The 57671-nt window shown below is 72.2% G+C and carries 44 protein-coding genes and 1 riboswitch (2 of these 45 only partly in view); of the genes, 30 read left to right on the top strand and 14 right to left on the bottom strand.

Translation table 11 applies throughout. The annotated features are described in order from the left end of the window. The 11 genes from ABZX22_RS17375 to ABZX22_RS17325 form a co-directional block, all read left to right on the top strand. A protein-coding gene (locus ABZX22_RS17375) for a hypothetical protein (protein ID WP_354909765.1) crosses the window boundary here: on the top strand, window positions 1-4101 show its 3' portion. The gene continues 96 nt to the left of window position 1, outside the view; the window shows 4101 of its 4197 coding nt (coding positions 97-4197); its start codon lies beyond the left edge, outside the window; it ends in the stop codon at window positions 4099-4101. Window positions 4102-4110: 9 nt separating this feature from the next. After that, a complete protein-coding gene (locus tag ABZX22_RS17370) occupies window positions 4111-4524 on the top strand; it encodes a hypothetical protein (RefSeq protein ID WP_354909763.1) in 414 nt (137 codons plus the stop codon). A gap of 96 nt (window positions 4525-4620) precedes the next feature. Then, window positions 4621-6801 (top strand): NAD-dependent DNA ligase LigA, encoded by a 2181-nt coding sequence (ligA, locus tag ABZX22_RS17365; RefSeq protein WP_354909760.1) that lies wholly within the window; start codon window positions 4621-4623, stop codon window positions 6799-6801. 25 nt (window positions 6802-6826) lie between these two features. Beyond that, complete coding sequence (locus tag ABZX22_RS17360; RefSeq protein WP_354909757.1) at window positions 6827-7036, top strand: EF-hand domain-containing protein; 210 nt, start codon at window positions 6827-6829, stop codon at window positions 7034-7036. A 229-nt stretch (window positions 7037-7265) separates the two neighbouring features. Further along, a complete protein-coding gene (locus ABZX22_RS17355) occupies window positions 7266-9326 on the top strand; it encodes an EAL domain-containing protein (protein WP_354909754.1) in 2061 nt (686 codons plus the stop codon). A 146-nt stretch (window positions 9327-9472) separates the two neighbouring features. Then, entirely contained in the window at window positions 9473-9772 is a 300-nt protein-coding gene (gene gatC / locus ABZX22_RS17350; RefSeq protein ID WP_354909752.1) for an Asp-tRNA(Asn)/Glu-tRNA(Gln) amidotransferase subunit GatC, read from the top strand. Further along, the gene (gatA, locus tag ABZX22_RS17345) at window positions 9769-11259 is read left to right on the top strand and encodes an Asp-tRNA(Asn)/Glu-tRNA(Gln) amidotransferase subunit GatA (RefSeq protein WP_354909750.1); all 1491 of its coding nucleotides are present in this window, start codon (window positions 9769-9771) and stop codon (window positions 11257-11259) included. The genes gatC and gatA overlap by 4 nt, the downstream gene beginning before the upstream one ends. Before the next feature lie 5 nt (window positions 11260-11264). Further along, a complete protein-coding gene (gene gatB, locus ABZX22_RS17340) occupies window positions 11265-12749 on the top strand; it encodes an Asp-tRNA(Asn)/Glu-tRNA(Gln) amidotransferase subunit GatB (RefSeq protein ID WP_354910062.1) in 1485 nt (494 codons plus the stop codon). Window positions 12750-13075: 326 nt separating this feature from the next. Beyond that, entirely contained in the window at window positions 13076-14395 is a 1320-nt protein-coding gene (locus ABZX22_RS17335; RefSeq protein WP_354909747.1) for an MFS transporter, read from the top strand. Window positions 14396-14526: 131 nt separating this feature from the next. Then, window positions 14527-15087: an RNA polymerase sigma factor gene (locus ABZX22_RS17330; protein WP_354909745.1), complete on the top strand. Its 561-nt coding sequence runs from the start codon at window positions 14527-14529 to the stop codon at window positions 15085-15087. After that, window positions 15080-15874 carry a hypothetical protein gene (locus ABZX22_RS17325; protein WP_354909742.1) on the top strand — a complete coding sequence of 265 codons (795 nt, stop codon included), beginning with the start codon at window positions 15080-15082 and terminating at the stop codon, window positions 15872-15874. The genes ABZX22_RS17330 and ABZX22_RS17325 overlap by 8 nt, the downstream gene beginning before the upstream one ends. 228 nt (window positions 15875-16102) lie before the next feature. Here ABZX22_RS17325 and ABZX22_RS17320 read toward each other — a convergent pair whose 3' ends face one another. The 3 genes from ABZX22_RS17320 to ABZX22_RS17310 are packed head-to-tail and all read right to left on the bottom strand — an operon-like array spanning window position 16103 to window position 19209. Beyond that, the gene (locus ABZX22_RS17320; RefSeq protein WP_354909740.1) at window positions 16103-17632 is read right to left on the bottom strand and encodes a tripartite tricarboxylate transporter permease; all 1530 of its coding nucleotides are present in this window, start codon (window positions 17630-17632) and stop codon (window positions 16103-16105) included. Next, window positions 17633-18241: a tripartite tricarboxylate transporter TctB family protein gene (locus tag ABZX22_RS17315; protein ID WP_354909738.1), complete on the bottom strand. Its 609-nt coding sequence runs from the start codon at window positions 18239-18241 to the stop codon at window positions 17633-17635. Further along, window positions 18241-19209: a tripartite tricarboxylate transporter substrate binding protein gene (locus tag ABZX22_RS17310; protein WP_354909735.1), complete on the bottom strand. Its 969-nt coding sequence runs from the start codon at window positions 19207-19209 to the stop codon at window positions 18241-18243. The genes ABZX22_RS17315 and ABZX22_RS17310 overlap by 1 nt, the downstream gene beginning before the upstream one ends. A 146-nt stretch (window positions 19210-19355) precedes the next feature. Between ABZX22_RS17310 and ABZX22_RS17305 the strand changes: the two genes are divergently transcribed. The 3 genes from ABZX22_RS17305 to ABZX22_RS17295 all read left to right on the top strand — a co-directional run bounded on the left by ABZX22_RS17305 (window position 19356) and on the right by ABZX22_RS17295 (window position 23611). Continuing rightward, on the top strand, window positions 19356-20888 hold the full coding sequence (locus ABZX22_RS17305; protein WP_354909733.1) for a sensor histidine kinase: 1533 nt from the start codon (window positions 19356-19358) through the stop codon (window positions 20886-20888). After that, on the top strand, window positions 20885-21538 hold the full coding sequence (locus ABZX22_RS17300; RefSeq protein WP_354909730.1) for a response regulator: 654 nt from the start codon (window positions 20885-20887) through the stop codon (window positions 21536-21538). Before ABZX22_RS17305 ends, ABZX22_RS17300 begins: the two co-directional genes overlap by 4 nt. A gap of 75 nt (window positions 21539-21613) precedes the next feature. Continuing rightward, window positions 21614-23611, top strand: a complete 1998-nt coding sequence (locus ABZX22_RS17295) for a VanW family protein (RefSeq protein WP_354909728.1) — start codon at window positions 21614-21616, stop codon at window positions 23609-23611. Window positions 23612-23617: 6 nt separating this feature from the next. Here the strand turns inward: ABZX22_RS17295 and ABZX22_RS17290 are convergent, their stop codons facing one another. After that, a complete protein-coding gene (locus tag ABZX22_RS17290) occupies window positions 23618-24682 on the bottom strand; it encodes a PQQ-dependent sugar dehydrogenase (RefSeq protein ID WP_354909725.1) in 1065 nt (354 codons plus the stop codon). Between the two features lie 38 nt (window positions 24683-24720). On the opposite strand from ABZX22_RS17290, the gene ABZX22_RS17285 reads away from it, so the two are divergent. From ABZX22_RS17285 to ilvC, 5 genes are all read left to right on the top strand, one after another. Beyond that, on the top strand, window positions 24721-25629 hold the full coding sequence (locus ABZX22_RS17285) for a 2-hydroxyacid dehydrogenase (protein ID WP_354909723.1): 909 nt from the start codon (window positions 24721-24723) through the stop codon (window positions 25627-25629). Window positions 25630-25883: 254 nt separating this feature from the next. Further along, window positions 25884-28529, top strand: a complete 2646-nt coding sequence (locus tag ABZX22_RS17280) for an EAL domain-containing protein (protein ID WP_354909720.1) — start codon at window positions 25884-25886, stop codon at window positions 28527-28529. 208 nt (window positions 28530-28737) lie between these two features. Further along, window positions 28738-30474 (top strand): acetolactate synthase large subunit, encoded by a 1737-nt coding sequence (locus tag ABZX22_RS17275; protein WP_354909717.1) that lies wholly within the window; start codon window positions 28738-28740, stop codon window positions 30472-30474. Continuing rightward, window positions 30471-30995, top strand: coding sequence for an acetolactate synthase small subunit (gene ilvN, locus ABZX22_RS17270; protein ID WP_354909714.1), 525 nt, complete (start codon window positions 30471-30473; stop codon window positions 30993-30995). The genes ABZX22_RS17275 and ilvN overlap by 4 nt, the downstream gene beginning before the upstream one ends. A 22-nt stretch (window positions 30996-31017) precedes the next feature. Then, on the top strand, window positions 31018-32007 hold the full coding sequence (gene ilvC, locus ABZX22_RS17265; RefSeq protein ID WP_354910059.1) for a ketol-acid reductoisomerase: 990 nt from the start codon (window positions 31018-31020) through the stop codon (window positions 32005-32007). Window positions 32008-32056: 49 nt separating this feature from the next. On the opposite strand, the gene ABZX22_RS17260 is transcribed toward ilvC, so the two are convergent. Further along, a complete protein-coding gene (locus ABZX22_RS17260; protein ID WP_354909712.1) occupies window positions 32057-33637 on the bottom strand; it encodes an MFS transporter in 1581 nt (526 codons plus the stop codon). A 185-nt stretch (window positions 33638-33822) separates the two neighbouring features. On the opposite strand from ABZX22_RS17260, the gene ABZX22_RS17255 reads away from it, so the two are divergent. After that, window positions 33823-36978 (top strand): BTAD domain-containing putative transcriptional regulator, encoded by a 3156-nt coding sequence (locus ABZX22_RS17255; protein WP_354909710.1) that lies wholly within the window; start codon window positions 33823-33825, stop codon window positions 36976-36978. Between the two features lie 231 nt (window positions 36979-37209). Here ABZX22_RS17255 and ABZX22_RS17250 read toward each other — a convergent pair whose 3' ends face one another. After that, window positions 37210-38106, bottom strand: a complete 897-nt coding sequence (locus ABZX22_RS17250; protein ID WP_354909708.1) for a CAP domain-containing protein — start codon at window positions 38104-38106, stop codon at window positions 37210-37212. Window positions 38107-38495: 389 nt separating this feature from the next. After that, window positions 38496-39158: a DUF998 domain-containing protein gene (locus tag ABZX22_RS17245; RefSeq protein ID WP_354909705.1), complete on the bottom strand. Its 663-nt coding sequence runs from the start codon at window positions 39156-39158 to the stop codon at window positions 38496-38498. 133 nt (window positions 39159-39291) lie between these two features. On the opposite strand from ABZX22_RS17245, the gene ABZX22_RS17240 reads away from it, so the two are divergent. Both ABZX22_RS17240 and ABZX22_RS17235 read left to right on the top strand, forming a co-directional pair. Then, window positions 39292-39615, top strand: coding sequence for a YciI family protein (locus tag ABZX22_RS17240; RefSeq protein WP_354909702.1), 324 nt, complete (start codon window positions 39292-39294; stop codon window positions 39613-39615). A gap of 12 nt (window positions 39616-39627) precedes the next feature. After that, complete coding sequence (locus tag ABZX22_RS17235) at window positions 39628-41598, top strand: sigma-70 family RNA polymerase sigma factor (RefSeq protein WP_354909699.1); 1971 nt, start codon at window positions 39628-39630, stop codon at window positions 41596-41598. Window positions 41599-41839: 241 nt separating this feature from the next. On the opposite strand, the gene dacB is transcribed toward ABZX22_RS17235, so the two are convergent. Then, a complete protein-coding gene (dacB, locus tag ABZX22_RS17230; RefSeq protein ID WP_354909697.1) occupies window positions 41840-43387 on the bottom strand; it encodes a D-alanyl-D-alanine carboxypeptidase/D-alanyl-D-alanine-endopeptidase in 1548 nt (515 codons plus the stop codon). 186 nt (window positions 43388-43573) lie between these two features. Further along, window positions 43574-44125 carry a DUF1707 and FHA domain-containing protein gene (locus ABZX22_RS17225; RefSeq protein ID WP_354909694.1) on the bottom strand — a complete coding sequence of 184 codons (552 nt, stop codon included), beginning with the start codon at window positions 44123-44125 and terminating at the stop codon, window positions 43574-43576. Window positions 44126-44205: 80 nt separating this feature from the next. On the opposite strand from ABZX22_RS17225, the gene ABZX22_RS17220 reads away from it, so the two are divergent. From ABZX22_RS17220 to ABZX22_RS17210, 3 genes are read left to right on the top strand one after another with little or no spacing between them, the layout of a single operon-like run. Then, window positions 44206-44718, top strand: a complete 513-nt coding sequence (locus tag ABZX22_RS17220) for a PadR family transcriptional regulator (RefSeq protein ID WP_354909692.1) — start codon at window positions 44206-44208, stop codon at window positions 44716-44718. Beyond that, a complete protein-coding gene (locus ABZX22_RS17215; protein WP_354909690.1) occupies window positions 44715-45413 on the top strand; it encodes an ABC transporter ATP-binding protein in 699 nt (232 codons plus the stop codon). The genes ABZX22_RS17220 and ABZX22_RS17215 overlap by 4 nt, the downstream gene beginning before the upstream one ends. Next, the gene (locus ABZX22_RS17210; protein ID WP_354909687.1) at window positions 45410-47947 is read left to right on the top strand and encodes an FtsX-like permease family protein; all 2538 of its coding nucleotides are present in this window, start codon (window positions 45410-45412) and stop codon (window positions 47945-47947) included. Before ABZX22_RS17215 ends, ABZX22_RS17210 begins: the two co-directional genes overlap by 4 nt. Here ABZX22_RS17210 and ABZX22_RS17205 read toward each other — a convergent pair. The 3 genes from ABZX22_RS17205 to ABZX22_RS17195 all read right to left on the bottom strand — a co-directional run bounded on the left by ABZX22_RS17205 (window position 47940) and on the right by ABZX22_RS17195 (window position 50954). Further along, the gene (locus tag ABZX22_RS17205; protein ID WP_354909684.1) at window positions 47940-48698 is read right to left on the bottom strand and encodes a class I SAM-dependent methyltransferase; all 759 of its coding nucleotides are present in this window, start codon (window positions 48696-48698) and stop codon (window positions 47940-47942) included. The two genes, ABZX22_RS17210 and ABZX22_RS17205, sit on opposite strands and share 8 nt — an antisense overlap. Next, window positions 48646-50016 carry an MFS transporter gene (locus ABZX22_RS17200; RefSeq protein WP_354909681.1) on the bottom strand — a complete coding sequence of 457 codons (1371 nt, stop codon included), beginning with the start codon at window positions 50014-50016 and terminating at the stop codon, window positions 48646-48648. Before ABZX22_RS17200 ends, ABZX22_RS17205 begins: the two co-directional genes overlap by 53 nt. Before the next feature lie 80 nt (window positions 50017-50096). Then, a complete protein-coding gene (locus ABZX22_RS17195) occupies window positions 50097-50954 on the bottom strand; it encodes a hypothetical protein (protein WP_354909679.1) in 858 nt (285 codons plus the stop codon). A gap of 231 nt (window positions 50955-51185) precedes the next feature. Here ABZX22_RS17195 and serA point away from each other — a divergent pair, with 231 nt between their 5' ends. After that, complete coding sequence (serA, locus tag ABZX22_RS17190; RefSeq protein WP_354909677.1) at window positions 51186-52775, top strand: phosphoglycerate dehydrogenase; 1590 nt, start codon at window positions 51186-51188, stop codon at window positions 52773-52775. A 329-nt stretch (window positions 52776-53104) separates the two neighbouring features. Next, entirely contained in the window at window positions 53105-53227 is a 123-nt protein-coding gene (locus ABZX22_RS17185; RefSeq protein ID WP_354909674.1) for a hypothetical protein, read from the top strand. 203 nt (window positions 53228-53430) lie between these two features. Here the strand turns inward: ABZX22_RS17185 and ABZX22_RS17180 are convergent, their stop codons facing one another. Beyond that, window positions 53431-53919: a C40 family peptidase gene (locus ABZX22_RS17180; RefSeq protein ID WP_354909672.1), complete on the bottom strand. Its 489-nt coding sequence runs from the start codon at window positions 53917-53919 to the stop codon at window positions 53431-53433. 162 nt (window positions 53920-54081) lie between these two features. Then, window positions 54082-54225, bottom strand: a riboswitch (cyclic di-AMP (ydaO/yuaA leader). Window positions 54226-54325: 100 nt separating this feature from the next. On the opposite strand from ABZX22_RS17180, the gene ABZX22_RS17175 reads away from it, so the two are divergent. From ABZX22_RS17175 to ABZX22_RS17165, 3 genes are all read left to right on the top strand, one after another. Next, window positions 54326-55378, top strand: a complete 1053-nt coding sequence (locus ABZX22_RS17175) for a 3-isopropylmalate dehydrogenase (RefSeq protein WP_354909669.1) — start codon at window positions 54326-54328, stop codon at window positions 55376-55378. A 209-nt stretch (window positions 55379-55587) separates the two neighbouring features. After that, the gene (locus ABZX22_RS17170; RefSeq protein ID WP_354909667.1) at window positions 55588-56685 is read left to right on the top strand and encodes a branched-chain amino acid aminotransferase; all 1098 of its coding nucleotides are present in this window, start codon (window positions 55588-55590) and stop codon (window positions 56683-56685) included. Between the two features lie 174 nt (window positions 56686-56859). Beyond that, complete coding sequence (locus tag ABZX22_RS17165) at window positions 56860-57312, top strand: hypothetical protein (protein WP_354909665.1); 453 nt, start codon at window positions 56860-56862, stop codon at window positions 57310-57312. A 5-nt stretch (window positions 57313-57317) separates the two neighbouring features. Here ABZX22_RS17165 and ABZX22_RS17160 read toward each other — a convergent pair whose 3' ends face one another. Continuing rightward, on the bottom strand, window positions 57318-57671 hold the 3' end of the coding sequence (locus tag ABZX22_RS17160) for a dienelactone hydrolase family protein (protein WP_354909663.1). 435 nt of this gene lie beyond the right edge of the window; only the last 354 of its 789 coding nucleotides appear in the window; the start codon falls outside the window, past its right edge; the stop codon is at window positions 57318-57320.

The raw sequence follows: 57671 nt of genomic DNA, 5'->3' as shown, positions 1-57671 counted from the left end.
CGCACGCTCGCCGACCTGCGCGAGGCGCTGCTGACCAGGTGCGGGCTGGCGTCGGTGCGGGTGGTGCTCGATCCGGCCTCGCCCCGCGAGATGGGCGACGCGATCGCCGCCGCCGCGTCGGCCGAGGGGCCGCTGATCGTCTACTACGTCGGGCACGGCCTGGTCAGCAGGCGGGGGGCGCTCCACCTGGCGACGGCGGGGACCGTCTCGGGGGTCCTGGGCCTCGAGCACACGGCGCTGCCGTACGACCTGTTACGCCGCTACCTGCTCGACAACGTCGAAGGCCCGCTCGTCGTCGTCCTCGACTGCTGCTTCTCGGGCCGCGCGATCGACGGCATGTCGGACCCGTGGGACGTGGCGGAGATCTCCGGCGCCTTCGTGCTGACCTCGGCCGGGCGCAGCGAGCCGTCCTTCGCGCCCGAGGGCCTGCGCCACACCGCCTTCAGCGGCGCGCTGCTGCGGCTGCTGGCCACGCCGCCGCCGGTGCTGACCCTCGCCGGCCTGCACCGCCGGCTGAGCAGGGAGCTGCCCGCCGCGGGCTTTCCCGTGCCGCGCGTCCGCACCACCGGGCGGGTGGGCGAGCTGGTGCTGCTGCGCGCCGCCCACACCGCGGGCCTCCCGGGACGGCGGGAGCGGCCGCCGCCCTTCGACGGCCCGCCGTACAAGGGGCTGGAGGCGTTCGGGACGGCGGACGCGCCGCTGTTCTTCGGCCGCGAACGGCTGGTGGAGACCCTGGTCAGGCGCCTGGACGACCCGGCGCCGCTGATCGTCACCGGGGCGTCGGGCTCGGGCAAGTCGTCCCTGTTGCGGGCCGGGCTGGTGCCCGCGCTCCGGCAGCGCGCGGCGGGCACCTCGGTGGCGGTGATCACACCGTCGGAGCCGGTTCCCGCGGACGTGGACGTGCTGGTGGTCGACCAGTTCGAGGAGGCGTTCACCGCGGGGAGGATCCCGGACCTGCGCGGGCGGGTCGTGCTCGGCGTGCGGGCCGACTTCCTCGGCCGGTGCGCCGCCGTACCCGAGCTGAGGGCGGGTCTGGAACGCGGGCCCGTCGTCGTGGGCCCGATGAGCGCAGCGGGGCTGCGCGAAGCGGTCGAGCGGCCCGCGCTGGCGGCGGGGCTGACCGTGGAGCCAGGACTGGTCGAGCTGCTGCTGCGCGACCTGGGCGAGGAGCCGGGGCGGCTGCCGCTGCTCTCCCACGCCCTGCTGGTCACCTGGCAGCGGCGGCGCGGGGCCGCGCTGACCGTGGCGGGCTACCAGGCCACGGGCGGCATCCACGGCGCGCTGGCCGCCACCGCCGACGCCGTCCTGGACGCCCTGCCGTCGAGGGAGCAGGCCCGCGCGGTGTTCACCCGCCTGGTCCACGTGGGGGAGGGCACCGACGACACCCGGCGGCGGGTGGAGCTGGACCGGTTGCTGGCCGAGGTGCCCGACGCGCTGGCGGCCTGCGAGGTGATCGACGCCTTCGCCTCCGGCGGCGCCCGGCTGATCACCATCGACGGGCCGGCGGTCACCATCACCCACGAGGCCCTGCTGGCGGCCTGGCCCACGTTGCGCGGCTGGCTCGACTCCGACCGGACGGGCCTGCTCGTCGAGCAGCACCTCGTGGCCGCCGCGGCGGCGTGGGAGGGCGACGACTCGGGGCTGTACCGGGGGTCCAGGCTCGCGCTCGCCCGCGAGTGGGCCGAGGGCAGGCGGCTCGGCGCGGCCGCCCGCGCCTTCCTCGACGCCTCCGCCGCCGCGGAGGAGCGCGCGGCGCTGGCCGCCCGCCGCCGCGCCAGGCGCAGGGTGCTGCTGTCGGCCGTGCTGGGCGTCCTGCTGGTCCTGTCCGTGGCCGCCGGCGGCATCGCCCTCCACCTGTACGGCAGCGCCGACGCCGCCCGCCGGAGCGCCACGGCCAGGGCCCTGGTCCTTCAGGCGAACGCCCAGGTCCAGACGGACCCGCCGGCCGCGCTCCGCCTCGGGCTCGCCGCGCTCGCGATCGAGCCGGGCGAGCGGCACCGGGCCGCGCTGGTCGGGCTGCTGGCCGGCACCCTCTACTCGGCCAGGCTCGAGGGCGCCGGCCCCGGTCTGCTGGGCCTGGCCTTCAGCCCACGGGGCCGGATGGTGGCGACCGTGGGCATGGGCGGGACGGCCGAGGTGTGGGACACCTCCAGGCCGCACGCCCCCGTGCGGGTCGCCTCGCTGCGCGGCCACACGGGACACGTGCGGACCGCGGCCTTCAGTGGTGACGGGCGCACGCTCGCCACCGGCGGCGACGACGGCACGGTGATCCTCTGGCAGGTGGCGGGCTGGGCACGGACGGCCACGTTCGAGCCGGGCTTCGGCAGGATCTACGCGCTGGCCTTCAGCCCCGACGGCAGGCGGCTCGCGCTCGGCACGGCCGCGGGCGCGCACGCGTGGCCGGTGGGCGACGACCAGCCCGCGACCACGCTGCCGACGCACCAGGACGATCCGGTCAGATCCGTGGCCTTCACGAAGGACGGGCGGCGCGTCGTCGCCTGCTCCAGGTTCACCGCGTGCCTGCTGTGGACGCCGGGAAAGGCCGTCGAGAGCTTCACCACGCCGGCCTCCGCTGAGGGGGAGCAGGCGCAGGTCACGTGGGCGGTCGCGGTCAGTCCCGACGGCAGGACGATCGCCACCAGCGGCCGGCGCTCGCGCGCCTACCTGTGGAACATCGAGGGCGCCCGGCCGAGGCCGCTGGCCGACCTGGCGGGGCACGCCTCCGGGGTGAAGGCGGTGGCCTTCAGCGGCGACGGCAGGCTGCTGGCCACGGCGGGCGGCGACGGGCGCACGATCGTGTGGGAGGTGGGCGAAGGCGCTCCGGTGCAGCGAGCCGTGGTCGGCGCGGGCACGGGCGGGATCGTGGCCGCCGCCTTCGACCCCGTCACCTCCGACCTGGTGACGGCCGACAGCGACGGCACGACGGTGCTGTGGGGGACCGCGCGGCTGCGTCCGCCCGCCGTCCTGGCGAGAGTGCCGCGGCCGGACGTCGGGCGCGCGGTGCTCGCCCGAGACGGCAGGCGGCTGGTGACGGTGACGGCCGAGCACGCGGTCACGCTGTGGGAGGTGGGGGCCGGCCGGCTGCCCCAGGCGCGGGCGCTCGCCGAGGACGCCGGGCAGGTGTCGGCGCTGGCCCTGGACGGTACGGCGGTGCTGGCCGGGCGGGTGGACGGCGGCGCCGTACGGTGGACGGAGGGCGCCGCCGCGCGGCTGCTGCCGCCGGGCGCCAGGGTCACGGCGGTCGCCTCGGCGGGCGGACGGGCGCTGGCGGGCACCGAGGACGGCACCACGACGCTGTGGCCCGCCCCGACCTCGCCCCCGGTACGGCTGCCGCCGATCGCAAGCCCGGACGACCCGGGCGACGCCCCGACCCCTGCGGACGTCCCCGCCTCCGTCGACGCCCCGGCCCCGGCGGGCACTCCGGCCCCCGCGGACCTCCCGGCCCCGGGAGGCGTCCCGGGCTTCGTTGGCGTCCCGGCCTCCACCGACGCTTCCGCCTCCGTCGACGCCGCGGTGATCAGCGACGACGGGCGGCTGGCCGTCACGGGCGACGCCCGGGGCGTGGTGCGGCTCTGGACCCTGGCGGACCCGCGCAGGCCGGTGCCCGCCGCCGCGTTCGCCGCCGACCCCTCAGGGATCGTCTCGGCCGCCCTGTCGCCCGACGGTCGCCGGCTGCTCACCGGCGGCAGCGCGAAGCTGGCCAGGCTCTGGGACCTCTCCGACCCCGCCAGGCCGCGTCACCTGGCCGACCTGGGCAACGACGGTCCCGTGGTGTCGTCCGTCGGTTTCGCCCTCGGCTCGGCCGTGGCGTACACGGGGGCGGGCGGCGGACCCGTCACCCTGTGGCACGTGGAGGGGCCGGGCCAGGTCCGCAGGTACGCGGCGCTGCCGGTGGCCGACGAGGTCACGATGAGCGCCGACGGGACCAGGATGCTCGCCGTCGGGCCGGGGCCGGAGGCCGTCGTGCGGGACCTCGCGCCGCACATGGCCGTGCTGCGCGACCCCGTGGCGGCCGCCTGCGGCATCGTCCGTCGCGGGCTGGACGAGAAGGAGTGGATGCGGCTGACCGACGGACTGGCCTACCAGCGCTCGTGCCCCTAGGAGATGACCTTGAGACGTCCCATCGTCACCGCCGTCCTGCTGACCTCACTCGCGCTCCCGCCGGCGCCCGCGTACGCGGGCTCGGCCGTCACGGTTTCCGGACCCGGAGGGAACTGGGCCGCGGTCACCGCCACCATCAGGGACGGCAAGCTGACCGTCACCGTGCCGACGGTCACCGACAAGCACAACGACCGCAACTGCACCTGGGTGATCCTGCTGCTCAGGCTCAGGGGCGACGCCGACCGGCGGGTCGTGGCACGGTGGGAGGCCGCCACCAACCGCAACTGCGGGAACAGGAACCGCTCGCTGCCGGTGTACGAGAGGGGCGGCGGCGTCGAGCGCGTGTCGGCCCAGCTGTGTCTCAGCCCCGCGAGCTCGCCGCCGAGGGAGGCGTGCTCGGCCACGTGGAAGCGGGTGGCGTGAGAGGCGGACGGCGAGGCGGACGGCAGAGCCCCGTCGGGAGCCGAATGTCGGTGCCGCGAGATAGCGTTCTCTCAGGTTTGACGGAGGGAGTAAGCGATGAGCGCCGAGGTCGAGGGCGTGCCCGTGGACGCGCTGAAGCGCCACGCCGAGCTGAGCGAGCTGGTGGAGGAGGCGCGCTGGCGCTACTACGTCCTCGACCAGCCGACGGTGAGCGACGCGGAGTTCGACGGCTGGTTCAACGAGCTGCTCGCGCTCGAGGAGGCCCATCCGAAGCTCCAGACGCCCGACTCGCCGACGCAGAAGGTCGGGGCGCCCGTCTCGGGTGACTTCGAGAAGGTCGAGCACCTGCAGAAGATGGAGAGCCTCGACAACGCCTTCACCGACGCCGACATCGCCGCCTGGCAGGTCAGGGCGGAGCGGCTGGCCGAGGGCGACCCGGGCCCCTACCTGTGCGAGCTGAAGATCGACGGGCTGGCCATCGCGCTGGTCTACCGGAACGGCAGGCTGGAGCGCGGCGCCACCAGAGGCGACGGGCGCACCGGCGACGAGGTGACGGCCAACGTCCGCACGATCACCGGCATCCCCCACCGGCTCGTGGGCAGCGACATCCCCTCGCTGGTCGAGGTGCGCGGCGAGGTCTACATCCCGGTCGAGGAGTTCGAGAAGCTCAACGAGCAGCTGGTCGAGCAGGGCAAGCCGCCGTTCGCCAACCCGCGCAACGCCGCCGCGGGCACGTTGCGGCAGAAGGACCCGCGCATCACCGCGCAGCGGCCGCTGCGGATGCTGGTGCACGGTGTCGGCGTCTGGGAGGGCGCGGCCGAGCCGCAGGCGCAGTCACAGGTCTACGACCGGCTGCGGGAGTTCGGGCTGCCGGTCAGCGACCTCTACCGGGTGGTGCCCGACGTGCGGGGCATCGACGACTTCATCGAGCACTACCGCAAGCACCGCCACGACCCCGCCTACGAGATCGACGGCGTGGTCGTCAAGGTCGACAAGATCAGGACCCAGCGGGAGCTCGGCTCCACCTCGCGGGCGCCGCGCTGGGCGATCGCCTACAAGTACCCGCCGGAGGAGGTCAACACCAAGCTCCTCGGGATCGAGGTCGGCATCGGGCGCACCGGTCGCGTCACGCCGTACGCGGTGATGGAGCCCATCGTGGTGGCCGGGTCCACGGTCGAGCGGGCCACCCTTCACAACGCCGCGATCGTGGAGAAGAAGGGCGTGCTCATCGGCGACACCGTCGTGCTGCGCAAGGCGGGCGACGTCATCCCGGAGATCGTCGGGCCGGTGACCGCGCTGCGCGACGGCTCCGAGCGCGCGTTCGTCATGCCGACCCACTGCCCCGAGTGCGGCACCGAGCTGGCCTACGAGAAGGAGGGTGACGCCGACCTGCGCTGCCCCAACGCCCTGGGCTGCCGCGCGCAGCTCCGCGAGCGCCTCTACTTCGCGGCGGGGCGCAAGGCCCTCGACATCGAGGGCCTGGGCTACGTCGCGGCCACGGCGCTGAGCCAGCCGGTGGCCGAGCAGGAGCCGGTGGTGCGCACCGAGGCCGACCTGTTCGACCTCACGCTGGAGCAGCTGGTGCCGATCAGGTCGGTGGTGCGCGACCAGGAGACCGGCCTGCCCAAGATCGACCCCAAGACCGGCGAGCCGAAGGTCGTCTCGTTCTTCTCCAACGTCAACGGCCAGCCGAGCCAGAACGCGCTGAAGCTCATCGACGAGCTGGAGCAGGCCAAGCAGGTGCCGCTCTGGCGGGTCCTGGTCGCGCTGTCCATCCGCCACATCGGCCCGCCGACGGCCCAGGCGCTGGCCGGGACGCTGCGCTCGATCGACGAGGTCATGAACGCCTCCGAGGAGGAGCTGAGCGCGGTCGAGGGCATCGGCCCGCGCGTGGCCGCCACGGTCCGCGAGTGGTTCGAGGTCGACTGGCACCGGGAGATCATCGAGCGCTGGCGGGCGGCCGGGGTCCGCATGGCCGACGAGCCGGCCCCGGAGAAGGGCCCGCAGATCCTGGAGGGCCTCACCTTCGTCGTCACCGGCACCCTCGAGGGCTTCACCCGCGACTCCGCCGCCGCGGCCATCACCGGCAGGGGCGGCAAGGTGGCCGGGTCGGTGTCGAAGAAGACCGCCTTCGTCGTCGTGGGGGAGAACGCCGGGTCGAAGTACGACAAGGCGGTCAGCCTCGGGGTGCCCGTCCTCGACGAGGCCGGATTCCATGTCCTCCTCGACAAGGGCGCGGAAGCGGCTGCCGAGGTGGCGGTGAAGCCGGAAGAATAGCCCTCTCCACGGAAAGGGTTCACATATGTCGGATCTCAGCCCCGAGCGGCTGGCGGAGCTGCGCCAGACCTTCGACGCGATCGACGCCGGCGGCGACGGCTTCATCAGCCAGGCGGAGCTGGTTCGCCACTTCCCCGGGCTTCCCGGGGAGGCGCTCGGTTCGCTCGAGCAGAACGCCGACGCCGACGGTGACGGCCGCATCTCCTTCGAGGAGTTCGTCAGGCTCGTGGGGTGAACGCGGGGCGGGGGCGGCTGTGGTCACGGCCGCCCTCCGCCGGCGTGACGGGGAGCCCCTGAGGGGGCGGCAGTGACCAGGGGGAACCACTGTCGAGCAAAAACGTACAAAAGATGCTTCTTGCCGATAAATCTGGGCAAGTGGTGTGACGGAACGTAGGCGGGTGGTTTCGGGAAGTGGGGTGGAGGTCGTACCCTCCCATAGTGACCTCTTGGAGGTTCTGTTACCGATGACCGACCCAACTGACACGCGCGACACGGGACCACGTGTGGGAAGCCCGCTCTGGGCCTTCCTCCTGGCGGTCTCCGTGATCGGCTTCACCGCGCTCCTCGTGGCCGAGCTACGACTCGACCTGGCGGGCCTGGCCGAGCTGGCCAGGACTCCGCTCTTCTGGGTGCTCGCCGTGCTGGTGGTGCTGGGCGAGCTGCGTCCCGTCATGGTGTCCTCGGCGACCGCCGTGGGCGGCACCTACCCGGCGACCATGTTCACCTTCGCCGTGTTACTGCACTACGGCCTGCCGGTGGCGGTGCTCATGCAGGTGGTCGGCATCGCGGTCAACGGGATCGTCACGCGCAAGGCGTGGCATCGGGTGATGTTCAACATCGCACAGGCGACGCTGGCGTTCACCGCGGCGGCGGTCGTGCTGGGGCTGTTCGGCATCGTGCCGACCCCGTCGGCGCCCTGGGTGCCGGCCGGGTTCGCCATGGTGCCCATCGCGCTGTCGGGTGTCGCCTACTTCGCCGCGCGGGCGCTGCTGGTGTGCGGCGCGGTCGCCCTGCACGAGCGGCGCTCGCTCAGCAGGGTGCTGCGCGCGACCGTGGGGCCGCAGGCGCTCGTCTACGCCGGGCTGCTCGGGCTCGCGCCGCTGGTCGTCGTCGTCATGCAGGACTCTCCGGGGCTGGTGCCGCTGTTCGTGGCGCCGCTGGCCGCCGTCTACTTCACCGCCACGCTGTCCATGCGCCGCGACCACCAGGCCCTGCACGACGAGCTGACCGGCCTGCCCAACCGCAAGATGCTGATCGTCTCGACCGAGGAGGCGCTGGCCGAGTGCCGCCCCGACGAGCGGGTCGGCCTCTTCCTGATCGACCTCGACCGGTTCAAGGAGGTCAACGACACGATGGGCCACCCGGTCGGCGACCGGCTGCTGCAGATGGTGGCCCACCGGCTGACCCACTCGGTACGGCCGGGCGACGTGGTCGCGCGCCTCGGTGGCGACGAGTTCGCCGTGCTGCTGCCGTCCATCAGGGACACGCACGCCGCCAGGGAGGTCGCCGCCCGGCTCAGGGCCGCCCTCACCGAGCCCGTGCGCCTGGAGGGCATGACCTTCGACATGGACGGCTCGGTCGGCATCGCGCTCTTCCCCGACCACGCGCCCGACTTCGAGCTGCTGCTGCAGCGTGCCGACGTGGCGATGTACCTGGCCAAGGAGGGCCGCACGGGCGTCGAGCTCTACCAGCCCGACAAGGACCGCAACTCGCCCGAACGTCTCGGCCTGCTCGGCGACCTGCGCCGCGCGGTCGACAACCGCGAGCTGCGCCTGCACTACCAGCCCAAGGTCGACCTGGCCACCGGCGAGGTGCGCGGGATGGAGGCGCTGCTGCGCTGGCGCCACCCCGTGCGGGGGCCGATCTCGCCCGCCGACTTCATCCCGCTGGCCGAGCAGTCCTACCTGATGCGCCAGATCACCGAGTACGTCATCGACGCGGCCATGGAGCAGGCGGCCCGCTGGTGGCACACCGGGCTGCAGGTGCAGATCTCGGTCAACGTCTCCGCCCGTGACCTGCTCGACTCCGCGCTGCCCGACCAGCTGGAGGCGGGGCTGTCCCGCTTCCGGCTGCCACCGGAGGCGATCCAGCTCGAGGTCACCGAGCGGATCCTGATGGGCGACCAGGCCTACACCCACGACACCATCAGGGCGCTGGCCGCCCTGGGCGTGCCCCTGGCGCTGGACGACTTCGGCACCGGCTACTCGTCGCTGATCCGCCTGCAGCGGCTGGCCGCCTCCGAGGTCAAGATCGACGCCTCGTTCGTGCAGCGGATGTCGTGCTCGGAGGACGACGAGCGGATCGTGCGCTCGATCGTCGACCTGGTGCGCTCGCTCGGGCTCCGGTCGGTCGCCGAGGGCGTGGAGTCCGACGAGCTGGCGCTCCGGCTGGCCGACATGGGGTGCGACATGGGGCAGGGCTGGCTGTTCGGCCGGGCGATGGCGCCGGCCGACGCGACGGTCTGGCTGCGGGAGCGGGTCGGGGTGGAGGAGATCGACTACGTGGAGATCTCGCAGACCGTCTGACGCCCGCCTGCGGGCCGCGTCGACGCCGAACGGCCCGCTTCCGGCCGCCGCCACGCCACAGGCGTGTTAACGGTTCGGCCACCCTGCGTCAAGAGCCCTAGGATGACACTGTCCAAACTCCATCCATGAAACGGGTTCAACGACTCATGTCCGCCATAACCCGCGACGAGGTCGCGCACCTGGCCCGGTTGTCCCGGCTGGCGATCTCCGACGACGAGCTCGACCACTACGCCACCCAGCTCGATGACATCATCGCCGCGGTCGCGAAGGTGGCAGAGGTCGCCGCTGAGGACGTCCCGCCTTCGTCGCACGCGCTTCCGCTGACCAATGTGTTCCGTGCCGACGAGGTGCGACAGTCCCTCACGCCCGAGCAGGCGCTCTCGGGCGCGCCGGCCGTCGAGGACGACCGCTTCCGGGTTCCGCGCATTCTCGGGGAGGAAGCATGAGTCTGATCCGCAAGACCGCCGCCGAGCTGGGCGCGCTGATCGCCGCGGGCGAGGTGAGCGCGGTCGAGGTCGCCGAGGCGCATCTCGACCGCGTCGAGCAGGTCGAGCCCCAGGTCCAGTCGTTCCTCCACGTCGACCGCGAGGTCACGCTGGAGCAGGCGCGCGCCGTCGACGCCAGGCGGGCGGCCGGCGAGAAGCTCGGCCCGCTCGCGGGCGTGCCGATCGCGCACAAGGACATCTTCGCCACCAAGGACATGCCGACCACGGCCGCGTCCAAGATCCTCGAGGGGTGGCGCCCGCCGTACGACGCGACGGTGACCGCGCGGCTGCGCCAGGCGGGCCTGGTCATCCTGGGCAAGACCAACCTCGACGAGTTCGCGATGGGCTCCTCCACCGAGAACTCCGCCTACCACGCCACGCGCAACCCGTGGGACCTCAGCAGGATCCCCGGCGGCTCGTCCGGCGGGTCGAGCGCGGCGGTCGCCGCCTACCAGGCGCCGCTGTCGACCGGCACCGACACCGGCGGCTCGATCAGGCAGCCCGCCGCCGTCACCGGCATCGTGGGCATGAAGCCGACCTACGGCGGGTCCTCCCGCTACGGCCTGATCGCCTTCGCCAGCTCCCTCGACACCCCCGGGCCCTTCGCCCGCAACGTCATGGACGCGGCCCTGCTGCACGCGGCCTTCTCCGGGCACGACCCGATGGACTCCACCTCCATCGACGCGCCCGTGCCCGACGTGGTCGAGGCGGCGCGCAACGCCGACATCGCGGGGATGCGCATCGGCGTCGTCAAGGAGTTCGACGGCGAGGGCTACCAGCAGGGCGTGCTCAACCGCTTCCACGACACCGTCGCGCTGCTGGAGTCGCTGGGCGCCAAGGTCGTCGAGGTCTCCTGCCCGTCGTTCACGACGGCGCTGCCGGCCTACTACCTGATCGCGCCCTCGGAGTGCTCGTCCAACCTGGCCCGCTTCGACGCCATGCGCTACGGCCTGCGCGTCGGCGACGACGGCACCCGCAGCGCCGAGGAGGTGATGGCGCTGACCAGGGCCGCGGGCTTCGGTCCCGAGGTCAAGCGGCGCATCATGCTCGGCACCTACGCGCTGTCGAGCGGCTACTACGACGCCTACTACGGCCAGGCGCAGAAGGTCCGCACGCTCATCGCGCGCGACTTCGAGGCCGCTTTTCACCAGGTCGACGTGCTGATCTCGCCGACCACGCCGACGACGGCGTTCCCGATCGGCGAGCGCGCCGACGACCCGATGGCGATGTATCTCGCCGACCTGTGCACGATCCCGTCCAACCTGGCCGGCAACGCGGCCATCTCGGTGCCCTGCGGCCTGGCCGACGAGGACAACCTGCCGGTCGGCCTGCAGATCATGGCCCCGGTCCTGGGCGACGACCGCTGCTACCGGGTCGGCGCCGCGGTCGAGAAGGCCCTGGAGAGCCGCTGGGGCGGCCCGCTGCTGAAGGAGGCTCCCGAACTGTGAGCGTCATGGCATACGACGAGGCCCTCGACCGGTTCGAGCCGGTCCTCGGCCTGGAGACCCACGTCGAGCTCGGCACCGCGTCGAAGATGTTCTGCGGCTGCCCCACGGCCTTCGGCGCTCCGCCCAACACCCAGACCTGCCCGACCTGCCTCGCGCTGCCCGGCTCGCTGCCGGTGGCCAACGCCGAGGCGATCGAGTCGACGATCAGGATCGGCCTGGCGCTGAACTGCTCCATCGCCGAGTGGTGCCGCTTCGCCCGGAAGAACTACTTCTATCCGGACATGCCGAAGAACTACCAGATCTCCCAGTACGACGAGCCGCTCTGCTCCGACGGCTACCTCGACGTCGAGGTCGACGGCAAGATCGTGCGGATCGAGATCGAGCGCGTCCACCTGGAGGAGGACACCGGCAAGTCCACCCACGTGGGTGGCGCGACCGGCCGCATCCACGGCGCCGACTACTCCATCGTCGACTACAACCGCGCGGGCATCCCGCTGGTCGAGATCGTCACCAAGCCGATCCCGGGCGCCGACCGCCTCGCCCCCGAGGTGGCTCGCGCCTACGGCGCCGAGCTGCGCGAGCTCATGCGCTCGCTGGGCGTCTCCGACGTCCGCATGGAGGAGGGCTCCATGCGCTTCGACGTCAACGTCTCGCTCATGCCGCGCGGGTCGTCGGAGTGGGGCACCCGTACCGAGACCAAGAACGTCAACTCGCTGCGCAGCGTCGAGCGGGCGGTCCGCAGTGAGATCCAGCGGCAGGCGGTGATCCTCGCCGACGGCGGCCGGATCACCCAGGAGACCCGCCACTTCCACGAGGACACCGGCACGACCACGTCCGGCAGGTCCAAGGAGGAGGCGCAGGACTACCGCTACTTCCCCGAGCCCGACCTGGTGCCGATCGCGCCGGATCCCGCCTGGGTGGCCAAGCTCAAGGCCGAGCTGCCCGAGCTGCCGTCGGTCCGCCGCAAGCGCCTGCAGACCGAGTGGGGCGTGACCGACCACGACATGGAGTCGATGTACAACGCCGGCGCCATCGAGATCGTGGAGGCCACGATCGCGGCGGGCGCGCCCGCGGCCGACGCCCGCAAGTGGTGGATGGGCGAGCTGGCCCGCAGGGCCAACGAGGCCGGCGTCTCCCTGGCGGAGCTGCCCATCACCCCGGCGCAGGTCGCCAGGGTGACCGAGCTGGTCGCCTCCGGCGCGCTGAACGACAAGCTGGCCCGCGAGGCCCTCGACGGCGTGCTGGCCGGTGAGGGGGACCCCGACGAGGTCGTCGCGGCCCGCGGCCTGCAGATCGCCGATGAGGGCGAGCTGGTAGCGATCATCGACGGCGTCCTCGCCGGCAACGCCGACGCGGCGGAGAAGGTCCGCTCCGGCAAGATCGCCGCGGTGGGCGCGCTGGTCGGCGGCGTCATGAAGGCCAGCCGGGGCAAGGCCGACGCGGCCCGCGCCCGCGAGCTGATCCTGGAGCGGCTCGGCGTCTCCGAGTAGCCGACGCCCAGGCACGACGACCCCGGCACACAACCCGTGCCGGGGTCGTCGCGCTCCCGCCCCTACCGCCCTGCCTGCTCCCCACCGCGCCCCTCCGCCGGAACGCCGGGATGCCGGGATGCCGGGACGCCGCGAATCCGGGAATCCGGGAATCCGGGAATCCGGAAAGCAGGGATGCCGGGAAGCCGGGATGCTGGGAAAGCCAGGATGCCGGGAGGCCGGGAGGGCGGAAAGCGGCCTCGCCGGGTGCCTAGGGCGATGTACGGAGGACGGCCTAGGACCAGCGCACGATGTGCGGGCGAGGGCCCGTCCGTAGCGTCGGTGGCATGTCGCGCAAATCTCTGACAGCGGGTCTGGTGGCGTTGGTGTCGCTGGTGGCCTTCGAGTACATCGCGGTGGCGATCGCCATGCCGGTCGTGGCGCGCGAGTTCGGCGGTCTCCACCTGTACGGCCTGGCCTTCAGCGGCGCGATGGCGGCCGCGGTGGTCGGCACGGTCCTCGGCGGCCGGTGGGCCGACGTGAAGGGCCCGAGCGCACCGCTGTGGACGGGGGCGGCGGGGTTCACCGGCGGCCTGCTGGTGGCCGGGCTGGCCACCTCCATGGAGATGCTGATCGCCGGACGGCTCGTGCAGGGTTTCGGCGGAGCGCTGGTCAACGTGGCGCTCTACGTGGTGGTGGCCAGGGTCTATCCGGAGGAGTCACACCCGAAGATCTTCTCCTTGTTCGCCACCGCGTGGGTCGTGCCGTCCATGGTCGGCCCGGCGGTCGTCGGGCTGGTGGTCGGCACGCTCGGCTGGCGCTGGGTGTTCCTCCTGGTGCCCGCGCTGACGGTGGTCGCGGCGTTGATCCTGGCGCGCGGACTGGCGGGGCAGCCGGTCACGGGCGGGCAGGCCGCGCCCGCACCCGGCCTGGGCGGGAAGGTGGCGTGGGCGGCGCTGACGGCCGTGGGCGCGGGCCTCATGCAGTACGGCAGCGACGGCAGGCTGCCGTTGCTCCTGGCGGGTCTGGCGCTGCTGCTGTTCGCGTTGCCGAAGCTGCTGCCGGCGGGGACGCTGCGCGCGGCCAGGGGCCTGCCCGCCGTGGTGGCGCTGCGCGGGCTGACCGCCGCGGCCTTCTTCGCCGCCGAGGTGATCGTCCCGCTGATGCTGATCAACGAGCGCGGCATGTCGCCGCTGCTGGCCGGGTTCGCCCTCACCGGGGGCGCGCTGACCTGGTCGTTCGCGTCGTGGCTGCAGGGGCGTGAGGTGTTCGGCAGGTCGGTGAACCTGTTCGGCGGCACCGCCGCGGTCGCGCTCGGCATCCTGCTCATGGGCGCCGTCACCTTCGACGCCGTGCCCGTCGCCCTCGCCTACCCGTCGTGGATCATCACCGGGTTCGGCATGGGCCTGGTGTACCCGACGCTGTCGGTGCTCACGCTGGAGCTGTCCAGGCCGGGCGAGCAGGGCGTCAACAGCTCGGCGCTGCAGGTGGGCGAGTCGGTGTTCTCCGTGGTGTCCGTGGCGGTGACCAGCGCGCTGTTCGCCGGCGTCGGTCAGGGCTACTGGGCGGTCTACGCGGCGACGCTGGTCATGGCGCTGGCGGGCCTGTGGGTGGCACCCCGGTTCCGGGCGAACCCGACGTCCTCCGCGGCGGTCGTACCCATGTGATGACTTCCGCCGGCGCGGGGGACGGTCACCGTCCCCCGCCCTTCCGCGTCGAGAGCTGGGACGGCGGCCGTGAAAGCGGATCGGCCGATCGGGTGATACCTCTGGACAGCCTCGTCCACGGAGGGCCACCCATGACCGTTATCGCGGTGCGCGAGCCGGATCTCGCCCGACCCGAGGGGTTCCGCGAGATCTTCGACGCCTACTTCGAGGAGATTTTCAGGTACGTCGCGCAGCGCCTCGGCCCCGACGATGCCGAGGACGTGGTCGCCGAGACCTTCCTCACCGCCTTCCGCAAACGCGACCGCTACGATCCCGAGCGGGCCGGCGTCAGGTCCTGGCTGTACGGCATCGCCACCAACCTCATCGGCAAGCACCGGCGGGCCGAGGTCAGGGCGCTGCGCGCCAGGGGCCGTATGGCGGCCGACCGCGACGTCTCCGGCCTGGCGGACGTGGTGGCGATGCGGGTCAGCGCGCAGAGCCTGGGGCCGAGCCTGGCCGGCGCGATCGCCCGCCTGGGCAAGGGCGACCGGGACGTGCTCCTGCTGGTGGCGCTCGCCGGGCTCTCGCACGAGGAGATCGCCACCGCGCTCGGCATCCCGTACGGCACGGTCGGCTCCCGCCTGAACCGCGCCAGGAAGAAGCTGCGCAAGGCCCTTGGCGGCACCAACCCGATGGAGGGCGACCATGGATGACCTGCGGCGGATCAGGGAGCTGTACGGCGAGCCCGCGCCGGACCAGGCGGCCAGGAACAGGGTCAGGGCCAGGCTCGAGGCCGAGCGCGGCCCCGCCCCTGTCTCCAGCCGGCGCCCGCGCTGGACGCCGCTGCTGGCCGGGCTCGCCGTCATGGCCGTCGCCGCGGTGGCCTTCGTCGTGCCGAGGCTGCACGCCGACCCCACGGGCACCGACAAGGCGAGTGTCCTGCTCGCCGCGGCGGGCGCGGCGGCGGCCGTCCCTCCGGCGAAGGGCGCCTACTGGTACGTCAAGCGCGTGGTGAACGGCTCCGACGTCAAGGAGCTGTGGGCGGGAAGGGACGGCCGCGCCTGGACGAGGGAGCACAAGGGCACGACCACCGTCACGACCAAGACCGACGAGCCGTTCACCCTGAACGGGCACCCCATGACGATCGCCCAGATCGAGGCGCTTCCCGCCGACCCCGGCGCGCTGCGCGCCCACGTGACCGACATGCTCGGCGGCGTGCCGGAACGGGACCGCGGCGGCGTGGTCGCCGACGCGCTCACCGGCCTGCTGTGGAGCAAGCCCGCCCCGTCCGGCGTGCGCGCCGCCGCCTACCGGGCACTGGCCGACCTGCCCGACGTGCGCTACCTCGGCAGGTCGACCTTCGGCTACACGGTGCGCGGAGTGGAGCGCGAGCTGGTCATCGACGCGCGCACCAGCCAGGTGGTGAAGGCCAGCACGGCAGGCAGGACGGAGGTCGTGCTGGTGGCCGGGTGGACCGACGAGAAGCCGGCGATCTCCTGATCGGCCTCCCGATCGGCCTCCCGATCGGCCTCCCGATCGGCCTCCCGATCGGCCTCCCGATCGGTCTCCTGATCGGCCTCCCGATCGGCCTCCTGACTGGCCTCCCGCTCGGCCTTCCGATCAGCCTCCTGGTCGGCTCGGGGCGCGGCCCCGCCGGGTGGACGGGCCGGCGGGGCCGTGACGTTCGCGTTCCCGCGCCTGTCCGGGTGACGCCGGACGGGCCCGCGCTCAGTCCTCCGGCGGCCGATGCGTGCTCGCCGCCACGGCGGGGTGGCGGCGTGCCCACAGCCGCCGGAACAGCGGCGTCAGCAGGGCGAGCGCGGCCAGCGTCAGCAGGACGGCCGCGATCGGGCTCCTGACCAGCGTGGTCACGTCGCCCGCGCTGATGGCCAGCGCCCTGCGCAGCTGCTTCTCCGCCATCGGGCCGAGGATCATGCCGATCACCGCGGGGGCGATCGGCAGGCCGAAGCGGCGCATGGCGTAGCCGAGCAGGCCGAGCACGAACAGCACCACCAGGTCGACGGCCGAGGAGTTCAGCGCGTAGACGCCGAGCGCCGCGAACAGCACGATGCCCGCGTAGAGGTAGGGGCGCGGGACGCGCAGGACGCGGGCCCAGAGCGGGGCCAGCGGCAGGTTCAGCACCAGCAGCATCGTGTTGCCGATGAACAGCGAGGCGATCATGCCCCACACCAGGGCGGGGTTGTGGTCGAACAGCTGCGGTCCTGGCTGCAGGCCGTACTGCTGGAAGGCGGCCAGCAGGATCGCCGCGGTGGCCGAGGTGGGCAGGCCGAGCGTGAGCAGCGGGACGAGCGTGCCCGCCGCGGACGCGTTGTTGGCCGCCTCGGGGCCGGCGACGCCCTCGATGGCGCCCTTGCCGTACTCCTCCCTGGCCGCGCCGCGGGCGAGCTTCTTCTCCGTGGCGTAGGACAGGAAGGTCGGGATCTCCGCCCCGCCGCCGGGCAGTGCGCCGAACGGGAAGCCGAGCGCGGTGCCGCGCAGCCACGGCTTCCAGGAGCGGCGCCAGTCGGCGCGGCCCATCCACGCCGCCCCCACCGGGACCACCTCGGGGCTGGCGTGCCGCAGCCTGGAGGCCACGTAGAGCGCCTCGCCCAGCGCGAACAGGCCGACCGCGACGATCACCACGTCGATGCCGTCCAGCAGCTGGTCGACGCCGAAGGTGAGACGGGCCTGCCCGGTCTGCTCGTCGATGCCGATCAGGCCGATGACCAGCCCCAGGCCGAGGGAGGCCAGGCCACGGATCATCGAGCGCGACAGCACCGAGGAGACCGCGGTGAAGGCCAGGACGGCCAGCGCGAAGTAGTCCTCAGGGCCGAAGGAGATGGCGAAGTCGACCACCGCGGGAGCGGCGACGACCAGCAGGCCGGTGGCCAGCGTGCCGGCGACGAACGAGCCGATCGCGGCGGTGGCCAGCGCCTGTGCGGCCCTGCCCCGCCTGGCCATCTTGTTGCCCTCCAGCGCGGTGATCATCGAGGACGACTCGCCGGGCGTGTTGAGCAGGATGGACGTGGTGGACCCGCCGTACATGCCGCCGTAGTAGATGCCGGCGAACATGATGAACGCGCTGGCCGGAGGCACGGTGAAGGTGATCGGCAGCAGCAGCGCCACGGTCATGGCGGGGCCGATGCCGGGCAGGACGCCGACCAGCGTGCCGAGGGTGACGCCGACGAGCGCGTAGAGCAGGTTGACGGGCGTGAGCGCGGTGGCGAAGCCCTCCAGGAGCGCCTGGAGCGAATCCACTCAGATCACCCCCTGCAGCAGGCCGCCCGGCAGCGAGACGCCGAGGCCGTTGACGAAGACCACGTAGGACAGCACGCCGAGGACCACGGCGATGACGGCCGCCTTGACCTTGTTCTCGGCGCCCAGGGCGACCGACAGCCCGAAGAACAGCAGCGAGGCCGACAGGACCCAGCCCAGGGTGGACAGGGCCGCGGTGAAGCCCAGGAAGATGCCGCTGACCAGGCCGACGCTCTTCCAGTCGGCGGGGGCGTCGGCGTCGACGTCCTCGCTCTCCTCGGGGTCGCCCCGGCCGCCGCGCACGACGTCCAGGGTGTAGAAGGCGCCGATGAGGATCAGCGCGCCGCCGATGAGGATGGGGAAGAAGCGCGGCCCCAGGCCGAGGCGGGACGTGGCGGCGGAGACGTCGAGCGTGCCGACGATGACCAGCACGCCGAGCGCGAGGACGGTGACCGACAGCCCCATCTCGGGCCGCCACCACCCGCGCTTCCCGGCCTCGCCGGCCGGCGCCCGGTCGTCAGGGGGAGGGCCGGCCGGGCCAGGACGCGGATCCTGAGCCGCGGGGACGGCGCCACGGGCCGTGGCGCCGTCCTGCTCGTGCGGGGAGGACATCAGGAGACGAGCCCCATCTCGGCGATGACGGCCTTGACGCGGGTCTGCTCGGCGGTGAGGAAGTCGGCGAACTGCTGGCCGGTCTGGAAGGCGTCGATCCAGCCGTTCTTGGCCACCGCGTCCTTCCACGCCTTCGAGCCGTGCATCGTGGTCACCAGGTCGGTGAGCGCCTTCTTGTCGGCGTCGCTCAGCCCGGCCGGCGCCACGAAGCCGCGCCAGTTGGCCAGCGCGACGTCGAGCCCGCCCTCCTTCAGCGTGGGCGCGTCGACGGTGTCGATGCGGGTGGGCGCGGAGACGGCCAGCGCGCGCAGCTTGCCGGACTTCACGTGCTCGGCGAACTCGCCGACACCGGACACGCCGATCGTGACCTTGCCGCCGAGCAGCGCGTTGAGCGCCTCACCGCCGCCGGAGTGGGCGATGTAGTTGACCTGCTTGGGGTCGACGCCGCCCGCCTTGGCCATCAGTCCGGCCAGGATGTGGTCGGTGCCGCCCGCCGAGCCGCCGGCGACCGACACCTTCGCCGGGTCGGCCTTCCACGCGGCCACCAGGTCGGCCAGCGTCTGCAGCGGCGAGTCCGCCGGCACGACGACGATCTCGTACTCCTCGGTCAGCTTGGCGATCGGCGTCGTCTCCGCCAGCGTGACCTTGGACTTGTTCTGCTCGATCGCGCCGACCATGACCAGGCCCATGGTCATGAGCATGTTGCCGTTGCCCTTCTCGCCGGCGAGCTGGGCCAGACCGATCGTGCCGCCGGCGCCGGGGACGTTGAAGACCTCGATGGCGCGCTGGGAGTCGACGGACTTGATGGCCTGCTCGGCCGTACGGGAGGTCTGGTCCCAGCCGCCGCCCACGGCGGCGGGAGCCATGATGCGCAGCGTGCCGGAGCCGCTGCCGCCCGCGCCCTGGCCGCAGCCGGTCAGGGCCGCCACGGCGACGGCGGCGACGGCGGCGAGTATGCGGAGTCGCATGATCACTCCAATGTGGGGGGTGTCACAATCTCGAATACTGGATAGTGAAACGCACATTTCCTGGCGTCGACCCTTTACGCGTTTCCCGTCGTAAAGGTCATATTGGTCGCGACCCTCGCGTGACCTGCCGGTGCTTCCATGGCCCTGTGAGACTCGGCACGCAACTCTTCGTGCTGCAGATGGTGATCGTCGTGCTCGCCGTCAGCGGCACGGCTGTCGTGTGGGCCCAGCACACCCGCAGGCAGCTCGACTCGCAGTACCAGCAGCGGGCGCTGGCGATCGCCGAAGCGGTGGCGGGAATGCCACAGGTGCGTGCCGCCTTCGCCACGGGGGATCCGGCCGTCCTGCTGCAGCCGATCGCCGCGGGCGTCCAGCTGGAGACCGGGGCCGACTACGTCGTGATCGCCAACAGGGAGCAGAAGCGCTACGCCCACCCCAACCCCTCGCTCATCGGCAAGCAGCTGTCCACGGACGGCTCGGCCGTCCTGCGCACCGGCCAGAAGTGGGTCGGCGTCGAGACGGGCACGATCGGCACCACCGTGCGCGGCAAGGCCCCGATCTTCGACGAGTACGGCACCGTCATCGGGCTCGCCTCGGTCGGCGTGCTCGTGGAGCGGGTGGACGCGCAGGTCGGCTCGGTGCTGGCGCCGCTGCTGTGGACGGCGCTCGCCGTCCTGGTGGCGGGTTCGGCCGGCGCCGCGCTCATCGCCCGCCGGGTGCGCAGGCAGATCTTCGGCCTGGAGCCGGGCGAGATCGCCAAGCTCCTGGAGCAGCGCGAGGGCGTCCTGCACGGCGTGAAGGAGGGCGTGCTCGCGCTCGACATGCGGGGCCGGGTGACGCTGGTCAACGACGCCGCCCGCGAACTGCTCGGCGAGGTGGGCGACGACCTGACCCAGATGCCGGTCTCCGAGCGCATGCGCGACGTGCTCGGCGGCGCCGACCCGGGCGAGGACAGGATCGTGCTGCACGGCGAGCGTGTGCTGGTGCTCAACCGCACGCCCGTGTCCGTACGCGGCCGGCAGCGCGGCTGGGTCATCACCCTGCGCGACAGGACCGAGCTGGTCCGGCTGTCGCGCGAGCTGGAGTCGGCCAGCTCCACCACCGGGGCGCTGCGGGCCCAGGCCCACGAGTTCGCCAACCGCATGCACACCGTCGTCGGCCTGCTGGAGCTGGGCGAGCACGAGGCGGCGATCAGCTTCATCACCAGGACCACCCGCAACACCTACGCGACCGGCATCCGCGAGCGGGTCGCCGACCCCACGCTGGCCGCCCTGCTGCTGGCCAAGTCGGCGGAGGCCGCCGAGCGCGGCGCGACGCTCGTGCTCGCCGACGACACCTGCGTGCCGCAGGACGCGGTCGACGACCCGCAGGACGCCGTGCTCGTCGTCGGCAACCTGGTGGCCAACGCGCTCGACGCGCTCGACGGCGCGCCGGGCACGATCGAGGTGTCCGTCCGGGCCACGCAGGAGGGCCTGCGGGTGCGGGTCGGCGACTCCGGCCCCGGCATCACTCCCGACCTGGTCGACGAGGTCTTCAGGGAAGGGTTCACCACCAAGGCCGCCCGCTCGGGGCCGCGCGGGCTCGGCCTCGCCCTGACCAGGCAGGCGTGCCTGCGCAGGGGCGGCTGGGTGCGGGTCCACAACTCGGGAGGCGCCGTGTTCACGGCGCTGCTGCCATGACCGTCAGGGTGCTCGTCGTCGACGACGACTTCATGGTGGCCCGCATCCACAGCGGCTACGTGGAGAAGGTGGAGGGGTTCGAGGTCGTGGGCGCCGTCCACACCGGCGAGGCGGCGCTGGAGGCGGTGGCCGGGCACCACCCCGACCTGGTGCTGCTTGACATCTACCTGCCGGACATGTCGGGCCTCGAGGTGCTGAACCGGCTGCGCGGCGTCGACGTCCTCATGATCAGCGCGGCTCGCGACCTGCCGACGGTCAGGGCGGCGATGCGCGGCGGCGCGTTCAGCTATCTCATCAAACCGTTCACCGCCGCCGCGCTGGCCGAGCGGCTGGCCCAGTACGCCGACACGCGCAGGCAGCTCACCGCCATCGGCCCCGAGGTGCGCCAGGACGACATCGACCGCCTGTTCGGGGTGACGAAGACGCCGCTGCCCAAGGGCCTGTCGTCGGCGACCTGCGCGCTGGTGGCCGACGCGCTGCGCGAAGCGGGCGTCGACCTGTCGGCCAGCGAGGCCGCCACGCTGACGGGGCTGTCGAGAGTCAGCGCGCGCCGCTATCTGGAATACCTTTGTGCGGCGGGCAAGGCGGAGCTGCGTCCGCGGTACGGCACGGCGGGCCGTCCCGAGCACCGCTATCGCTGGATGTCCTGATTCAAGGTACATATCGCACCAGCAGTGCCTTAGTGTTTCCTGAGGAAAGGCAGCGGATTGGGAGGAGCTTGAGGCGTGGCGAACGCCCGACCGATGGACCCACCGACCGACCCGTTCGCCTCGGTGCCCACGCCCCCGCCGGGCGGCGGCAGGAAGCCGCGCGTCGGCGGGCTGCCGCCGGGAGTCTCGCCCGACATCTACGGCCCCACCGGCGGCCAGGCTCCGCCCTCCGCCGGATCAGGCGCGCTGCCTCCCGTCGCCCCGCCGCCACAGCCGTGGCCGATGGCCGACGGGCAGCACCACGAGCCCCCGCCCCCGCCGCCGCCCGTCTTCGGCCTGCAGGAGCGCCAGCCCTCCGCCGAGCCGCCGCCACCCCCTCCGCCGCCCAGGCGCCGCCGCGTGCTGCCCGCGATCGCCATCGCGGTGGTGGTGCTGCTGGCCCTGGCGTACGTCGTCCCCGCGGTGATCATGTCGGGGTCGGTCCTGCGCGGCACCGAGGTCGGCGGCGTCGACATCGGCGGGCTGACCGTGACCGAGGCCGCCGACAAGCTCCGTGACGAGCTGGCGCCCACGATCGAGCGGCCGCTCCAGGTCGAGGTGAACGGCCGCAAGGAGACCGTCCAGCCCGACGAGGCGGGCGTCGAGCTCGACGTCGTCGGCACGATCGAGCAGGCGCCGAGCGGCTTCCCCAGCCCGGTCGAGGTGTGGCGGGCGCTGACCGGCACCACGGCGATCGAGCCGAAGGTCACCGTCGAGTCGGCCCAGCTCTCCAGGACGGTCGAGGCGCTGGCCGCCAAGGTCGACCAGAAGGCGCGGGAGGGCAAGGTCGCCTTCAAGGGGCTCGAGCCCGTCACCGTCGCCCCCCGCGAAGGCCGCGTCCTCGACCAGGCCGCCGCCGCCAAGCTGATCAGCGCGGCCTTCCTCGGCCCGCGCAAGAGCGTGACGCTGCCCGTCGAGACCGACAAGCCCACGACCACGCCCGCCGCGGTCAAGGCCGCCGCGGCCACCGCGACCCGCGCCGTCTCCGGGCCGATCACCCTGACCAGGGACGGCAAGCAGGCGCAGATCCCCGCCGCCGTCATCGCCGCCAACCTCACCTTCGTCGCCGACGGGGAGGGCGGGCTCGAACCCCGCTTCGACGCGCGCGAGGCGATCGCCGGCATCGAGAGCCAGCTCGTCGACGCCGCGCAGGCCCCGCGCGACGCCACCTACGACGTGGTCGGCGGCAAGCTCAAGCTCGTCAAGGCCCGCAAGGGCAAGGGCGTCGACGACAAGAAGCTGGCCACGGACGTGGCCGAGGCGCTGAAGACAGGCGGCAGCCGTACGATCCCGGTCGAACTGGCGGTCGTCTCCCCGCGCCTGACCGACAGCGAGCTGCGCGCCATGGGCATCAAGGAGAAGGTCGGCTCCTTCACCACCCAGCATCCCTGCTGCGCCGCCCGGGTCACCAACATCCAGCTGATGGCCAGGACCCTCAACGGCTACATCGTCAAGCCCGGCGAGACCTTCTCCATCAACGGCATCGTCGGCGAGCGGACCGCGGCCAAGGGCTACGTGCCGGCCGGGCAGATCGTCGCCGGCAAGATGGAGGACGGCGTCGGCGGCGGCGTCTCGCAGTTCGCCACCACGATGTACAACGCCGCCTACTTCGGCGGGTTCCAGGACGTCGAGCACCTGGCCCACATGTACTGGATCTCCCGCTACCCCGCCGGGCGCGAGGCGACGGTCTTCTGGCCCAGCGTGGACCTGAAGTGGAAGAACGACTCCGAGTACGGCGTGCTGGTGAAGACCTCCTACACCGGCACCTCGATCACCGTGGACCTGTGGAGCACCAAGCGGTACGACAAGGTCGAGTCGATCTCCTCGCCGAAGCGCGCCTTCGTCGCCGCCACGGCCAAGGAGGACGACAGCCCCGGCTGCACACCGCAGGATCCGCACGACGGGTTCACCGTCGACGTCACCCGGGTGATCACCAAGAACGGGGCCGAGGTCAAGCGGGAGACGAAGACCACCGTCTACCGCATGGGCCCGAAGGTCACCTGCGTGAAGCCCGCCTCGGACGACACGGAGTGACGCCGCTCAGCTCAGCGGCACCGACAGGATCCGGTCGTCGCCGTCGCGCGGGTCGCCCCTGCCGTCGTGGTTGCTCGTGCCCACCCACAGGGTGCCGTCCGGCGCCGTGGTGACCGCCCGCAGCCTGCCGTAGGTGTCGTCGAAGTGGGCCACGGGCGTGCCCGCCGAGCCGTCCTGGCCCAGCGGCACCTGCCACAGCCGCCTGCCCTGGAGCGCGCCCACCCACAGCGAGCCCTTCGCGTAGGCCATGCCCGAGGGGGACGCCTCCGAGGTGCTCCAGGTGACGATGGGGTTGATGAAGGCCGGATCGGAGCCGACGCCCTCCACCTCGGGCCAGCCGTAGTTGCCGCCGGCCTTGACCAGGTTCACCTCGTCGTAGGACTGGGCGCCGAACTCCGAGGCGTACAGGCGGCCGGCCGGGTCCCACGCCAGGCCCTGCACGTTGCGGTGACCGTAGCTGTAGACCAGGGTGCCGAACGGGTTGCCGGGGGCGGGCGCGCCGTCCTCGGTCATGCGCAGGATCTTGCCGCCGAGCGAGTCGCGGTCCTGCGACAGCCGCCGGTCGCCGGTCTCTCCCGTGGTGGCGTACAGGAAGCCGTCGGGGCCGAAGGCGAGCCTGCCGCCGTCGTGGATGCCGCCCTTCGGGATGCCGTCGACGATCACCTTGGCGTCGGTGAGCCGGTCGCCGGTGAGGCGATAGCGGACGATCCTGTTGTCCTCGGCCGCGGTGAAGTAGAGGAAGACCCGCTCGCCCTTCACCGCCACGCCCATGAGCCCGCCCTCGCCGTCGGGTTCCACCCCCTCGATCCGGTCCAGCGAGGTGACCCCGCCCGCCGCCGTCACGCGCAGCAGCCTGGCGCGGTCGCGCTCGGTGACCAGCGCGTCGCCGCCCTCCAGGAACGCGATCGCCCACGGCACCCGCAGGTTTCGCGCGATCGTGCGGGGTTCGCCGGGCGTGGCCGACGGCGTGGCCGTGCCGGCCGGGCGCGCGCCGGCGCCGACCTCGGCCGGCGCCGCCGCGCATCCCGCGGCGAGTGCCATGACGATCATGATCTGGCAGATGGACCTCATGTGCCCCATACTCGTGCCTTCCCCATAAAGTTCCGCGTATGAAGATCTGGGTGCCGTCCGAAGAAGCCGCAGGAGTGCTGGCCGATCTGCCCGATGTCGAATGCGTCGTCCACGACGGCCGCGGGCCCGTCCCCGACGGGGCCGACGAGGTCGAGGTGTGGATCCCGCCGCTGATCCCCGTGCCGGACACCCCCGGGCTCATGGCCAGCATGAAGCGGCTGCGGCTGGTGCAGACCGTGACGGCGGGCGTGGACCCTTACCAGCCGTACCTGCCCCAGGGCGTCACGCTGTGCAACGCCCGCGGCGTGCACGACGCCGGCACGGCCGAGTGGGCGGTCGGGGCGATGATCGCGGCGCTGCGCGACTTCCCCGCCTTCGCCGACGCCCAGCGCAGGGGCGAGTGGACCTACCACCACACCGGGGTGCTGGCCGACGCCCGCGTGCTGATCGTCGGCTACGGATCCATCGGGGCGGCGCTCGAGCGCAGGCTCGCCGGGTTCGAGGTCGAGATCGTCAGGGTGGCCAGGACGGCCCGCGAGGGCATCCACGCCATGGAGGATCTGGACGCCCTCCTTCCCGAGGCCGACGTCGTGGTGCTGCTCGTCCCCGCGACGCCCGTCACCACGGGCATGGTCGACGCCGGCTTCCTGGCCCGCATGAAGGACGGGGCGCTGCTCGTCAACGCCGCCAGGGGCACAGTCGTCGACACCGGCGCGCTGGTCGCCGAGCTCGTCTCCGGACGGCTGAGGGCCGCGCTCGACGTGACCGACCCCGAGCCGCTGCCCGAGGGGCACCCGCTCTGGAACGCGCCAGGGGTGTTCATCACACCGCACGTGGCGGGCAGCACGCCCGCCTCCACGCGCCGCGCGCTGCGGCTGATCCGCTCCCAGCTGCTGCGATACCTGGCGGGCGAGCCGTTGAAGAACGTCATCACGGAGTCGTACTGACAAAGGGAATCCCGAACGTGTCTGCGTCGTGACCTTCGGTGCGTACGGTGGTCGTCATCGATGATTCCACGACAGCCATCCATGACCCGTTGTCAAGGCGATCTTCGGAGCAAAGTGGTCCTCATGGTTATCAGATCGGTGACGACTCCCCGGTTGTCGCCCCCCGCGCGCCCGCGAGAGCACACACTGGCGATGTGCGACTGCCGGACTCCGGCAGTCACGTGAGCTGACTTGACACGGGATGGGCAACGACATTGATCCGCTGGCGTGATCCACGGGCGCCGCTGGCCGCCGCAGCCGCGACAGGCGTGGCGGGGCTGGCCGCCGCCCTCGTCGCGGGCGCGCCGGCCCTGGCGACCGCCGCGGTCGCGGGAGGGCTGGCCGCGCTGCTGGCCGCCGTCTCGCTGCTGGTCGCCTCGGTGAAGATGGCGCCCCAGCACCGCACCACGGCGCGCTGGCTGGGCTCGGCGGCCGTGGTCTGGCTGCTCGGCGTGGTGCTGCGCCCCGTCGCGGGCTCCAGCCTGGCGGTCAACTTCTCCGATCTGCTCATGCTCGTCGCCACCGTGCTGCTCGCGGGGGGGTGCGTGCTGTCCGCCGGCAGGCAGATGCGGCCCCAGGTCGTGCTGAGACAGCTGACCGACGCCTACCTGTGCGCGGCCGCGCTCTTCCTGATCAGCTGGGCGGTCGCGCTCCGACCGCTCTACGTCGACGTCGGCGACTCGTCGACGTTCATGATCACGCTGTTGCCCGCGCTGATCGGCCTGCTGCTGACCTGCGCGGTGGGGCCCGTGGTCATCACCGCGAGGTCCCCGCTCTGGCCGCTCGGCCTCGCCGGCCTGGCCGTGCTGGCCGCCGCGACCATCGGTGAGCTGGCGGCAGCCGTCGCCAGGCTCGGCGGCGTCGAGCCGCCCCGGTGGAGCCTCCTGCTCGCCCCCGTCGCCTTCCTGCTGCTGGCCGCGCTGCCGTGGAGCGGCAGGAGGTCGCGGATCGTCGAGGCGGGCGACGAGGCCGCGAAGGCGCCGACCGGCCAGGTCACCGCCACGCTGCTGGCCGCCGTGCCGCTGTGCCTGGTCGTGATCGCCGCGATCGCCATGCTGCTCAACCTCAAGGGCCCGCCCGTGACCGGCGTCGCCGTCATCGCCGTCTCCGCGGTGGTGATCCTGGTGGTGCGCGTCTTCGTGCTCATCGGCGCCACCGCCCGCATGCGCCATCTCGTCGCGCTCGGCGAGCGCCAGCTCCGCGAGCTGGCCGAGAGCACCGGCGACGTGGTCCTGCTGTGCGACTACGAAGGCGTCGTGCGCGAGATGGGCGCGGGCGTCGAGGCCATCTACGGCTACCAGGCCGACGACCTGGTGGGCGGCTCGATCTTCGACTACATCCACCCCGAGGACGTGCCCGGCATCCAGCTGGCCCTGCGCCAGATGGACCTCGACGACGACCAGGCGGCACCGGGCGCCTGCCTGATCGCCTGCCGGGTGCGCGCCGCCGACGGCACCTGGCGGCCCACCGAGTCCGTGGCCACCCGCCACGTGCGCGGCCAGGACCTGCTGCTGATCACCACCCGCGACATCAGCGACGAGGAGGCACTGCGCAACCAGGTCGCGCACCTGACCTTCCACGACGGCGTCACCGGGCTGCCCAACCGCTCCTACTTCGAGGAGCGCACCCGCGAGGTGCTCGAGGGCAGGCAGGCGGGCCGCACCGCGGTGATCTTCCTCGACCTCGACGGGTTCACCTCGGTCAACGACTCGGTGGGGCACGCCAGCGGCGACTACCTCCTGGGGCAGGCGGCGCGCCGCCTGCGCGGTGCCGTACGGCCCGACGACACGCTGGCGCGCTGGGGCGGCGACGAGTTCGCCGTGCTGGTCGAGACGGGGCCCGAGGCCGCGCAGGTCGCGGTCGACGTGGCCGAGCGGCTGGTGCGGGCGGTCTCGCAGGAGCCGTTCAGGGTGGCCGACCGCGACGTGGCGCTGACCGCCAGCGTCGGCGTGGCCTTCGCCGAGGACGGCCTGCCGGCGGGCGACCTGATCCGCAACGCCGACGTGGCGATGGCCAGGGCCAAGGAGCTCGGCGGGCGCAGGGTCGAGGTGTTCGCCGCGCACATGCACGCCGACGTGGTGCGCAGGCTCGAGCTGGCCGCCGACCTGCACCGGGCGCTGGTCGAAGAGCAGTTCGCCATCGAGTACCAGCCCGTCGTCGACCTGGCCACCTCCAGGGTGACCGCCGTCGAGGCGCTGGTGCGGTGGTGGCGCGGATCGGTGTTCGTGCCGCCGGAGCAGTTCCTCGGCCCCGCCGAGGACACCGGGCTCATCGTGCCGCTGAGCGAGTGGATCCTGCGCGAGGCCTGCCGCGAGGTGGCCGCCTGGCGCGCCTCCTCGTGGGACATCGGCCTGTCGCTCAACCTGTCGGCCCGGCAGATCACCGCGCCGCGTTTCGTCGAGACCATCTCCGAGGCGCTGGAGGAGAGCGGCCTGCCCGCCTCCGCGCTCACCCTCGAGGTGATCGAGGAGATGCTGGTCGAGGACGCCGAGGAGACCATCAGCAGGCTGTCGGAGCTGCGCGCCCTCGGCGTACGGCTGGCCATCGACGACTTCGGCACCGGCTACGCCTCGCTGGCCTTCCTGCGCCAACTCCCGGTCGACATGATCAAGATAGACCCGTCGTTCGTCTCCGGCCTCGGCCGCGACGAGACGCTGGCGCTGCTCACCCGCACCATCGTCCGGCTCGGCCACGACCTCGGGCTGATCGTCGTGGCCGAGGGCATCGAGCGGCCCGAGCAGCTGGAGCTGCTCAGGGAGATGGGCTGCACCCGAGGTCAGGGCTACCTCGTGGCCCGGCCCATGGCGGCACGCGGGGTCGACTCGCTCATGCGTACCAATCTCACAAGTCTCGGATCGTGAGACGCGCGTTCCACCAAATTGACACAGCAGCCCTAGGAGCGGCTATCGTGTGTTCCATGCTTCGCAGTGAGATTCTCGTAGTACTTCGCCGGCGCGCAGGCCGTTAGCGAAGCACGTCGACCTGCGCGCCGCCCCAGCCCCGCACCCCCCGTGCGGGCCGGGGCATTTTTTATGTCCTCAATGCTCAACGCCACGCAAGGAACGAGCGATGACCGAACGGATGACAGGTGCACAAGCCCTCGTGAGGGCGCTGGAGCACGTCGGAGTCGACACCGTGTTCGGGATCCCTGGCGGCGCCATCCTTCCCGCCTACGATCCCCTCTACGACTCGACCAAGGTCCGTCACGTGCTTGTACGGCACGAGCAGGGCGCGGGTCACGCCGCCGAAGGCTACGCCCAGGCGACGGGCAGGGTCGGGGTGTGCATGGCGACCAGCGGTCCTGGCGCGACGAACCTGGTGACGCCCATCGCCGACGCCTACATGGACTCGGTGCCCATCGTGGCGATCACCGGCCAGGTCGCCAGCAGCATGATCGGCACGGACGCCTTCCAGGAGGCGGACATCTCCGGCATCACCATGCCGATCACCAAGCACAGCTTCCTGGTCACCGACGCGGCCGACATCGCCCGCACGGTCATGGAGGCGTTCCACATCGCCTCCACCGGACGCCCCGGGCCGGTCCTGGTCGACATCTCGAAGGACGCGCTGCAGGCCGAGACCACCTTCGTCTGGCCGCCGGTCATGCAGCTGCCCGGCTACCGCCCGGTGACCAGGCCGCACTCCAAGCAGATCCGTGAGGCGGCCAAGCTCATCGCCGAGTCCAAGCGGCCCGTCCTCTACGTCGGCGGCGGCGTCCACAAGGCGGGCGCCTCGGCCGAGTTGCTGCGGCTGGCCGAGCTGACCGGCATCCCCGTCGTCACCACGCTGATGGCGCGCGGCACCTTCCCCGACAGCCACCCGCAGCACATGGGCATGCCCGGCATGCACGGCAGCGTGTCGGCGGTCGGCGCGCTGCAGCAGTCCGACCTCATCATCGGCCTGGGCGTGCGCTTCGACGACCGGGTCACCGGACAGCTGTCCACCTTCGCGCCCCACGCCAAGGTCGTCCACGCCGACATCGACCCCGCGGAGATCTCCAAGAACCGCCACGCGGACGTGCCGATCGTCGGCGACTGCCGCGAGGTCATCACCGAGATGATCGCGGCCGTCGAGGCGGAGAACCGCAAGGGCGACTACACCGACTGGTGGAAGACGCTCAACGGCTACAAGACGACCTACCCGCTCGGCTACGAGGAGTTCGCCGACGGCTCGCTGGCGCCGCAGTACGTCATGGAACGGCTGAGCGCGCTCGCCGACTCCGACACCTACTTCGTCGCGGGCGTCGGCCAGCACCAGATGTGGGCCGCGCAGTTCATCGACTACGAGCAGCCCGGCCGGTTCATCAACTCGGGCGGCCTGGGCACCATGGGCTTCGCCGTCCCGGCGGCCATGGGCGCCAAGATGGGCCGCCCGGAGGCGACGGTCTGGGCGGTCGACGGCGACGGCTGCTTCCAGATGACCAACCAGGAGCTGGCCACCTGCGCGATCGAGGGCGTGCCCATCAAGATCGCGGTCATCAACAACGGCAACCTCGGCATGGTCAGGCAGTGGCAGACGCTGTTCTACGACCAGCGCTACTCCAACACCGACCTGCAGACGAAACTCCGGATCCCCGACTTCGTCAAGCTGGCCGAGGCCTATGGTTGTGTGGGTCTGCGGTGCGAGCGGCCGGAGGACGTCGACACCGTCATCAAGGAGGCCATGGAGATCAACGACCGTCCGGTGGTCGTCGACTTCGTGGTCCACCAGGACGCCATGGTGTGGCCGATGGTCGCGGCGGGCACCAGCAACGACGACATCAAGATCGCCCGGGACATGGCGCCGACGTGGGAGAACGAGGAATGAGCAGGCACACGCTGTCGGTGCTGGTGGAGAACAAGCCGGGCGTCCTGGCCCGCGTGTCCTCCCTGTTCAGCAGGCGCGGCTTCAACATCGACTCGCTGGCGGTCGGGCCGACCGAGCACTCCGACATCTCGCGCATGACCATCGTGGTCAGCGTCGAGGAGCTCCCGCTGGAGCAGGTCACCAAGCAGCTCAACAAGCTGGTGAACATCCTCAAGATCGTCGAGCTCGACAGCTCCCAGTCGGTCCAGCGCGAACTCATGCTGATCAAGGTCAAGGCCGACGCCGAGACCAGGTCGCACGTTCTCGAGCTGGTCCAGCTGTTCAGGGCCCGCTGCGTCGACGTCGCGTCCGACGCGGTGACCATCGAGGTCACCGGCACCCCGGACAAGCTCGAGGCCTTCATCAAGGTGCTGGAGCCGTTCGGCATCAAGGAGCTTGTCCAGTCGGGCATGGTGGCCATCGGCCGCGGCGCCCGTTCCATCACCGACCGGTCCCTCAGGGCACTGGACCGTACCGCCTGAAAGGTTTATGTAAGTGACCGAGATCTTCTACGACGACCAGGCCGACCTGTCGATCATCCAGGGCCGGGTCGTGGCCGTCATCGGGTACGGCAGCCAGGGCCACGCCCACGCCCTCTCCCTGCGTGACTCCGGCGTCGACGTCCGCGTGGGCCTGCCCGAGACCTCCAAGAGCAGGGACCTGGCCGCGGCCGAGGGCCTGCGCGTGGTCACCCCCGCCGAGGCGGCCGCCGAGGCCGACCTCATCATGATCCTCGCGCCGGACCACCTCCAGCGCGGCATCTACGAGAACGACATCAAGCCGAACCTGCAGGAGGGCGACGCGCTCTTCTTCGGCCACGGCCTCAACATCCGCTACGGCCTCATCGAGGCGCCCGAGGGTGTCGACGTCGCCATGGTCGCCCCCAAGGGCCCCGGCCACCTCGTGCGCCGCCAGTACCAGGCGGGCCGCGGCGTGCCGTGCCTCGTCGCGGTGGAGAAGGACGCCTCAGGCAAGACCCTCGACCTGGCGCTGTCCTACGCCAAGGGCATCGGCGGCACCCGTGCGGGCGCGCTGAAGACGACCTTCACCGAGGAGACCGAGACCGACCTGTTCGGCGAGCAGGCCGTCCTCTGCGGTGGCGTGTCCGAGCTGATCAAGGCGGGCTTCGAGACGCTGATCGAGGCCGGGTACCAGCCCGAGGTCGCCTACTTCGAGTGCCTCCACGAGATGAAGCTGATCGTCGACCTCATGTACGAGGGCGGCGTCTCCAAGATGTACTGGTCGGTGTCCGACACCGCCGAGTACGGCGGCTACACCCGCGGCCCGCGCGTGGTCACCGAGGAGACCAAGAAGGAGATGAAGCGCATCCTGGCCGAGATCCAGGACGGCACCTTCGCCCGGCAGCTGGTCGAGGAGTTCGACGGCGGCCAGAAGGAGTTCACGCGCTTCCGCGACGAGCTGGCCGAGCACCCGATCGAGAAGACGGGCGCCAAGCTGCGTCCGATGATGAGCTGGCTCAAGTCCGAGGGCTGACCCGCTCCCGGGCGTCCCTGACCGGGACGCCCGGGCGGCGTCGCGCCCCTCACGGGGAAGCGGCACCGACGAGGGCCGCATCGCCCTCCGCCCGGTCGCAGGTACCTGCTCTGTCGCCGGTTCCTGCTCTGTCGGCGGTACCTGTCCTGTCGCCGGTACGGCAGGCCCGCCCACGCGCCTCCGCGGTCACCGGCCGGCCTCCGTCCAGGGGACGCTCCTCGAGCGCGCGGGGCCGCTCGCCGTCACGGACCCCGCCCCCTCCTTCCACCAGCCGCCAGGTCAGCACGGCCGCGCCCAGCGCGAACACCACCAGCAGGGCCAGCCCCGCGCGCGCCGCGCCCGTCCAGTCGCCGGCGTCGAGCACGCCGAAGAACACCAGGCCGGTCGCCGTCACCCCGAGCACGCCGCCCACCTCCTGGACGGTTCCCAGCACACCGGCCGCCGCGCCCGCGTGCGCCTGCCGTACCGATGCCAGGACCGCCGACAGCAGCGGCGACATCACCAGGCCCATCCCCGCGCCCGCCAGGAAGAGCCCGGGAAGCAGCGCGCCCGCCGGTCCGCCGAGCGCGTGGACGTTCCACAGCAGTCCCGCGGCGAGGGTGAGCGCGCCCGCCACGGGCAACCGCCTGCCCTGCCGCGCGCCCATGCCGCGCCTGGAGCACAGCGACGCGGCGAAGAATCCCGCGTTGACCGCTGTGAACAGCGCGCCCGACGCCATCGGGGTCAGGCCCCTGCCGTCCTGCAGGTAGAGGGCGAGCAGGAACGACAGGCCGGAGGAGCCGCCGAACAGGAGCGCCACGGCGCCCAGCCCCGGCACGAACCCGCGCTCGCGGAAGACGCTCAGGTCGAGCAGGGGGTTCGCGAGCCGCTTCTGCCTGGCGACGAACGCCGCCATGAGGGGGAGCGAGGCGGCGAGGCAGGCCCATGACCAGGCCGGCCAGCCGGCTTCCTGGCCGTGGGCGAGCGGGAAGACGACGGCCACCAGGCCCGCGGCCACCAGTGCCGCCCCCAGCAGATCGAGCCTGCGCCGCTCCGGCCTGCGGTGGTCCGGGGGCGCGGCGGGTGGGCCGGGCAGGAGACGGCGGGCGCGGGCCAGGGCGAGCAGGCCGATCGGGACGTTGACCAGGAAGCAGCCGCGCCACCCGAGCCCCGCCACGTCCGCCGCGATCAGCGCGCCGCCGATGACCTGGCCGCCGACGCCCGCGAGGCCGACCGCGGTGCCGTACCAGCCGAACGCCTTCGCCCCGTCGGCGCCCTGGTAGAGCGTCCTCATCAGGGTCAGCACCTGCGGCGCCATCAGCGCCGCCGCGCCGCCCTGCGCGATCCGCGACGCCACCAGGAACGCCGGGTCGGGGGCCGCGCCGCAGGCGGCCGAGGCCAGCGTGAACAGGGCGAGGCCGGCGAGGAAGACCCGGCGGGGGCCGTGGAGGTCGCCGAGTCGTCCCGCGATGATCACGCCGGCCGCGTACGCCAGGCCGTAGCCCGCGATCACCAGCTGGGTCGCGGACTCGCCGGCGCCGAGGTCGGCGCGGATGGCGGGCAGCGCGACGTTGGCGATGAAGAAGTCGAGGGTCGTGACGAACGCGGCCACGAGCAGGACGGGCAGCGCCCTCCACCTGGTGCCGCTCATGGACGGACCGCGACCTGGTCGAGGCCGTCGACGGCGGGCGGGCTGGGGACGTGCGGGCGGCAGGTGCCGCATGCCTTCCTGGGGCGGTTCATGGGGATCAGCCTGGCGAGGGCGGGTTATGGAAGCCTTACGGTGATCCCGTAGCCGCCCCGAAATCGTCGGTGGCGCTTGTTAGCTTGAGCGGCATGCGATTCGGGGTGCTCGGCCCGCTGGCGGTCTGGTCGACGGAGGGGCGTTCGCTGCGCATACCCGAGGCGAAGGTCCGGGCCCTGCTCGCCGACCTGCTCGCGCACGCGGGCCGGCCGGTCCCGGCCGACCGCCTGATCGACGACCTGTGGGGTGACCGGCCGCCGGGCAAGCCGGCGGCGGCGCTGCGGGTCAAGGTGTCCCAGCTGCGCAGGGTGCTGGAGGAGGCGGAGCGGGACGGCAGGCGGCGGCTGGCCTTCGCCCCCTCGGGCTACGCGCTGCGCGTGGAGCAGGGCGCGCTCGACGCCGACCGGTTCGAGGCGCTCGCCGGGAAGGCCCGCGCGAGCGACGACCCCGCCACCAAGGTCGCGCTGCTGGCCGACGCGCTGGCGTTGTGGCGCGGCGAGCCGTTCGCCGACGTCGCCGACGAGGAGTTCGTCCGGCCGGTGCGCGCCCGCCTGGCCGAGCAGCGGCTGGTGGCGATCGAGGAGCAGGCCGAGGCGAGGCTCGCCCTCGGCGAGCACGCCCAGCTCGCGGCCGAGCTGGCCGACCTGGTGGCCGAGCACCCGCTCCGCGAGCGGCTGCGGGCCGTCCACCTGCGCGCCCTCTACGGCGCGGGCCGGCAGAGCGAGGCGCTCGACGGCTACGCCGGGCTGCGCACCCTGCTGGCCGAGGAGCTCGGCCTCGATCCCGGGCCGGAGCTGGCGGCGCTCCACCAGGCGATGCTCGAACAGGACCCCGCGCTCGACGCCCCGCCCGCCACCACTCCCACCAACCTGCCCGTGCCCATGACCGGCCTGATCGGCAGGGAGGGCGCCACGGCCGAGGTGCGGTCGCTGGTCGAGTCCCACCGGCTGGTCACGCTCACCGGGCCGGGCGGGGTCGGCAAGACCCGGCTCGCGCTGGAGGTGGCCGCGCAGCTCGAAGGAGCGCACCCCGACGGGGTGTGGCTGGTCGAGCTGGCTGCCCGACCCGCCACCGGCGGGGTCGTCGACGCCATCGCGGCGGCGATGGGCGTCCGTGACGACAGGGCGGCGGGCAAGCGGGGCGCCGACGCCACCGAGCGGCTGGCCGACGTGCTGCGTGCCAAACGCGTGCTGCTCCTGCTCGACAACTGCGAGCACGTCGTCGACCAGGTCGCCGCCGTCGCCGAGAGACTGCTGCGGTCGGCGCCCGCGCTACGCGTCCTGGCCACCAGCCAGGAGGCGCTGGCCATCGACGGGGAGCGGCTGTGGGCCGTCCAGCCGCTCGACCTGCCCTCGGGCACGGGCGACCCCGCCGCCTCCAGCGCCGTGCGGCTCTTCGCGGCGCGGGCGACCGCGGCCGCGCCGGGGTTCGTCCTCGACGAGCGCAACGCGGAGGCGGTCGCGGCCGTCTGCCGCCGCCTCGACGGGCTGCCGCTCGCGCTGGAGCTGGCCGCCTCACGCATGCGCGTGCTCAGCCCGGCCCAGCTCGCCGATCGGCTCGACGACCGGTTCCGCCTGCTCGGCGCGGGCAGGCGGGGCGCCCCTGCCAGGCAGCAGACCCTGCGCGCGATGATCGACTGGAGCTGGGAGCTGCTCACGGAGGCCGAGCGGGTCGTGCTGCGCCGCCTGGCCGTCCATGCCGACGGCTGCACGCTGGAGGCCGCCGAGGCGGTGTGCTCAGGGGAGGGCGTGCACCCGGCCGACGTGCTCGACCTGCTGGCCAGGCTCGTCGACCGCTCGCTCGTCGTCACCGTGACGACGCCGCTGGGCACCCGCTACCGCCTGCTGGAGTCGGTGGCCGCCTACTGCCTCGAACGGATGGAGGAGGCGGCCGAGCTCGCATGCGTGCGGCGCCGCCACGCCCACCACTACCTCGCCCTCGCCGAGGAGAGCGGCCGGCGGGCCGCGGGGCGGTCGCGGTGGCTGGCGGCCATCGACGCCGAGAGCGCCAACCTGCGCGCCGCGCTCGACACCGCGGCCCGCCAGGGCGCGGCGGAGCTCGCGTTGCGCCTGGCCAACGCCATGGCTCTGCATTTCCTGATGCGCTGCCGCTTCGACGAGGGGCGCAGGGCGCTGGCTCTGGCGCGGTCCGTCGAGGGTGCGGCCGACCCGGTCCTCAGGGCGCTGGCCGAGATCCTGGAAGCGGGCCTGACGCTGCGCCTGGGGGTCGCCGTCGATCTGAGGGGGCGGGTGGAGGCCGCGCTCGCCGTGCTGGAAGCGGCGGGAGATCTCCACCTGCTGGCCAGAGCCCAGTGGTTCCTCGGGTTCAGCATGTGGGGCCACGGTGTCCAGCTCCGCAGCGAGGAGCTGATCGCCAGGTCTCTGGCGGTGTGCGAGACGGTCGGCGACCGGTGGGGCACGGCGGCCGGGCTGGTCGCCCGTGCCCTCCACGCCATGATGAGGGGCGACCTCCCCGGTGCCGAGCGGGACGGCGAGCGCAGCGCGGAGCTGTTCGAGGAGCTCGGCGATCACTGGGGGATCCTGCAGACGGTCGAGCCGCTGGCGACGCTCGCGGAGATCGACGGCGACTACGAGCGGGCCGCGGCGCTTCACTCCCGTGGCCTGGCCATGGCCGAGGAGCTGGAGCTGGGGTTCGAGGTCTCCAGGTACACGGCGGGGCTGGGCCGCATCGCGCTGCTGCGGGGCGACTACGCCAGGGCTGACGAGCTGCACGAACGGGCCAGGCGGCTCGCGGTGACGCAGGCGCACCCCTACGCCGAGCAGTTCGCCGAGATCGGGCTCGCGCTCAGCGCCCGGCGGCAGGGCCGGCTCGACACCGCGGAGAAGCACCTGCGCACCTCGCTCGACTGGATCAGGAAAGCGGGGGAGTCGGGCTCGGCCCTGCTGCTGGCGGAGCTGGGCTTCATCGCCGAGCTGCGGGGAGATGCCGAGCTGGCCACGTCGCTGCACCGCGAGAGCCATGCCCATGCCAGCGCCATCGCCGATCCCCGGGCGATCGCGCTGGCGCTGGAGGGAATGGCGGGCGCGGTGTCGCTGAGCGGCGATCACCGGCGTGCCGCCAGGCTGCTCGGGGCGGCCGCGGCGGCCAGGGAGTCGGTGGGGCGGCCGCTGCCGCAGGCCGAACGCGGCGACGTCGACCGGATCACGGCGCGGGTGGTGGCAGCGCTGGACGAGGAGCCTTTCCTGGCCGAGTTCCGGGCGGGCGCCGGCGACCCGGTCCCGGTGTGAGCCGCGGGACCTCGGCGGGTCCCGGAGGCGGGCATCGGGCGAGGCAACGGCGCGGGCCCGCCTGCCGCTCCCTTGTGAGCCGCCGGATCTGGGCGGTTCCGGAGTCGGGCGTTTGGACAACGGAACGGCGCGGGCCCGCCTGCCGCTCCCTTGTGCGGAGGAGGAGCGGCGGCGGGCCCGCTGGGAGGCGTCGGGCGGGGTGATGGGTTGACCCGACGCACGTGAGGGAAATCAGTGGCGGGCGAAGACCTGGGTCCAGTGCGGGCCCTTCGCGTCGTGCCCGACACCGATGTGGGTGTAGTTGCAGTTCATGATGTTCGCGCGGTGCCCAGGGCTGTTCATCCAGCCCCGAACCACGTCGGCGGCGGTGCGCTGGCCCATGGCGATGTTCTCTCCCCAGGCGCTGACGGGGGAGAAGCCCGAGGCCTTGATGCGGTCGCCGGGGCCGCGGCCGTCGGGTGAGGTGTGGCTGAAGTAGCCCTTGGCCGCCATGTCCGCCGAGTGGCCCTCGGCCGCGGCGCGCAGCTGCGGGTCGTGGGTGAGCGGCTTGCAGCCGCCGGAGGCGCGCTCCGCGTTGGTGAGCTTGACGACCTCGTCCTCGATGGTCGTGCCGCCACCGGTCGGCGTGCTCGTCGGGGTCGCCGTCGCCGTCGCCGTCGCCGTCGCCGTGGCGGTCGGGCTGGCGGTCGGGCTGGCGGTCGGGGTGGTGCTCGGGCTCCCGGTGGGCGACGGCGCGGGCGTCGGGGTGGTGTCGCACGAGATCGAGGCGACGCCGGAGCGGTGCGAGTTGCCCCGGTAGTCGGTCGCGGTCACGTAGAGGCGGCGCGGCACGTCGCTGCAGCGGATCCCGGCCACGACGCTGCCGTTGGTGACGAGCTGCGAACCGCTCTTGACCAGGCGGTCCGGTCCCGGGCGCACCTCGATGACGCGGACCCGCAGGCGCGCCTGGTCGTCGCAGCCGGTCCGGGCGGCGCCGCCCCTGACGGTGCCGGTGGTGTCGAGGTATGGCTTGGCCGCGACCACGCGGCAGGAGTTCTTCGGCTGGGTCTCCGCATACGCGGCGGTGACCGACGTGCTCAATGCCGCCAGACTTCCGAGGCAGGCGAGTGCCTGGAGCTGTCTGCGCACGTTGTCCTCCGTTGGGGTTAGACACTGGGTCGATGACGCATTCTGGTGTGACTGAAACGAAATGTCACGAAAAAACCACGAAAATCTGGGGCTCCATGTGTCCCTTTCGTAACAAAGATCTCTTGTGTCCGCGGTAAACCATGTGCCCGACCTGCGCGTCTGCGTCTCTTCGATCTCTGCGCCACCAGATGTGATGTGAAACATGTCGAGTGCCGGATTCCGCCTAGCCAAAACCGCTGATCAGCCGCGGTCCGCCTCGATCGCCCCTCGCCCTTCCACGCCGATCTCATGCCGGAACCCCGGGTACGCCGAACGGCCCCGCCTCTCCCGCCCGCCCCCGAGATGAGGGGCGGAGGGGAGGAGCAGGGCCGAGAGGGGCAGGGCGGCGGTCACGAGCTGCGGCGGTAGTGGGCGGCGACCACGGAGATCCAGAGCATCGCGGTGATGGCCCCGACGGCCAGGGTGAGGGATCCGGCCGTGCCCCCGCTCATCGCCCAGCCGTTGCCGAGCAGGAGGGCGGTGCCGGCGACGCGGGAGGCGACGGCGCGGCCGCGGTCGCCGGCCCGGCTGAAGTGGCGGCCCAGGATGTAGCAGGCGGCGATCAGGGCGGCGAAGGCGATCGATCCGGCGGCCATGTGGCCGTAGCCGTGCCAGCTGATCGTCTGCGGCATGCCGTACGGGGTGCCGGTGGGGAAGCCGTCGCCCGGGTCCATGACCAGGACGCCGGCGGCCATCATGCCGATGCCGTTGAGGCGGACCAGCCGCGGCACCCACGTCCCGCCGGGGGCGCCGTGCATCGCACGGCGCAGGCCGGACGCGCCCACGACGGTCAGCACACCCGCGACCAGGAAGTTGGCGATCTGCAGCCAGCCGAGTGAGCCGTTGGCCAGCGCGCTCAACGGGTGGCGGGTCAGGTCGAAGCCCTCGCGGGTGGCGGCCTGCAGGAGTGAGACCGTCGCCCACAGCGGCGCGGCCACGGTCGCGCAGGTGAGCAGGGCGCGGGTGGTGGCGGCGGGGCCGGCGGTGGCGGTGGGGAGCTGGATGGCGGTCATGTCCGGTGCCTTTCTCGGTGTCGGTTCTCATCCAGACGTCGATCCAGCGATGTGACAGGGAATGCGGGTGTTCCCTGTTGCTAGGGTGGTACGACGCGTAGGCAGTGACACGTGAACACGAGGAGGCAGGCCCATGCGCTACCTGATGATGTCCAAGGCTTCTGACACGCCCCCTGACGAGACCCTCTACGTCGAGATGGCCGCGTTCGTCGAGGAGCTGACCGCGGCGGGCATCCTGCTGGCCACCGGCGGCCTCGAGCCCGGCGGCATCCGCGTGACGTCCACCGGAGACGAGATCACCGTGACCGACGGGCCGTTCGCCGAGGCGAAGGAGGCCGTGGCCGGGTTCGCGCTGGTGGAGGTGCGCTCGAAGGAGGAGGCGATCGAGCTGACCCGCCGCTTCCGCAAGATCGTCGGAGACGGCGAGAGCGTCATCCAGCAGGTCTTCGGGGCCTGATCCGCTGCCGGCATGTCCACGACGGACGCCCATCGCAGCGTCGACGCGGTCTGGAAGCTGGAATCGGCGCGGATCATCGCCGCGCTCGCCCGGATGGTGCACGACGTCGGCCTCGCCGAGGAACTGGCCCAGGACGCGCTCGTCGCCGCGCTCGAACAATGGTCGCAGTCGGGGGTCCCGGATAATCCGGGCGCCTGGCTCATGGCCGTCGCCAAGCGCAGGGCCATCGACCACATCCGGCGCTCCGCCCGCCTGGAGAGCGGGTATGAGCGGTTGGCCCATGAGCTTCACCAGCCGCAGGACACCGAGCCGCAGGACACCGAGCAGCAGGACGTCCTGCGGTTGATGTTCGTCTCCTGCCACCCCGTGCTGCCGACCGAGGCGCGGGTCGCGCTGACGCTGCGGCTCCTCGGCGGCCTGACCGCCGCGGAGATCGCGCGGGCGTTCCTCGTCACCGAGCAGCGGATCGCCCAGCGCATCGCCCATGCGAAGCGGACCCTCGCCGCGGAGGCGGTGCCGTTCGAGCTGCCCGACGGCACGGAGACGGCCGCGCGCCTGTCGTCGGTGCTCGAGGTCATCTACCTGATCTTCAACGAGGGGTACTCGGCGACGTCGGGCGACGACCTGATGCGGCCGGGGCTCTGCCTGGAGGCGCTGCGGCTCGGCCGGCTGCTGGCCACGCTCGCCCCGGACGAGGCCGAGGTGCACGGGCTGGTGGCGCTCATGGAGATCCAGGCGTCCCGCTCGGCCGCGCGGACCGGGCCGTCGGGAGAACCCGTCCAGCTGCACGAGCAGAACCGGGGGCGCTGGGACCAGCTCCTCATCCGCCGCGGGTTCACCGCGATGCTGCGGGCCAGGGCGATCGGCGGCGCTCCCGGCCCCTACGTGCTGCAGGCGGCGATCGCCGTGTGCCACGCGCAGGCGCGAACCCCCGAGGACACCGACTGGGTGCAGATCGCCGCGCTGTACGAAGGGCTGGCCCGCCTGCTGCCGACGCCGATCGTGCAGCTCAACCGGGCTGTGGCCGTCGGTATGGCGCACGGGCCGCAGGCCGGGCTCGCCGTGGCCGACACCCTCGTCGAGGATCCCGTGCTGCGCGACTACCACCTGCTGCCGAGTGTCAGGGGCGATCTCCTGCTCCGCCTGGGACGGCACGCGGAGGCGCGGCTGGAGTTCGAGCGCGCCGCGGCCCTCACCAGGAACGCCGCCGAGCGTGACTTCCTGCGCCGCCGCGCCGACGAGATCGCGGTCACCGGCGCGCCCGTCCGGACGCTTGGCCGGGCCGTACAGGAATTCCTCGCACGGGACGATCTCGGCGCCCCGACGATCCGCTCCTACCGGCAGACCCTGCGCCGCCTGCTCCTGGCCCTGGGCGAGCAGCTGCCGCTGGACTCCCTCACCGCCGCCCACGTCACCCGGGTGTTCCAGACGGCCTGGGGCGACGCGGCGGCCAGGACATGGAACCGGCATCGGTCCGCCATCCGGTCGTTCGGCGCCTGGGCGTCCCTTGACGATCTCGCGGCGGGCCTCGACCGGCGACCCGAGACGCGCGCACCCGCGGAGCCGATCGGCCCGGCACAGCTGGAGGCGCTGTGGAGCAGCCCTGACCTGCCCCTGCGCGAGCGGACGTTGTGGCGCCTGCTGCACGAGTCCGGGGCCGGGGTGACCGCCGTCCTGTCGCTGAACGTGGAGGACCTGGACCTCGACGACCGCCGGGCCCGCGCGGGCGGCACCTGGGTGAGCTGGCGCTCGCAGACCGCCGGACTCCTCCCTCTCCTGGTGGCCGGCCGCACCCGTGGGCCGGTGTTCCTCACCGATCGGCGGCCGCGGCCGGCCACGACGCCGGCGGCCGACCTGTGCCCGGAGACGGGACGCCGCCGCCTGTCCTACGAGCGGGCGGAGTACCTGTTCAAGCAGGCGACGAAAGCCCTCGACCCGTCGGGCGGCGGCTACACCCTCCGCCGGCTGAAGGTCGTCTCGTAGCCGCTCCCTCCTCCCGGCCGGTACGGCACGCCGCGCCACGCGCCACCCCGGGCGCGTGGCCGGGCTCCGTCCAGGGACACGCGTCACCGAGCGTCCGTGGCCGGGCGCCGTTACGGAGGGCGATGTCCGGACGGTACGTGGCGGATGGGCCCGCTGTCCCGGCTCCGACCGCCCACGGCCCGGAAAGGGGACGGCCCGCCTGGAAGGTTCCGGGCGGGCCGTGCGGGTGACGGTCAGAGGGTCAGCACTCGACGGGCTTGAGCCACGAGCACTCCAGCTCGCCGCCCTCCGGCGCGGCCGGGCTCTCCTCGCCGCGCAGCTGGGCGGCGGTGTCCGGGGTGGTGCGGCTGAACTTCGCCAGCCGTACCGCGATCTTGTCCTCGATGTCCTTGGGCGACCCGGACAGGTACTGGTTCAGCATGATCGAGAACACCAGCGGCTCGCCCTCGGCGCTCGTCACGTACCCGGACAGCGACGTGACGCTCGTCAGCGACCCGGTCTTGGCGTGGACGTTGTTGGCGGCGGGCGTGCCGCGCATCCGGCTGCGCAGGGTGCCGCCGGTGAAGCGGTCGGCGTTGCCGGCGATGGGCAGCGCGTCGTACCAGGTCTTGAACCACGGCTTGCTCCGCACCGACAGCAGCAGCTGGCTGATGGAGGTGGCGGTGACGCCGTCGCGGCGGGACAGGCCGGAGCCGTCGCGCAGGTTCAGGATCTGCACCCCGTTGGCCTTGGCGAAGTCGGAGGTGGCCTTGAGCCCGGCGGCCCACGTGCCCTGGCCGGCGACCTTGCGGCCCATGGCCTTGGTCAGGATCTCGGCGTGGATGTTGTTGCTGAGCTTCATGAACGGCACCAGCAGCTCGCTCAGCGGCATCGACTCGTGCTTGGCCAGCTCGGTCGCCCCCTCGGGCGCGCCGCTCACGGTGGGACCGAGGACCTTGACGCCGTGGGCGTTCAGCGCCTTGCGGAACAGGGAGGCGGCGTAGCGGGTGGGGTCGTCGACGGCCACCCACTCGCTGTACGGCCCGGCCACGGTGCCGGTGATGACGACCGTGTTGGTGGCGTGCCGGCGTTCGACGAGCACGTCGGTCGAGGTACCGACGGTGGCGTTGTTGACGATCTTCAGGTAGTCGGTCTCGGGGGTGGTGGAGACCTTGACCTTGTCCCCGTCGGGCGCGACCGAGACGATGACCGAGCCCGCGTCGTAGTCCTTGTCGGGTGAGGCGGTCAGCGCGGAGATCGGGGCGGCGTAGTAGGCGGTCTCGTCGTCCCAGGCCCAGTCCTGGCCGAGCCGTACCGTGTCGAACCAGGTGTCGTCGGTGACCAGCTTGCCGGTGACCAGCTTGACGCCCTTCGCGGCGACGGCGGCGGCGAGCGTGTCGTAGTCGGCGGCCAGCATCGTCGGGTCGCCGGTGCCGCGCAGCACCAGGTCACCGGTGAGCACGGACCCGACGGTACGGCCGGCGGCCAGCGCGCTGGTGGTGAACCGGTGGTCGAGGCCGAGCACCTCGGCCGCGGCCGCGGAGGTGAACAGCTTGGCGTTGGAGGCGGGGGTCATGAGCTTGCCCGCGTCGTTCGAGTAGAGCTCCTCGCCGGTGGCGGCGCTCTTGACCACGACGCCGGCGCGGGCGATGTCCAGCCGGGAGTCGCTGAGGATCTGGTTGAGGTCCTGGGTGAGGTCGGTGACGCCGGGGGAGGGGTCGGCGGCCGTGGCGGGAGCGACGGGGCCGGACGCCCACGCGAGGGCCACGACGAGCGCTCCGGCGGCGAGTGAGGCGGGGGTGCGACGCATGGAGGTCTCCAGGGTGCGTACTTGGTCTCGCAGGGATCATGGGAGCGCCGATCCCCCGCCGCAATCCGCAAATTTCCGTATCTTTCCCGGCGTCCTTGCCGAGGTTGGCCATCCCGCACGTCGCCGCAGCGTGTGACGGCAGGTGGAAGCGCCTCGGCGCGGAACGGAAACCGCGGGCGCTGCGGGTCAGACGGTGGTCGCCGGGCTGGACACCAGGAAGCCCACGTCGCCGAACGAGATCTCGTCGCCCGAGCGCACGCGCGCGGGCCCCACCAGCCGCCATCCGTTGAGGCGGGTGCCGTTCAGCGATCCCAGGTCGACCAGCATCCATGACCCGTCGTCGGTCCTGCGCAGCTCGGCGTGCACCCGGGAGACGGTCAGGTCGGCCAGCACCAGGTCGCAGGCCGACCCGCGGCCGACCACGTACCTGAGCCTGCTGTCGTCGGGCAGCGCCAGGCGTGGCAGGCGCGGCTTGCGCCACGCTGACTGCACCCGGGTGGTGAACTCCGAGACCGAGGCCACCGCGTCGGTCAGCCGCTGCCGGAGGGTGTTGCGCGGGGGAAGGTCGGCGACCAGCTCGTCGAGCTCGTGGCGGCTGCGCGCGCGCAGTGCCTGATCGACTCGGCCCACGAACGTGTCGTGACTCAGACGCCCCTCGACGGCGCGGTCGCGGAGCTCGTCGATGGCGCGATCACGTTCCCCATCGGAGGCGCGAAATGGGGGTTGCGTCGAGCTCATGCCCCGAGTATCGGCCCGAACCGCGTTTCCTGTCCAGAAAACCTTGAATGGGGCATACTGCGTATGCATACTCAGTATTTATGTCGATCAGACACGGGCTCCTGGCGCTGCTGAGCCAGGGGCCTCGGTACGGCTATCAGCTGCGCGCGGAGTTCGAAGCGTCGACGGGGGCGACCTGGCCGCTCAACATCGGCCAGGTCTACACGACGCTTTCGCGCATGGAACGGGACGGCCTGGTCGCCTCCGGCGAGGAGGACGAGCAGGGCCGGGTCGTCTACACGGTCACCGAGGCCGGTCGGGCCGAGATGGGGCGATGGTTCAGCACCCCCGTCGCCCAGTCCGACCGGCCGAGGGACGAACTGGTCATCAAGCTGGCGATGGCCGTCACCGCGAAGGACGTGGACGTCGGCAAGGTCGTGCAGCGCCAGCGGACCGCCACGATGCGCACCCTGCAGGAGCTGACCCGGGCCAAGCGCGCCGGCTCGGCGGGCCCCGCCCAGCGTCTGGTGCTGGATTCGATGATCTTTCAGGCCGAGGCCGAGCAGCGCTGGCTCGACCACTGCGAGGCCGTACTCAAGGAGGCTGGAGCATGAAGCAGGTGGTGGTGTCGTTGCACGACGTGGCGCGCGTACACGGGGAGGGCGAGGCCGCCGTCCACGCCCTGAGGGGCGTCAGCCTGCAGGTCGCGTCGGGGGAACTGGTGGCGGTCATGGGCCCGTCGGGCTCGGGCAAGTCGACGCTGCTCAACCTCGCGGGCGGCCTCGACCGGCCCACCGGCGGCACGGTGACCGTCGAGGGCGTCGACCTGGCGACCGTCAAGGACCTGGCGGCGCTGCGGCGCAGGAGCGTCGGCTACGTCTTCCAGGACCTCAACCTCATCCCCTCGCTGACCGCGGCGGAGAACGTCATGCTGCCCCGCGAGCTCGACGGCGTGCGCGCCCACGACGCCCGGCGGGGGGCGCTCGAGGTGCTGGGCCAGGTGGGCCTGGCGCACGTCGCCGACAGGTTCCCCGACGAGATCTCCGGCGGGCAGCGCCAGCGCGTCGCGATCGCCAGGTCGTTGGTGGGCGAGCGGCGGCTGATCCTGGCCGACGAGCCGACGGGCGCGCTGGACACGCCGACCGGCGACGAGATCCTCGAGTTACTGCGCAGCCGCTGCGAGGCGGGCGCGGCGGTGCTGCTGGTCACCCACGAGTCGCGCTACGCGGGGTGGGCCGACAGGGTGGTGTTCCTGCGCGACGGGCTGATCGCCGACACGACGGCCGCGCCGGTGGAGAGCGCCCGATGAGGGCCGCGCTGCGCATCTCCCGGCGTGACGCCGCCAGGGCCAAGGGGCGCACCGCGCTGATCATGGTGATGATCGGCCTGCCGGTCCTGGTGATCACGGGGTTGCTCACCGTCGCGGCGACCGCGAACGTCTCGCTCCGCGAAGGGCTGGTCAGGCAACTGGGCGCGGCCGACCTGCGGATCACGACGACGGAGTACGCCAGGGTCGGCGAGCAGTACGGCTCCACAGGGCTGCCGGGCCCCGTCGACGACGGCGGACCGAAGCGGGGCGGCCCCACGACCGCGGCGCAGGCGGCGGCGCGGCTGCAGCCCGGCGCCAGGCTGATCGGCTTCGACGAGGGGAGCGTCGACGTCTGGCTCGAGGACGGCTACGAGCACGTCAGCGCGGCCGAGATCGACCTGCGCGATCCCCTGGCGAAGGGCATGCGGCCGCTCGTCGCGGGCCGCTACCCCGCCGGTCCCGACGAGGTGGTGGTGGCCAACGGGCTCCCGTTCCGCCCCGGCGAGACCATCAGGGTCACCCGGGCCGACCGCCAGGTGAGAGTGGTGGGCGTGGTGGCCTACCCGTTCAGCTCCGCGCACCGCGAGATCATCGGGTTCAGAGGCGTGCTGCTGCTGGACAAGCGCGACGGCGCCGGCACCGGCTGGCTGGCCGACACCCCGGCCCCCGCGACCCTGGCCGACACACGGCGCCTCAACGAGGTCGGCCTCGTCGGTCTCTCGGCGCTCACCGCCGCCTACGACGGGCCGATGGAGCGGACGACGAGCACGGAGGTGCTGGCGGTCGCGCTCGTCGTCTTCATGGTGACGGCGGAGACGGTCCTGCTGGCCGGACCCGCGTTCGCCATCGGACTGCGGCGGCGCAGGACGGAGCTGGCGATGATCTCCGCCCAGGGCGGCTCGGCGGCGCACCTGCGGGCCATCGTGCTGGCCGACGGCCTCGTCCTGGGCGGCCTCGCCTCCGCCGTGGCGGCCGTCGCCGGGACGGCGGGCGGGCTGCTGCTGGTGCCGTTCGTCTCGACCACCGTGGGCCCGACCGACGTGCCCTGGTGGCAGGTGGCGGGCGTGGCGGCGCTCGGGCTGGTCAGCGGCGTGGTGGCGGCGCTGGTTCCCGCCCAGCAGGCGGCCCGCCAGGACACCGCGGCCGTGCTGGCAGGACGCTCGGGCAGCACCCGGGTCAAGGCCGGCAAGCCGGTGCTCGGGCTGGTCCTGGTGGCCGCCAGTCTCGTCGCGATGGTTCTGGCGGCGAGGACCGAGGAGTTGTGGATCTTCATGGCCGCCATGCTCGGGCTGCTCGGGATGGTGGCGCTGACGCCGTGGATCGTCACGGCCACGGGGCGACCGGCCGGCCGGCTGCCGCTCGCGTTGCGGCTGACCGTGCGCGACGCCGTCCGGCATCGCGTGCGTACGGCGTCGGCCGTCGCGGCCGTCATGACCGCGACCGCCGGAGCCGTCACGGTGGGCATCGGGATCTACAGCCAGCACATCGCCCACCAGGAGTCGTACCGGTCCGCCATTCCGGCCGGCACGCTGGCGATCAGTGCGGCCGCCGCGGACGACGCGGAATGGGCCAAGATCCGCACGGCCGTGGAGGAACGGCTGCCCGGCGTCGAACTGGTCGGAGGGTACCGCGCGGCGGACGACCGGGGCCGCCGGCTCGACCTGCGCGCCCGGCGGCCGGTCCGGTGTGACGGATGCGGTGTGGAGTCCTTCGACTTCTCCATCGGCGACCAGCGGCTGCTCGATCTGTTCATGGGCGGGCACGACCCGCGCACGGCCGCCGCGTTCGCGGCGGGCAAGGCGGTGGTCTTCGACCCGTCGCTGGTGCGCGACGGCAGGCTCGTCGTCGAGGCCGGCACCTACGCGTCCCGCCACCCGTACCAGACCTTCGAGTTGCCCGCGATCGTGGCGAAGGCGGCCGACCGGAACCTGGGCGCCGTCCTGGTCCCGCCGTCGGCGGTGGCGGCGAAGGGGTGGAAGCTCACCGAGCGCCAGCTCCACGCGCGGCACCAGCCGAAGGCCGTGGACAGGTTCAAACGGGACCTCCTGGCGATCAGTCCCCATGCCGGCGCCAACCTGGAGTGGGGATATCACCGCGACATCGGCGATGAACTGCTCGTGCTGCTGGGCGGCGCGCTGGTGCTGGTGCTCGGCGGCACGTTCGTGGCCACCGCGCTGGCGGCGGCCGACATGCGGCCCGACCTCGCGACCGTCTCGGCGGTGGGCGCGCCCGCCACGACGGGCCGGCTGGTGGTGGCCGGCCAGGCCGGCTACATCGCCGGTCTCGGCGCGCTGGTGGGCGCCGTCGCCGGCGCCGCCCCCGGTGTCGCGCTGGCGTGGGTGATGACCAGCGGCGACGGCACGACCCGGGCATACGGCTGGGTCCGCGTCATGCAGGACATCAAACCGGCGACGATCGCCGTGCCGTGGCCCCTGGTCGGCGGCCTCGTGATCGGCCTGCCGCTGCTGGCCGCGCTCGTCGCGGGAGTGTTCGCGCGGCCAGGAAGGCTGACGGTGACCCGTCGCCTCACCTGACGGCGCGGCGCACGCGGAGCTTGGACTGCTTGAGCGGCAGGAGCTCCCAGTCGTCCATGAACTCCGCCGTCAGGCCGTGCCGCTCGGCCAGCCGCGCGAGCGTCTCGGTGCGGTAGTAGAAGTCTTCGCGCAGGACGTGGTGCTCCTTGCCCTGCGTCCTGTCGAAGGTGAAGTCGAACCAGCCGTCGGGCTTCATGACGCGGGTCACGTGCGCGAAGCACTCCTCGATCACGTGCAGAGGGGAGTGGGAGAAGACGCTGTGGGCGTGGACGACGTCGAAGTACTCGTCCGGCAGGAACTCGAAGCGCAGATCGCGGACGGGGATGAGGTGGGGGAGCTTGCCCTGCAGGCCGTAGTCGGCGAGCGTCCGCTGGGCGGCGAAGAGGATGTCGGGAGAGATGTCGAGCCCGTAGTAGTTGCCGGGGGAGAGGTAGTCGATGAACAGCCGCCCGGCGCGCAGGTTGCCGCAGCCGATCTCCAGCATGCGGTGCTCGGGGCGCAGGCCGTGCGTGACCAGGTAGTCGAACTGCGTCTGGCCCAGCTTCAGCCACCGCTGCCTGCTCTTGGCGCCGACGGCGCGGTCGGGGTTGCGGCCGGTGTCGGAGCGCATCACGGCCCGGTAGTAGTCGACGTGGTCACGGGTGTGCAGCCGGAACCACAGGTCTCTGGTGAGCCGCCGCGCGTGGGGGAGGACTCTGTCAGGGTGCCGGAGGGCGTATCTCGCCTGATGTAGAAGACTCGAGCGGGTCATGCAGAACATGTTCCGCTGTCAATCGGTAACGGAACGTCATGAGGACGGCAAGAAAGATAATGGAGGCTGGCACGGCTGTTTGACCGAGGAGCACGGCGGTGACGGCCGATTCCGGCTGCGCCACCGGCCTGCCCGGATCGGACGGCACGAATCCACCCAGCGACAGCACCGCGCCGAAGATCAGCGCGCCGAAGGCGCTCACCGCGCTCTCGACCGCCGTCCACAACCCGGTGAACACCCCCGCGCGCCGCATGCCGGTCGTGGCGGCGTCGAGGGCGATCACGTCGGCCAGCATCGAGAACTGCAGCAGCTGGACGCCGGCGAACCCGATGCCCACCACCAGCAGCATGAGGTGCGCGAACAGGTCGCCGAACAGGGGCGTGGCGACCGCCGCCGCCGTACCGCAGGCGAAGAGGAGGCCGGCGATGAGCATCGCCCCCCGCTTGTCGTAACGCTTGGACAGCTTCAGCCACAGCGGCATCGTGAGCAGGATCGGCCCGATCAGCGCGGCGAACAGCGTGCTGGTCGCCTTGGGGTCGTCGAGCACGTAGGTGGCGAAGTACGGCGCCGCCGCCAGCATCACCCCGACGGCGAGGAACTGCGTGCAGCTCAGCGCCAGCAGCCAGCCGTACGACGCGTTGCCGCGCAGCACCGCGAACTGCGACCACAACGAGCCGCCGTCGGGCTCGGGGGCGCCGGTCATGGGGGCGCGGGCCGTACCGAAGAAGGCGCCGAGCATGGCGGCCAGCATCACGATCGCGATGGTGACGCCCATCAGCCGGTAGCCGGCCTGCGTCCCGCCGTCGCCCTGGCTGTTGACGATGGCGGGTGCGACGACGCCGCTGATCACGGTCGCCGCGCCGATGAAGACCATCCGCCACTGCAGCAACGCGGTCCGCTCGTGGTAGTCGCCGGTCATCTCGGCGGGCATCGCCTTGTACGGCACCTCGAACAGCGCGTAGGCGGTGGCGGCGACCAGGAAGACCGCCGCCACGTAGACGGCGGCGGGCGTGCCGGTGAGCGGGGGGCCCGCGAACAGCGCCGCGAAGGCGAGCGGGAGCGTGCAGGCGCCCGCCAGCATCCACGGCCTGCGCGGTCCCATCCGTGACACCGTACGGTCGGACCACCGGCCCACCAGCGGGTTCACGACCAGGTCCCACGCCTTGGGCGCGGCCACGACCAGGCCGGCGAACCACGCGGGCACGGCCAGGAAGTTGGTCATGTAGTAGAGCAGCAGCAGTCCCGGCACCGCGGCGAAGGTGGCCGTGCAGAACGAACCCACGCCGTACCCGAGCCGCACGCCGGTGGAGACGATCACGCCGCCAGTCAAGCCGACCGAGCTCTTGCTCGGTAGGCCCAATCAGTCCGTGACGTCCGCGCTCTTGCTCGGTAGGCCAATCAGTCCGTGACGTCCGCGCACACCACGTGCGCGCCCAGCTCCACCATCCTGCGCTCGCTACGCGCGTCGGCCACCCGGGCCATGAGGATCGGCGCCTCGCTGGCCGCCAGCTGCGGCAGCCTGGCGCGAACCCCGCGGTGCAGGTCGCGGACCACGTCCTCGGCCGCCGACATGTGGACCTTGACGTGCAGCATGATGCCGGGGGCGCCCGAGGCCGTCCGCGCCTCGGAGATCCACACGTGGTGGACCAGCGGGTAGTCGGACAGCAGCAGCACGATCGCGCCGCGCAGCGCGGGCAGGATCGGGTGGGTGCACCGGCGGTAGCCGGGATCCACCTGCTGCATGGGCCCCGACAGGTGGGGGCGCGGCGCGGGGATCCACGACTGCGGCGCGGGCGCGATCTGCACGGGCGGCGCGCTCTGCAGCACCGAGCCACCGGTCGAGACCGCGGCCATGGCCCCGGTCGCGTACGCGGTGGGCATCGCGCCGGACAGCACCGGCTGCGATCCCGTCCGCGTCGAGACGAGGAAACGCTGGAGATCCTCGATCGGTACGGCTGCCGCGGCCGGGCCTGCGGCGTCGATCACGATCTCCCGCACGCCGGTGACGCGCTGGATGTCGAGGATGGTGTCGGCGTCGCAGGCCGACAGCGAATGGCCGCCCCGGTGCCGTGCGTAGGTTTGGGGCCCGGTATAACCGAGCAGGACGCGGTCACCGACCTGGGTCGTGCCCAGGACGACGGAGCGGTCAGGGCGCACGGCGACCAGGATTCCCCTGTCGGCGAGTGCGGCCAGCAGCAGGTGCGGACTGCCGTGCTGGACGAGCACGTCGGCGAGAGCGGGGTTCCCGATGCTCATAGGGTGAACGATAGGTAGTAGCCCACGGCTTATCAGGCTAATAGCGAAGAAATCTCCCGATCAAGACAAAGTTGGCTGCGGTCGGGATGAGTTCCCGGGGGGTGGGTACCGGGCTCGCCCAGATCCTGAGACCCTCGTGAATGCGTTCACAAGCCTAGATAGACTCAGAGAGATCCGAGGGGCCCGCTGACGTGTCCCTCAGCCCGTCGCATGCCCGAAGGATCCATCACAGTGAACAAGCCCGTCGTTCTGGTCGCAGAGGAGCTGTCGGAAGCAGGTCTCGCGGTGCTCGGCGCCGACTTCGAGGTCCGTCACACCGATGGCGCCGACCGCTCGCAGTTCCTGCCCGCGCTCGCCGACGTGGACGCGCTCATCGTCCGTTCCGCCACCCAGGTGGACGCCGAGGCCATCGCCGCGGCGCCGAAACTGCGCGTCGTCGCCCGCGCGGGTGTCGGTCTCGACAACGTCGACGTCGAGGCGGCGACGAAGGCCGGCGTCATGGTCGTGAACGCGCCGACCTCCAACATCACCAGCGCCGCCGAGCAGACGATCGCACTCATCCTCGCCAGCGCCCGCAACACCGCGCAGGCCCACGCCGCGCTCAAGAACGGCGAGTGGAAGCGGTCCAAGTACACCGGCGTCGAGCTCGACGAGAAGATCGTCGGCATCCTCGGCCTCGGCAAGATCGGTCAGCTCGTGGCCCAGCGGCTGCAGCCGTTCGGCGTCGAGCTGATCGCTTACGACCCCTACCTGCCGCCGGCCCGCGCCGCGGCGATGGGCGTCAAGCTGGTCAGCCTCGAGGAGGTCATCAGGACCGCCGACTTCATCACCGTGCACCTGCCGAAGTCGAAGGAGACCCTGGGTCTCATCGGCGACAAGGAGCTGCACGAGGTCAAGCCGTCGGTGCGCATCATCAACGTGGCCCGCGGCGGCATCGTCGACGAGACCGCGCTCTACTCCGCGATCAAGGAAGGGCGCGTGGCAGGCGCGGGCCTGGACGTGTTCGCCAAGGAGCCCTGCACCGACAGCCCGCTGTTCGAGCTGGACCAGGTCGTCGCCACCCCGCACCTCGGCGCCTCCACCCACGAGGCCCAGGAGAAGGCCGGCACCCAGGTCGCCCGCAGCGTCAAGCTGGCCCTCGCCGGCGAGTTCGTGCCCGACGCGGTCAACGTTCAGGGCGGCGTCGTCGCCGAGGACGTCAAGCCGGGCCTGCCGCTGGCCGAGAAGCTGGGCCGCGTCTTCACCGCGCTCGCCGGTGAGACCGCCACCAAGCTCGACATCGAGGTCCGTGGCGAGATCGCCGCGCAGGACGTGCGGGTGCTGGAGCTGGCCGCGCTCAAGGGCGTCTTCACCGACATCGTCGAGGACGCCGTCACCTACGTCAACGCACCGCTGCTGGCCAAGGAGCGCAGCCTGACCGTCGAGCTGGTCACCAGCTCCGAGAGCCCCGACTGGCGCAACGTCGTCGGCGTGCGCGGTGTGCTGGCCGACGGCCGCACCGTCTCGGTGTCGGGCACGCTGTCGGGGCCGCGCCAGATCACCAAGATCGTCGAGGTCAACGGCTACGAGATGGAGATCGAGCCGACCGACCACCTGGCCTTCTTCACCTACACCGACCGGCCCGGCATCGTCGGCGTCGTGGGTCACCTGCTCGGCGAGAAGGGCATCAACATCGCCTCCATGCAGGTGGCGCGGGACGTCAAGGGCGGCAAGGCGCTGATCGCGCTGACCGTCGACTCGGCGATCCCGTCGGACGTGATGGACCAGATCGTGGCGGAGATCGGCGCCGACAGCGGGCGCTCGGTCGACCTGTCCGATTGACGCTTCCCATGGAGAACGCCCTTCCGCCGCTCGGCGGGAGGGCGTTCTTTCTTTCCGCTGTCGTCTCGCATCGTGAGATATTCGGACGTCCAACGAGACAGCATGGACCGTGCCAGGTACTTTGGTAGGGATGCGCTGGGTACTCGTACTTATTACCTGCCGCGACGGGGCCTGTTAGGGCAGGTCGACTACCCGTCGCGGTGAGCGGCGTTGCGTCGGCCTTAAGTCCCCTTTCGTCCGGTCCGTGATCCGGACCGCACGAGACCAGGCCCGGTCGGATTCGCGACCGGGATCCGACGTCCGATTCCACTCGCGTCCGCGAAAACGAGATGAGCCACGTGTACGACATGTATCCATGGAACCGCGCCGACGACCACGAGGAAGAGGCCGCGCAGGCCCTCCAGACCGCCCTGGACCGCAGGGACAACGGCGGTTCCCCCTTCCCCGGCTGAGCGGGACCACCCTTCCTCCCGCTGGTTCTCCTGCTGGGCGGGAGCACCCTTTCCCCCTGAGGGCGCCGGCCGGCTTCCCCTGTTGAGCGGGACCACCCGGTGGAGGTCCCCCTGCTCCACCGGGGAGACCCCGGATCCCCCTCCGGGCGCGCGTCAGCCCGGAAACCGCCTCCGGTTCCCGGGCTGGTGCGCGCTCCGACGGGTCAGAACGTGGCTCGTAGCCCCACGGGCGCGGACGAGGACTTCGCCTCGACGAGCCGCGCCTGCTGCTTCACGCCCTTGGGGTCGGGCCGTACCGCGCCGACGAACGCCTGGCGCCGCCACGCGCTGAGCTTCTCCTCCTTCACCACGTCACCGCTGTGCGGTGCGTGCACCATGTAGCCGGGCTTCGAGATCATCCCGACGTGGCCCAGTCCGCTGAAGAAGACCAGGTCGCCGGGCTTCAGGTTGTTCCACGTGATCTTCTTGTCGTACGCCTGGTACTGGTCGGCGGCCACGCGAGGAAGCTCGATCCCCGCCTTCTTGTAGGCCTTCATCGTCAGTCCTGAGCAGTCGTAGCCGTTCGGCCCGGTGCCGCCCCAGACGTACGGCGTGCCCCGCTTGGCCATCGCGAAGTCGAGCGCGATCTGCCATGCGGGCTTGGGTGCCTTCTCGAGCTGGGCCTTCTTGATGTCCGCCCCGGTGAGGGTCACCGTACGAGCGGGGTCGTCCTGGACGGGCCGGTCGGTGCCGGGTTCGGCCGTGACCGGCTGCTTCGGGGCGGGAACGGGGGCGGCCGACGCGGGGGAGGCGGCGGCGATACCTGTGGCGAGGAGGCCGCCGACGACGGCAGCCGTGATGATGCGAGACAGGGGAATGTCCTTCCACGGGGCCGACCGGGTTAGCTGACGGGCTCGGGCGTGGAAGCCGCCCTACGGCATGGGGGTGCCGATTCGCCCCAGGGGGAATGGGTCCCCGGCTCCGTGCGAACGTCGCACCGGATTAGGCTGGCCGAGACTCTAACGAAAGGGTCAAAAGACCGCAAACACGACAAAACGCCTTGTCCAGACAATGAGATCAGGTGTTCGCCAGCCGAGACGACCCGGTAAGGTACCGGCCATGGAGTCGCGCAACATTCGTCTGGCCGTCATCCCCGGTGACGGGATCGGCACCGAGGTCGTCGCCGAAGGGCTCAAGGTCCTGGAGGCGGTCGGCGCCAAGATCGAGACCACCCACTACGATCTGGGCGCCACTCGCTACAACGCCACCGGCGAAACCCTGACCGACGAGACGCTGCAGGAGCTGCGCGGCTACGACGCCATCCTGCTCGGCGCGATCGGCGACCCCAGCGTCCCGCCGGGCGTCCTCGAGCGCGACCTGCTGCTGCGGCTCCGCTTCGAGCTCGACCACTACGTCAACCTGCGTCCGGTGAAGCTCTTCCCCGGCGTGACGACCCCGCTGGCCGACACCCGCCCCGAAGACATCGACATGATCGTCGTGCGCGAAGGCACCGAGAGCCTCTACGCGGGCGCCGGCGGCGTGCTGCGTCGCGGCACCCCGCACGAGATCGCCACCCAGGAGTCGCTCAACACCGCCTTCGGCGTCGAGCGCGTGGTCCGCTACGCCTTCGCCAAAGCCGCCGAGCGCCCCCGCAAGAAGCTCACGCTGGTCCACAAGACCAACGTGCTGACCTACGCCGGCGACCTGTGGATGCGCACCGTCAACCGGGTGGCCGCCGAGTTCCCCCAGGTCACGACCGACTACCAGCACATCGACGCGGCCTCGATGTTCTTCGTCAGCCAGCCCGAGCGCTTCGACGTGATCGTCACCGACAACCTCTTCGGCGACATCATCACCGACATCGGCGCCGCCATCGCCGGCGGCATCGGGCTGGCCGCCAGCGGCAACATCAACCCCGACCGGACCGCGCCCAGCATGTTCGAGCCGGTCCACGGCAGCGCGCCCGACATCGCCGGCCAGGGCAAGGCCGACCCCACCGCCACGATCCTGTCGGTGGCCATGATGCTCGACCACCTCGGCCTGACCGAGGAGGCGGCCCGCGTCGAGCAGGCCGTGGCCGACGACATCGTGGAGCGCCTCACCGGACGGGCCGGCCGTACGACGCACGAGATCGGTGACGACATCACCGCACGAGTAGCCGGCGGCGCCTGACCGCCTGCCACTCCAGCACCATAGGCGGCCTGGCGCCCTTCGGCCGGGTCCATACTGTCCGGGATCCGGCGAGCGCGTAGCCGCCTGGATACCACAATCAGCGCCTGGCGGCTCGCGAGAACGCCAGGCGTTTGCTGTAAGTTCCCGTTACCCGGTTCATCGCAAAATGGACTCAGGGCAAATCTCGCGGAAAGAGAAGGATTTCTGTCATGACCACCGCTCAGAAGCTCAGCTTCGATGTGCAGCTCTCCGACCACGCTCGCACCGCTGCGGAGCGCGAGCAGGTACTGGCGAACCCGGGGTTCGGACAGACCTTCACCGATCACATGATCTCGATCGACTACACCGAGGGCAGGGGCTGGCACGACGCGCGGCTCACGCCGTACGGGCCGCTCGTCCTCGACCCCGCCACCTCCGTCTTCCACTACGCGCAGGAGCTGTTCGAGGGGCTCAAGGCCTACCGCCAGGCCACCGGGTCGATCGTGACGTTCCGGCCCTACGCGAACGCCGGCCGCTTCAACGCCTCCTGCGGCCGCATGGCCATGCCGGAACTGCCCGAGGACACCTTCGTCGAGTCGCTCGACCTGCTCGTCCAGGCCGACCGCAACTGGGTGCCCACCACCGAGGGACACAGCCTCTACCTGCGGCCCTTCATCATCGCGACGCAGGTGGGGCTGGGCGTCAACTACCCGTCCAAGAGCTACCGGTACATGGTCATCGCCTCCCCCGCCGCCTCGTACTTCAGCGGCGGCGTGAAGCCGGTGTCGGTGTGGCTGTCCACCGAGTACACCCGCGCCGCCCCCGGCGGCACCGGCGCCGCCAAGTGCGGCGGCAACTACGCGGCGGCCTTCGTCGCCCAGCGTCAGGCCGTCGAGCAGGGCTGCGACCAGGTGGTCTGGCTCGACTCCAACGAGCACAGGTACGTCGAGGAGATGGGCGGGATGAACCTGTTCTTCGTCTTCGGCAACAAGCTCTTCACCCCCGAGCTGACCGGCACCCTGCTGCCCGGCATCACCCGCGACTCCATCCTCTCCCTGGCCGCCGACCTCGGCCTCGAAGCCGAGGAGGGCCGCCTGTCCATCGAGGAATGGCAGGCGGGCTGCGAGTCGGGCGAGCTCACCGAGGTGTTCGCGTGCGGCACGGCGGCGGTCGTGACGCCGGTCGGGTCGGTCAAGGGCGCGGACCGCGCCTGGACGATCGGCGACGGCACCCCCGGCCCCGTGACCATGAAGGTGCGCGAGGAACTGCTGGGCATCCAGTACGGCACCCGCCCCGACACCCACAACTGGATCCACAAGCTCTCCTGACGAGGAGACAGGCCTGCCGCCGCGGGGCTCCGGTCCGTCCTTCGGGTCGACCGGAGCCCCGCCTCGCGTAGGCCCACCCGTGGCCAGGGAATCTCCCTCGGAGACGAGAAGGCACGCTCCGCCCGGCGGTCAGAGAGACGATGGTCTTGAGCGGCGCCGCCCGAGGGGGAGCTCATGCACTGGCACTGTTACAGCTGGGTGGGGGTGGGCGACGAGCTGTGGCGGGAGGCGGAGCGCCGCCCCGTGCCGGGGACGGGCCGGCCGCCGGGGACCGCCCATCCGCTTCCCGAACCTGACCCGGCCCTGTTCAGCCGCTCGCACCTGCCGCCCATGCGGACCGGCGACTGGCTGTTGAAGCCCCGCTCGCGGATCTCGCTCACCGGCGACGAGGTGGGCCAGGTGCTGGCCTGGCTGCGCGCCCAGTACGCGCACGCGGAAGGGTCGTTCCTGCGGCCGGACCAGGAGGCGCGGATCGGAGTGGAGTACCGGCTGGAGGAGGCGGCCGGCCTGCTGGCGCGCGGGGTGGACGTGCAGTGGGGGATCTGGCTCCAGGGCGGCCGCTATCTGTGTCTCGGCGTCGTCTGCTGCCCCCACGCGCAGCTGCCTCACCCCTGTCCGGCGAGGTGACGGCGTCACGTTTCGCTGGTGAGACCGGCGTGCGTGCCGACGAAGTCAAGCGTCCGGCGCCACGCGTCGGCCGCCGCGTCCGCGAAGTCGCGGGCGGCGAGCTCGAAGAAGCCGTGCGGCGCGCCGGGGTAGGTGACGAACTCGTGCGGGCATCCGGCCGTGGTCAGGGCCTCGGCGAAGGCGTCGACCGTGGCGGGCGGGATGGCCTCGTCCGCTCCGCCCCAGAGGGCCAGGATGGGGGCGGTCAGGTCGGCGGCGAGCTGGGTGGGGCCGGGCGCGCCGTTGATCGCGTCGGGGAACCCGTAGAAGCCGACGGCGCCCGCCAGCCCGAACCGCGCGGCGGCGGAACGGAAGGCCTG

This window comes from Nonomuraea sp. NPDC003804 (genome assembly GCF_040610675.1).
Classification (GTDB): domain Bacteria; phylum Actinomycetota; class Actinomycetes; order Streptosporangiales; family Streptosporangiaceae; genus Nonomuraea.
Note: the sequence above shows the minus strand (reverse complement) of the source record. Positions and strands in the feature narration are given on the sequence as shown.

Excerpts from the sequence above, each read along its gene's own strand:
- ligA (WP_354909760.1), top strand. The coding sequence starts at position 4,621 with ATGAGCGCCGAGGTCGAGGGCGTGCCCGTGGACGCGCTGAAGCGCCAC.
- ABZX22_RS17360 (WP_354909757.1), top strand. The coding sequence starts at position 6,827 with ATGTCGGATCTCAGCCCCGAGCGGCTGGCGGAGCTGCGCCAGACCTTC.
- ABZX22_RS17355 (WP_354909754.1), top strand. The coding sequence starts at position 7,266 with ATGACCGACCCAACTGACACGCGCGACACGGGACCACGTGTGGGAAGC.
- gatC (WP_354909752.1), top strand. The coding sequence starts at position 9,473 with ATGTCCGCCATAACCCGCGACGAGGTCGCGCACCTGGCCCGGTTGTCC.
- gatA (WP_354909750.1), top strand. The coding sequence starts at position 9,769 with ATGAGTCTGATCCGCAAGACCGCCGCCGAGCTGGGCGCGCTGATCGCC.
- gatB (WP_354910062.1), top strand. The coding sequence starts at position 11,265 with ATGGCATACGACGAGGCCCTCGACCGGTTCGAGCCGGTCCTCGGCCTG.
- ABZX22_RS17335 (WP_354909747.1), top strand. The coding sequence starts at position 13,076 with ATGTCGCGCAAATCTCTGACAGCGGGTCTGGTGGCGTTGGTGTCGCTG.
- ABZX22_RS17330 (WP_354909745.1), top strand. The coding sequence starts at position 14,527 with ATGACCGTTATCGCGGTGCGCGAGCCGGATCTCGCCCGACCCGAGGGG.
- ABZX22_RS17325 (WP_354909742.1), top strand. The coding sequence starts at position 15,080 with ATGGATGACCTGCGGCGGATCAGGGAGCTGTACGGCGAGCCCGCGCCG.
- ABZX22_RS17315 (WP_354909738.1), bottom strand. The coding sequence starts at position 18,241 with ATGTCCTCCCCGCACGAGCAGGACGGCGCCACGGCCCGTGGCGCCGTC.
- ABZX22_RS17310 (WP_354909735.1), bottom strand. The coding sequence starts at position 19,209 with ATGCGACTCCGCATACTCGCCGCCGTCGCCGCCGTCGCCGTGGCGGCC.
- ABZX22_RS17300 (WP_354909730.1), top strand. The coding sequence starts at position 20,885 with ATGACCGTCAGGGTGCTCGTCGTCGACGACGACTTCATGGTGGCCCGC.
- ABZX22_RS17290 (WP_354909725.1), bottom strand. The coding sequence starts at position 24,682 with ATGAGGTCCATCTGCCAGATCATGATCGTCATGGCACTCGCCGCGGGA.
- ABZX22_RS17285 (WP_354909723.1), top strand. The coding sequence starts at position 24,721 with ATGAAGATCTGGGTGCCGTCCGAAGAAGCCGCAGGAGTGCTGGCCGAT.
- ABZX22_RS17275 (WP_354909717.1), top strand. The coding sequence starts at position 28,738 with ATGACCGAACGGATGACAGGTGCACAAGCCCTCGTGAGGGCGCTGGAG.
- ilvN (WP_354909714.1), top strand. The coding sequence starts at position 30,471 with ATGAGCAGGCACACGCTGTCGGTGCTGGTGGAGAACAAGCCGGGCGTC.
- ABZX22_RS17260 (WP_354909712.1), bottom strand. The coding sequence starts at position 33,637 with ATGAGCGGCACCAGGTGGAGGGCGCTGCCCGTCCTGCTCGTGGCCGCG.
- ABZX22_RS17255 (WP_354909710.1), top strand. The coding sequence starts at position 33,823 with ATGCGATTCGGGGTGCTCGGCCCGCTGGCGGTCTGGTCGACGGAGGGG.
- ABZX22_RS17245 (WP_354909705.1), bottom strand. The coding sequence starts at position 39,158 with ATGACCGCCATCCAGCTCCCCACCGCCACCGCCGGCCCCGCCGCCACC.
- ABZX22_RS17240 (WP_354909702.1), top strand. The coding sequence starts at position 39,292 with ATGCGCTACCTGATGATGTCCAAGGCTTCTGACACGCCCCCTGACGAG.
- ABZX22_RS17235 (WP_354909699.1), top strand. The coding sequence starts at position 39,628 with ATGTCCACGACGGACGCCCATCGCAGCGTCGACGCGGTCTGGAAGCTG.
- dacB (WP_354909697.1), bottom strand. The coding sequence starts at position 43,387 with ATGCGTCGCACCCCCGCCTCACTCGCCGCCGGAGCGCTCGTCGTGGCC.
- ABZX22_RS17225 (WP_354909694.1), bottom strand. The coding sequence starts at position 44,125 with ATGAGCTCGACGCAACCCCCATTTCGCGCCTCCGATGGGGAACGTGAT.
- ABZX22_RS17220 (WP_354909692.1), top strand. The coding sequence starts at position 44,206 with ATGTCGATCAGACACGGGCTCCTGGCGCTGCTGAGCCAGGGGCCTCGG.
- ABZX22_RS17215 (WP_354909690.1), top strand. The coding sequence starts at position 44,715 with ATGAAGCAGGTGGTGGTGTCGTTGCACGACGTGGCGCGCGTACACGGG.
- ABZX22_RS17210 (WP_354909687.1), top strand. The coding sequence starts at position 45,410 with ATGAGGGCCGCGCTGCGCATCTCCCGGCGTGACGCCGCCAGGGCCAAG.
- ABZX22_RS17205 (WP_354909684.1), bottom strand. The coding sequence starts at position 48,698 with ATGACCCGCTCGAGTCTTCTACATCAGGCGAGATACGCCCTCCGGCAC.
- ABZX22_RS17195 (WP_354909679.1), bottom strand. The coding sequence starts at position 50,954 with ATGAGCATCGGGAACCCCGCTCTCGCCGACGTGCTCGTCCAGCACGGC.
- ABZX22_RS17185 (WP_354909674.1), top strand. The coding sequence starts at position 53,105 with ATGAGCCACGTGTACGACATGTATCCATGGAACCGCGCCGACGACCAC.
- ABZX22_RS17175 (WP_354909669.1), top strand. The coding sequence starts at position 54,326 with ATGGAGTCGCGCAACATTCGTCTGGCCGTCATCCCCGGTGACGGGATC.
- ABZX22_RS17170 (WP_354909667.1), top strand. The coding sequence starts at position 55,588 with ATGACCACCGCTCAGAAGCTCAGCTTCGATGTGCAGCTCTCCGACCAC.
- ABZX22_RS17165 (WP_354909665.1), top strand. The coding sequence starts at position 56,860 with ATGCACTGGCACTGTTACAGCTGGGTGGGGGTGGGCGACGAGCTGTGG.